Origin of the sequence: Paenibacillus sp. 203, from assembly GCF_037027525.1 — a bacterium.
Lineage (GTDB): Bacteria > Bacillota > Bacilli > Paenibacillales > Paenibacillaceae > Paenibacillus > Paenibacillus polymyxa_B.
Window position 1 is genome coordinate 1 of sequence record NZ_JAXCHD010000015.1, and the last position, 53474, is coordinate 53474.

Below are 53474 nucleotides of genomic sequence, written 5' to 3' on the forward strand. Positions count from 1 at the left end.
ACCCGTCCGCCGCTAGGTTATGTAGAAGCAAGCTTCTACATAACCCCGCTCGACTTGCATGTATTAGGCACGCCGCCAGCGTTCGTCCTGAGCCAGGATCAAACTCTCCATTAAAGACCAACCGAAGTTAGTTTATAGAAAGAGCGATAAGCTCATTTTGAAACTGACGAGATGAAATCTCTCATTTCCGCTTCCATTTAATACAATCTAATGGCATGTACCAAAATTTCTGCGTTGGATTTTGTAAACAAAATCCATACTCACTCGTTGTTCAGTTTTCAAAGATCAAACTTGCATAATGTCTTACTTTGTTTCGTCACCGCGTCTCAGTGGCGACCTTTATAATATATCATCTCTTTTTAGAATTTGCAAGAGTTTTTTTTAATTTCTTTTTTCGAGCAAATCCTTCAAAAAGGAACGAAAATTAATTTACCATGAATATTGAATAGAGTCAATACTTTTTTTGATATCAGAAAGTATAAGCTTTTTAAAATAGTTTACTTCCTGATATCTCTGATATGTTTTCTAACCTATCTATTGTTTGGTTTGTGGGACTCGCCCTCTGCGAGCATATTTTGATAGTTCCTTGGCGGGTGCAAAACGGGCATACATGCGGAAGACTGTTTTATATCGAAGTGCGATTGCGTAGCGAATATCTTGATCCAATCGAGTATCGCTCATATCAAGCAGCATTTCATCTAGCTCCTTACGAAGAACGTAGTCAAGTTCCTTGCATTCTTTTTCGTTAAACAGCATTCCCAACATATGACCAAACTCCCCTATCAGCAGATTATATAGTACTTATATTTGCTCAACTATTGTTCCAATCTTTACCTGTTTTTAAACTCAACTGCTAAGGTTTCAAACTTCCCCCGATTAATCTTCAGCTTCTCTTTAAGCTCTCCCCTTTGTTATGTTCAATTTTCAGGAAATATATAAATAATTGGCCATAATATTTTATTGTGACAATAAACGATAAGTTATGCCACTCTCAATAGCAGCTGCTATAAGCAGTAAGATGACAGACCATAGGGATACCCTCAACGTTTGTTTCCTAAATACATTCCACGATGGGCCAGTTCCTTTGCGCTTTAGCCCTATGCTTGTACCTATAGTAGACATTATGTTGATTCCAAACTTCAATCCGAAGGCACAGGCGATAATCAAAACAGGCAATTCAATCACACCGTGAGGCAGTAACCCTTTTACAACAACTTCATACATACTTCTTCCCATATCTGTCTGCAAGTGTACTACAAACCCTAAAACCATACCGTTCACAATCAAAAATATAAACGGTACGATTCCAAATACAGCCCCCATAAATATGACCAGCACACATTTAATTGCATTATTGAAAAAGATAAATACAAAAAAACTCCATTGTGGATGCTCAGAATTCTGCAAGTACTGCGCTACTTCTCCCAGTCCCTCCATTTGTTGCGCCAGCATGGATTGAATAGTGCCTGTACTTAACCACCCCACTATAATACTTGTGCAGAAAAGAAGTGCAGAGATTAAAATTAACCGTCTTGTCATGTGTAAGTCGTGAAAAAATGCGTTTAGTCCCATTTGATAATTCCTCCTATTAGCCCAATGGAATAATTGACAACCCCTGGCATAGCTTTAAGTAAACAAGCACTTCTAGGATGAAAGGGGCGTTATTAACCATGAATTCTTTTTTTTATGTATTAAACGGTAAAAAAATCAAACGATTCTTAATCGTAATGGCTGCAGCCATCTTTACTGTCGGAGTCATTTATGTAGAAACCGATAATGTTACAGTTTTTTCCGAGGAAGCACCAACCGCTATTTATAGTGTGCCCACGGACAAAAAGTTGATCGCTCTCACCTTTGATATTAGTTGGGGCGATAAGCGTACTGCCCCCATCTTAAAAGTCCTTGAGGATAAAAAAGTGACCAAGTCCACCTTTTTTCTTTCTGCCCCTTGGAGTAAAACACATCCGGAACTTGTGAATCAGATTAAAGAAAGCGGATTTGAGATCGGCAGTCATGGCCATAAACACGAAAATTACAGTAGCTTAAGCGATGAAGATATTCGTAAGCAGATTTCAATTGCTCATACCACATTAACCGAACTGACAGGACAGTCCCCGAAGTTGATCCGTATGCCTAATGGCGACTTTGATAAAAGAGTCCTTCAGGTTGCCGGCACTTTAGGCTACAAAACCATTCAGTGGGATACAGATTCCCTGGACTGGAAAAACCCTGGTACTCAGGTCATAATCGACCGTGTTGTAAATAAAGCGCATCCTGGCGATATCGTCCTTCTGCATGCCAGTGATTCCTGTAAACAAACGCATGAAGCCCTGCCCGTCATTATTGACAAGTTGCGCGCACAAGGCTATGAATTCGTGACTGTATCCGAACTGCTTCAACAGGGTACAGTAAAAGGCAAAGAGGTACGCGATCAGGCACTGGGTCTTTAAGGAGTTATTTTACATCGTTCTCAGCTAAAAACCAAAAGCAAATCGACATATTTCTCCCCATTCATCCGCATACTATCCACATTCATGATGAAGGAGGAATACGGCCATGAATTGGACTCGTTTGCGATTTGTTAGCACGGTATGCGTACTGGGCGTTGCACTGAGTGGATGCGGCTCGGATCAGGGTTCTGCGCCCCCCCAGAACAGTTATAAAGAGATGAAAACGATGGTTGTCGATATCCTGAAAAGCGATGACGGAAAAAAAGCGGTAGAGGAGGCTTTAACCGGGGAAAACAGTTCATCCAAAGAAGGACAATCCGGTCAAAGCAGTGAAGAGGGTGGGTCTGGTGGTGGGTCTGGTGGTGGGTCTGGTGGTAGCATGGGAATGAAAATGCTTATGCCCATGCAATCGGCTGAACAGATGAAGATCGCAGTCAAAGATACTTTGGTATCACCTGAATATAAAAAAGAAATCGAAAAAATTATGACTGATCCACGTTTTGCCGGAGAATTTGCCAAAGCCATCAACAGCCAAAGCAAACAGCTTCATATGCAACTTATAAAAGACCCTTCTTATCAAAAATCAATTGAAGCAATGCTCAAGTCACCAGAATTAACCAAAATGTATATGGACTTAACTAAAACCCCTGAATATCGCAAACAATCTATGACAGTCATGCATGATGCCATGCAAAATCCGATTTTCCGACTTGAGGTTATGAATTTACTCAAAACCGTCGTACAAGAGGAGCTTCAACCCAAGGTTGAGAAAAAAACCGGTGAGCAAAGCGGTGCAGGCGGCGATAAGCAAGGTGGTGGTGGAGGTAGCGAAGGTGGGGGCGAAGGAGAACAAGGAGGAAGCCAATAATAAAAAGGCTGGTTTAATAAACCAGCCTCAGATTGTCGAGAAACCCCGTCTTTTGAGACGTGGGTTTCTTTTTCTTTACATCATAAGGCTCTGGTCTCTGGAGAAATAGGGGGTTACCCCTGTTTCTCCAGGCGATCCAGGTGGATCGCCATCTTCTTCATGTTCTGCACGGCTGCCGTCATAAGGGCTTGTTCCCTGACGTTTGGTAGACCGCGCAAACGGCAATAGCGAAACCCATGGAGCTCTTTGGCATCCGCGAAGCTTCGCTCAATCGTCTCTTTTCGTTTGCGGTACAGCCGTTTCCCGGATGGGCTTAGCCGGTTGCTCCGTACCCACTCTTTGCTGTCTTCCCAGACATGCCGAGTCACCACTTTGCGGTGGTTTCGAGCTGGGTACACTGGTCTAGCAGTGGGCAATGCTGGCACTGAGCTGGGTCAGAGACATACTGCCGGTATCCCTTACGGTCCGTCGTTCGGTAGGGCAGTTCCTGTTGGGCTGGGCATCTATACACATTGCGTTTGGCATCGTATTCAAACTTCCATTTCGGAAACAGCCCTTGTCTGGGATGGAATCTTCGGTGAGCAATCATAGCAAAAATCTTTCGGTTTTGAAAACCTCGGCAAATCGGCGTCGTTAAATAACCTGAATCTAGCGCAACAGCTTCTACTTGAAAACCAAAGCGTTCTCTTTGTCGATCCAAACGGGACAAATAGGGGACAGAATCATGTACATTCCCCGGCGTCACATGCACATCCGTAATCAGATTGTACTTCATATCCACTGTGCGGTGGTCCAGATAGAAGAAGCCTTCAGGCTTGCCATCACGGATCATATAGCCGCTGTCTGGGTCGGTTTTGCTCACTTTAATTTCTTTTTCTTCGTTCACTTCCTCTCGGGATTTTAAGGCTTTTTTCCGTGGCTTTTCCGGTCCTCCTTCACCGCTTCGTTAAGCTCGTCCATATAGTCTTTGGTATTCTGCAACACTTGTTCTTTGGTGTACTGGTGCCTGTTAGCATTGGCTTTGACGTGTGTGGAATCGGTGACGAGAACACGCCCACCCACCATTCGGTGAGAGATCGCCTGCAGCACAATTTCATCGAAGATATCTTGAAAGATCGTGGTGTCTTTAAAGCGAGTGCGACGATTCCAGCTAATCGTCGTATGGTCTGGAACTTTATCCGTTAAGCCCAGCCCCAGGAACCAGCGATAAGCCAGGTTCGTCTGAATTTCACGCTCGAGTTGCCGTTCTGAGCGAATGCCATAGAAATAACCGAGAAAGATCATTTTAAACAACACGGTAGGATCAATGGCAGGACGCCCGTTGTCCGCACAATACAGCGGGCTTACCTTCTCATGAATAAAGGAGAAGTCTATATATGTATCCACTTTACGAAGCAGATGATCTTGCGGTACCAGTTCTTCCAGAGAAACCAATTCAAAAGATTGTTGTTTGTCTCGATGAGGTCGCAGCATATCAACACCGTCCGTTCTACAATAGTTACCTATATTATACAACATTAACGCGGTGTCGTCTTAAATAAAATGAACATAAAAAAAGCTGTCGAGACTTTCTCGACAGCCTGAGGCTGGTTTAATAAACCAGCCTTTTTTCTTTATTCAGATTCCGTGTGCAAGATCGTAATCTGAGCAGCAATATCATTGTAAATGGTCCCCGTGGCAGACTCAGATTTATATACAGATGGAGAAAAGTCGGCCTCTGACGGATGGTTATCTGGAATACCCAGCGGAATTTGAGCAAGAAGTTTTGTATGAAGAGTGTCTGCCAGCATAGCACCCCCTCCTCGCCCAAAAACATAGTCCTTTTCTCCAGTGGAGGACACATAATAAGACATGTTCTCCACAACGCCGATGATCTTATGATCCGTTTGAAGCGCCATTGCGCCTGCACGTGCAGCTACAAAAGCCGCCGTCGCATGTGGAGTAGTGACAATGATTTCTTCACTCTGCGGAATCATTTGATGTACGTCAAGCGCTACATCGCCAGTGCCTGGTGGTAAATCGAGAATCATATAGTCCAGTTTTCCCCATTCGACATCACTAAAAAACTGTCTGAGCATTCTCCCCAGCATGGGACCTCTCCAGATCACCGGGTTGTTTTCTCTAACAAAGAAGCCCATAGACATGATTTTGATACCAAATCGCTCCACTGGCTGAATGATACCATCTTCGACAGAAGGCACATCCTCTACTCCAATCATATCCGGCACACTGAATCCATAGATATCCGCATCAATTAAACCCACACGCTTCCCCTGTCTAGCTAAAGCAGCCGCCAAATTTACAGCTACTGTCGATTTTCCGACACCACCCTTTCCGCTTGCAATGGCAATAAATCGTACGCCAGATGCTGGGCTAAGCAGCTCATGTTCTTCCATGCCAACAGCATGTCCTTTGGTCAAAACCGGGTCAGCCGCTTCCTCGGCCTCCTCTCCATTTTGAAGGGCAGACTTTTCATGCTCAGATGCCTCACGAATACGAATATGAACGTGACTTAATCCCGCCTCTTCTAATGTCTGCCGTATTTCTCGTTCCAACTCTTTCAGCGTCTCTTCCTGGCTATTCAGGGTAATGGCAGTCAAGGATACCCGATCCTCTTTAACCACCACATCCCGAATAAAATGGAGATCGACTAGACGGCGTCCTGTATGAGGCTCCCGCACTTGTTGAAGTAGCTCTATAACTTGCTCTCTTGATTGCATGAATTATCAGCACCTCTGCTCTAATGAATTACGGAGTGGTAAACACTTACAGTATACCACTATCTGGCTTCAGGTGCTGGTGAGATCCCCTTTTCCCCGGCACTGTAACGCAAAATCCCCTTATATATGGACGCCGCCACCTGCCTTTGATAGTTCACGTCACTAAGTCGTCTAGCTTCCTCAGGATGGGACAAAAATCCTACTTCTACAAGGGCTGATGGCATTTTGAGAGCTTTCAATAAATAAACTGTGTTCACGGTCTTAGCCACTCTGTCCGTATTTTCCAAGTTGCGTTTGATCTCTTCCTGAATTAAAGACGCCAAATTCCCGTTATCTGCATGGTTAGGTACGTAAAAGGTTTGGGCTCCACTCCAACGGCTCGACGGAATACTGTTCATATGGATACTTAGAAAGAGGTCTGCTTTCTGCTCCTCAATTATACGCACACGCTGCTTCAAATCCTCCGTTTTTCTTCTGGAATAACCTTTCGTTTCTTGCTGCGCCAGGTCGCGATCATCCTCACGTGTCATGACAACAACAGCACCTGCTTGCTGTAAATAATCCCGCAAATAAAAAGCGATTGCCAGATTAATATCCTTTTCAATAATCCCTTCTTTGCTAACCGCCCCTCCATCAGGCCCTCCGTGTCCAGCATCTAGGGCAATTACTTTACCAGTAAGGGGTAAACTCCAATGGGTCCAAGCTCTCGAAGCAGGTATCTCATACAATGCCAGTGTAATAAATAGAACGGCGAGACAACAGCCCAACAGCATTTTTTGCAACGTCCGATAGCGAATCCACAGTGTAACCTCGTTTTTACGATTATTTTTTTGCATAACAAAACGCCTCCGTCCTATACAGATACTAATAATCTATATGGGACGAGGCGTGTAGATAGTACAACTCAGGCATGAACAAATTCTTTCATACCTTCAATCAGCACTTGAGCGACTTCTGGTCGTGTAAATTCAGGTGGCGGGCAAACCCCAGAGCGCAACAATTCCCGTACCTTGGTGCCCGAGAGCGTTAAATGATGCTCCTTGGGATGTGGGCATGTTTTACTTGAGGCCATATTTCCACATCGGGTGCAATAAAAACTGTGTTCAAAGAACAATGGAGTAATCCCCAGCTCTTCAGGTGTAAAGTGCCTGAAAATTTCCTGTGCTTCGTAGGTACCATAATAGTCTCCTACACCAGCATGATCCCTTCCAACAATAAAATGGGTGCAGCCATAGTTTTTTCGCACAATAGCATGGAAAATGGCCTCTCTAGGACCCGCGTATCGCATGGCAGCAGGAAATACCCCCAGAAAAGTCCGATCAGCCGGATAATAATTGTCCAACAGCACCAGATAGCTCTTCATACGCACATCTGCCGGAACGTCATCTGACTTGGTTTCACCAACGAGTGGGTTTAGAAACAAAGCATCCACAATCTCCATCGCGCTTTTTTGGATGTACTCATGTGCCCGGTGTACCGGATTTCGTGTTTGAAATCCTACTACTGTTTTCCAGCCTTTTTCTGCAAAATAGTCGCGTGTCTGTGATGGTGTATAGTAAAACTCACTAAATTGTGTGGGCTCCGGCCGATTCAGCACTTGCACACATCCACCAACATACGTAGCAGGTCGATCTAACAGTTTTTTTACGCCAGGATGAGCCGGGTCATCCGTCTTGAATACTCGTCTGGCTTCCTCAGCCTGATCTACCTGATAAATACTTTCAATATCAAGTACAGCATAAATAGTACCATCTGTTTCACCCACCAAAGCCACCTGCTGACCTAATTTCAATTCACTGGCTACACTTTCTGCAACTGCAAGAGTAATGGGAATACTCCAGACTGTACCATCGGCAAGACGCATATCTGTTACCACTGACCGATAATCAGATTCATTCATAAACCCCGTCAAAGGAGAGAATGCCCCCACTCCAATCAAATCCAGATCAGAAATGGTCCATGAGTTTACACGGATTGGAAACAATTCCTCTGCGGCCTGCAAAAGTGCTTTTTGCTTCGGTCCTGTAATGATTTTATCAACAAGTGTTCCGCCATGCGGAAGAATTGCAGTCATAATGCACTTCCCTTCTCTTCATAAATATGACTCATAGCTACCTGAATACCATTTTATTGATGGAGCCCGCACTCCGTTTTCTCATTACCTGACCAGCGACCTGCACGAGGATCTTCACCTGGTAGGACCTCACGGGTACATTGCTCACAACCAATACTGGGATAATTGCGGTCATGCAATGGATTATACAGCACTTCATGAGTACGGATATAGTTCCATACATCCTCGGATGTCCAGCTTGCCAAGGGGTTAAATTTAACGAGTCCAAACTTTTCGTCATACTCTACCTTTTTTGAATTCGCACGGGTAGGGGCCTGATCCCGGCGAATACCGGTAATCCATGCATCGTATTGTGACAAAATACGTGTCAGCGGCTCAACTTTGCGTATACCACAACATGTGTTTGGATCTGTTTTCCACAGTTCCTCTCCATGCTCAGCCGCTTGCTCTTCAGGAGTAATTAAGGGAGAGACCCTAACAAAATCCAAGTTATATCTGGCTTTCATCTGATCTCGCGTATCATAAGTTTCTTGAAAATGAAAGTCGGTGTCCAAGTAAAAAATGTCGGTGGAAGGGCTAATTTTTTGAAGCATATCTACTAGTACTACATCTTCTGCTCCGAAGCTACAAGCAAAGGTAAGATTGGGAAATGTAAGAACAGCATACTGGATAATTTCCTCTGGCGTAGCCTCTTCCAGTTCAATTGCCTTGACTCTAATCAACGCTTCTTTCTCCAATAAATTCATTATCAATGCGCCTCCATATGAAGATTCATAAATAAGTGTCACTCCAATACCGACTAAACTAATAAGATTAAATACAGTATAAAACTTCCACAATCATTGTCAATCCACCGCAAAATGCCCTGATGCAAGCATTTATCCACCTAAATTTGCAGGAATGTTGCTCTGTCAGCATTCTTTAATGCTTTCTTGCGTATCCAATCAAGTTCATTGACTTTATATAAAATATTCTTATACCAAACATTTGAAAAATGGCCCATAGGCCCAGTGCGCGGCAGCCATCGGTAATGCTGAACAGCTTTGGGTTGCTTTGATCAAGCAAGAACCATCTGTAGAAGAAAGCAAGCATCGTTTCTAAATCTAAGATTATCGAAGGATGCTAACCGAGGGAATTGAAAATGACTTTAGGTTTCACTCTACTATTCTGGAGCTCTGGCGTCAGCGATGCCTTCATTCTGAAAATTATAAAAGGAATGACTGCGCGCTGAACTCTTAGTATACCTCTATTCAATCCTAAAGCGCTCGTAGCGGCAATTCCCGAGGAATTGATCACTGGAGGACACAAGCAAGACTCTTATCGCTACTAGAAGCCTATTTAAAGCCTGTCATCAATGAGGGGCGATATTATGAGGTTAGACAGTCGGACAATACATGGTGCTCCCAGTTATAGTTTGGAGCGATTGCTGTGTAGACTATTTCTATTACCAGTAACATGTACATCGGCGTTGCAATTGCAGTAGCCTAGGAAGCGGACACTGCTAGGCTAAGGACCGTCCTTCTGCTCCGTGCACACAAATAAAAAGAGGTATTCCTTGCCGTATCCCTAGCTAAGCCCAAAACAGCTGTACAAGAGGTATAGACAGTGCCAGCCAGAACATATCAAGGAGGACTTTACATAAACAAGTGAAAGCAAGGTATCCTCGTGAAACAGCACTTAGCAGAAAATATTAAGATGAGGCTATATTGAATAACCGAACATTATATTTTTAGTCACAGGTTATAAACATTACAGAATAAACTGCGTTGAAATAGCAAACTGTATTTGTGTATAACAATATCATCTTCAATTCCATCGTGGATAACTTTTCGTATTCCGTGCATTTGCATGCAGTTATTTATGTATTCGCTGAAACATGCTGAAGCTTGTAACTTTTAGAGTAGGTCTACTTATCCACATGTGGATAATGATCAGGAAATGACTAAATAAAAAAGAACCCTTTCCATAAGGAAAAGGCTCTTCTGTATTCCAAATATTAACGTTTCGAGAACTGTGGTGCACGACGAGCGGCTTTGAGGCCGTATTTTTTACGTTCGAAAATATAACGTTCGGATGCGTTCAGTTTTCCGCAGTATAATAGGAAGAAAAAAATTTTTATTCCGATATGTTAGGGTCTGTTCTGGTTCAAATATGGTCAAAATATGGTCAAAAAAAAGAAACTCCTGCTGACCTTGAAGACGGCAGGAGTTTCTTTTATATTTTTTTATGGAACCAATCTGGATTGACTATATGAAACGTTAATAACAGAGTCATCAAAGAGAACTAAATTATATCCTCCGTCGTGAACAGCACTTTTATATTTAATACCGTCAAGTTTCATAAAATCCTTTACATAAAGCGCAATTGCCTGAGTAGGTAGATAATCAATTTCAGGCTTATTGTAATCTATAGGAGCCGCAAAGCTATCATTAATAATTTTTCGAAAGCTATTACTCTTGCTGTATTCCTCTATACCATGTGTTAAATCAAGCAACTTTAAGTCCTGGTTAGGCTTGCATTCTGCAATACTGACAGAAGTTCCTGACTTTTTGTGTACTTCTTGCAAAACAGTTTCTATTGAGTCCGCGATATAAAGAAAAGGTAAACCAGCTGGGTTAACTCTACCTACCCCGCACCATTGCGCTGGTGGGGCTTTCAGATCCTTTGCTTTATAGTATGGCTTCTTGTCTTCTTTTTCGGCTCTGCCTCTGAAAAAAGGTCCGTCATGGCTAGAGATATTTAATGTGGCTATGTATGGAAAAAAATCCTCTAACAAACTTTTTAAGTTACTGGTGTAATCATTCCAAATTTGTGTAACTTCCTTATCATTTGTAGTTCTCATCGTCATAGGTAAATCTGAATAACTCGGCTGCCCGTCTTGTGAGTTTACCGTCCCTTTGTAAAGAACATAATCATTTTTTTCAGTCAAAACTTATCTTCCTCCTAATAAAGTAGTGCCCTGTTAAACTGATAATTAACAGGGCCTTTGTACCGATGCTTTCGGATACAATGTAAGTATAGTATCACTGGGTGATTCTGTAAATGTATTAAGCAGATTTAATTTTATTCGGGTTAAACTCTTCCCAAGCCTTCTGAACGGCTGCCTCTACTTCTTCCGACTTTATAACAATACCAAGCTGACCTGCCTTAATCGTCAAATATTTAACAGCCTCGTGAAACTTTTTCGCGCCAGCTCCAGCATAGTTTCTCTCAACCCATGCATAAGCGTCTTGGGCCAGTTGTCCAATTCTGTTGCGCTGCTCAATGTTAAAACGTGCTTCATAGATCGGTTTAACCTTGCGATACAAGGAAGCTGCCAGTATAAGCAGGCCAGCCGTACCTAGCCCAATCAGCGACAGCGTAATATTTGTGATGTATTGTTCGATCATGGTTATTTATCCCCCTTGAGAATGTTTTTACGTAGACGGCTTAGAGCTGCCGCAGCTTCTTCCCGTGTAATCGGTGCGCCGGGACGTGTTCCATCAAAGTAACCATTCTTGGTCATTTCCTCCCATACATCCGCTGCCCACGGGCTAACCTTGTTAATGTCTCTCTGTTGTTCTGACACTTTGTTTTCTCCCTTCTTATTGAACCGCGTACGAATCTCGTCCACCGTTCCATCAAATTCATTTAGATCAACATTACCAGCAATTCCTTTGACCTTGCCGCTATCGCTGTACTGCCAAATATCCCATCGTTTCCACGTCACTGTATCGCTTGGTAAGCGCGTTTCACTGTACCGTGCTATCCATAAAGGGTAACCGCCCAGTGAGGCGTTAAAATTGGCTGCGAATGCATTGCCTGTATAGATAATGGGCTTGCACCCTGTAAGTCGCTCCAGCTCAATCAGGAAGGCCAACGCTACAGCGCTAATAAGTGTTTTAGACAGCTTGCTGGGATTGTTTTCATAGTCCATTACAGGCGGCAAGTCCAGTGATTTTCCACCCCCTACCTGTTCCAATACCTCTGCAAAATGCCTTGCTTCCGCTTTCGCTGCTTCAACACTGGTGGCATCTAGAAAGTGATATGCACCCAGCAATACCCCGGCTGCTCTGGCTCCTTTTGCATTCGTGGTGAATGTCGGATCAACGTAACGTTCCCCCTGACTCGCTTTAATGAAGGCGAACGAAATGCCATCTGCCTTGACCGCCTTCCAATCAATGTTTCCTTGATAACGGGATACGTCGATCCCCTTTGCATTGCCCTTTTTCCTCGCTTGCATTCTTGTTCTCCCCTTATACAGCAGGCTTCTGCTGATCTTTGTTTTCTGGCTCTGGGTCTGGCATATTCGGATTTTTAGGAGCCTGTGACCGGGATTCAAAAATCTTAACCGCATTCCTTAATACATCGGGCATCGGAACCCCCATTCTCCCTACATTTTCAATGACTGATAGCAATTCGTTAGCCAAATAAAAGAAAATGACCGCATCTCGGAAATAGTGTGCATCCCCAAGAATACGATCAATCAGATGAGCAATTGTAACCATTAGAAATATTGCTACCTTACGAGCTATGCCATAGTACCCTTTCCTGCTTTTCAATTCTCCATTAATCCAAGCCGCTGCCCATCCAGTGAAGAAGTCGATAACGACTATCCACCACAATAGCGTTAGCATCGTTGTCCACCCCCCGAAAAAATAACCGATCATGGCCCCTGCGGATAAGCTTTTAATTGCCTGATCGACTTTCTCATGCATAACTCTTCCCCCTATTTAGGTCAGGAAAATTGTCCTGCCCTTTGTCAAAATCCTTGTAAATTATTCCGTTAAATATTCTCTTAAATATTTCAGCACAAATAAGCCCCTGACCACTCCAGGGACTACACAGATAGATATTTTGTTATTGCATAACTGATCACCTCCCCCAAATAACTAAAACTTTTAGCCTGAAATACCGTAATAAATGGTATAATCTACGAAAAAAGGAGCTGTACCCCTTGAAAAAAATGATAATAGGTTTAGTAGCTGGTATGTTGATCGGATCGGCAACGGCGGCTGTAGCTGCTACCTCCCCAACTGTCCAAGCTGTAGTAAGTAAATATGCAATTACTGTAGATGGTCAGCAGCAGACACTTAAATCAGATCCACTCGTATATAAAGGCACTACATATTTACCAGTCAGAGAGGTTGCCGGGTTGACCGGATATGATTTGCAATTTGATGCAAAGAGCAAAAAGATTGATTTGCAAACCAAAGCGGAAGGAGGTTCAACAGTGAGTCAAACTACAAACCAACCTACTGAGAAAAAAGTTTCATGGATCACCGCAAGAGAAGCCAACGAAAAATACGGAATCAAATACGTTGTAGATAAAGAAAGCACATTTTCTTATGGAGAAAAAAGCGTAGTCTTTCCTGTATCCATGTACGAAAATCCAGATGGTAAGACATTTACCAATGCCGAAAAAACAGCCTCTCTTATGTTTAAAAACGGTGTACCTTATTTAGGCAGCGACACTTTGCAACTCTTAGGTGTAAATCAATAATTACCACCGCCACGGCTCTGCACGAACAATTGAGTAACGACGTTAGCCACCACGCGCCCTAAGCTATTGGGCGCTATTTGTATTTCATGCCAGTTCCCTCGTGAAACACGCCCATCCCCATCTTTGGACAGGTACGGAATGATGTTGATGTCATTCCCACTGGTTCCGCTTATCGGAACTGCATTTCCATCCACTTTAATAGATACGTTGTTTGGCTGTGGCCCTTCATATATTCCGTACTCAATTTCATGTGTATGGTCAGGTAAATTGATATCGTGTGAATGTTCCGGTATCTCAACTGTATGATTGTGACCAGGTATTGTTACTCTGTGACTGTGCCCCGGAATTGTTACGCTGTGTTTATGTTCGGAAGTAATCGCATGACTATGCCTACCAGAAGCGGAAAATGTAACATTCTCCCCGGTGCTTGTAACTAAATTTGTTCCGTCTGGTATACCGTGATTATGCTCCCCTCCTACATTCACAGCATCTGGTACGAAGGTAGCAAATTGCGACCATTCTTTTGATGTACTAGCAGATTCAACAGTTGCAGCTAATGTGGAAGTAGTTGGTGTCTGGACTGCCGTTGTGGATGTAGATGGAACAGAAGCCCCACCCGCAGCCGTGGTTGTACTGACACCCCCACCACCCTCAATAGCTTTGGAGTATGCCCGGAAAGCTTCCGTTTGGAAAGACAGCATTACTTTATTAATTCGGACGGTATCATCAGGCACATAGAATTTTAATATGGCTGGATGGTCTGGATCGCAATTATCTGCAAAGTCCCTGGTATCCAAATTTGTTGCGCCTTGAGCGTATACCTCGCTTATATGCATCCGGTTTCGTAAGTCCGCTATGCTGCTGGCGATATCCTGTGTTTTATTGGCAATCTCCAGCTTCACTTCTCCCGGCCTGCCTAACAGATCGCCTTTGCTTACCTTGAGCACCCGCGCAACGATATCAACACCCAGTTCCCTATCCTGCACCCGAACCATTGCCCCTACTTTAAAGCGGTCAATAGGGTCTTTGGTCAGCGCATAGATTTCTGCCGCGTCTACCGTGTACTGCACGCTTGGAACCTTCAGTTCATTAAGCATAGCCCGGCATCTCGATAATAAGGTATCAGCAAATTCAAAACGCTTGTCCGCAAAAATGGTTTGTACAAGACCAAAGCGCTGAATGTATTCCGGTTCTGCGTCAATATAGGGCTTACCACCATTAATATCAGCGAAAGTAAGCTGGTTAACCCCTTCACCATAGCCCAAGCCATAAATGCGTGTAGTGACCTGAGACGGGTCTATTTTCCGTTCTATGCCCTGCAAATTTACTCCGTATCGAATGTACGCTTCCTCTCGTGCAGAGGGCTGTACAAGGTTCAGAGTCCACGGGTAGGACGTAGTATCAAACGTCCACATGTATTCATCTGTGAATGGCTGCGGAACGGAAAATAGGGCGCCTAGAAGGTTTTCATTTTCCCAGTTATATTCATACTGGTGTGAGAACTGAATATCACCCAGCCGCCAACGCTGCGTAGTCTGCCGATCCAGAATGTATTTAAGCACTTGCGGTGTGTAATAACCCAAATTACCAACTGTGTGATATTGAAACAGCACATCATCCAGCAGCGTAGCTAAAACGTGTTCACACTGATATGTGATTGTTTCCCCGCCGCTACCGCGCTTTGCCGCACTGGATAGGATGCGGAACAACTCAAGTCGAACATCACCATCAATTATTTCTACGAAGTACAACGGTTGACATTCGGCGTTCTTTTCATCCCCAGCAGGCAAAGAAAATTGTGCTGTCCAAAGTGCGTTCATTGATGCGTCATAACCAATATCGAATGCATTTTCTAGAAATGCCACCCGGCGCATTTGTAAATCATAAACTGTCACATGTGTCCTCATGCTTCCTCCTTATACAAACCGATCCCGGTAGGTGATACGGAACAAAATGTCACGTCCTGTTTCCGGGTCTGTCCACGTTAGGACGTTATTTCCCAAGTTCAGATCAAAAAAATTACCCTGCATCTCATGCAGAGCATTCCGGCCGTTCTTTGTAATTTTGAGGTTCTTTGAATCAATAATGACTTTATCCCCTGGCGCAAATAATCCTATAAGCTCGATATAATCTGTGTGGAATCGGCTGGCATCTGCTGTTATGCGGCCCTCGCCGTGCATAGGTACAGCCTGCGCCAATATATCACGGATATACACGGCATCTGTCATACGTCCCTCACCAGACATAGGTACAGCTTCCAAGTCATATTCACGGACAAAATCAGCCTGCGCCTGACCTTCACCGGACAACTCCGCAGCGGCAGTCATATCCAAAACAAATTCCAAAATGTATTCCGTTACGGTACCAGGTTCGTCCACATTAAAAGCCATAAGATTGAACGCATTATCGCTTTCGGTTCCATCCGTCTCCACCTTCCGTGAGTACATTTGCCCGGAACCAGAAAGAGATGCAGAAAGGTCAATAATGTTCCCTTCTACATCTCCTGTATTAAAACCAAGGCTATTAAAACCACCATTAAACATAGCTTCCTCCTATCAGGCAAGGAAAATTTTCCTTACTGGAAGTCCACGCCTGTAATGGTCTTGTATTCTTCCGGTGTGATCTCCCCGAAAGGATTGTCCACCGTTTTGACTGCACCCTTTAACTTCTCTGCCGTTATCCAACGCTGTACAAAAGCAGTTTTCCAAAAAGTCATTTGCTATCCGCTCCCTTCAAATTGATTAGTTCCAATTTTGTAGCTGCCAGTTCAGCGCCCATGCTGGCTAAAAGTTGAATTTGTTGCATGGTTTGAATCTTCATTTCTGCGAGTTGCTGCCCAAGAAGTTCATCACTGGTCGGTTGTGCAGAACCCTTTACAATCAGACCGCCATCTGGTGCAACTTCAATTTCCCGTTCTTCGATAGTTGCCCCTTCAGGCAAAGGATTCATGGTCTGTTCTTCGTACACAGCTTCTTTCGTGATCTTTCCCTCGTCGTTATACTCTGCTGGTGACTTCAGGACTTGCTGGCGCTTATAATCCCAAGGCCCGATGTTGATTACCTCGTCATTTAACACTACACATTCTTTTATCATTTAACAGCCCTCCATCCCGTGTTTCCTGTTCCAGATTCTTTGATATACAGAGTCTCCCCTGCATATCCATCCAGCCTACGATATAGCGATCCTACCGGAGCAGACACGGCTCCTTCAGGACTTCCGTTCCCACTGAAAAGATTTGCAGAGGAAGCTTTTAGACTGTTCAGGTCCCCGCCTTGCCAGCCTATATTACCCTCTTCTATCCATAACCCATTACCAAAATTCCAGTCAGTACCATCTATAGTGTTAGATGGAGATATATATACTCGGCCATTATCCGATTTGTGTAATGCCCATGATTTATACCCTGGACGATAGATAGCTAACGGAATGGCGTTCTTGCTATCAATTGTTCCCCACACAGAACCGCCGCGAGTCATGAAAATTTCCGTCCACTCTCTCCAGTCAGCACCAGCAAACGCAATTCGTGTATAGACACGACCTGGATTATCATGTGAAAAGTACATTTGAACAATAGCACCGCTGTCGTAATTCACCACAAGTTTGCCATAGGTATAGGCTCCGGGTGGATAGTTCGAAAAACCTGTCCATGCGGAAAGAGCCACATTGTAGCTGCCCGATAGGGTGGCATCATTACAGTTTGCTGGTGCATTGCCTCGATTGCGATATGCGCTATTTGCTAGGCCATACGCAGAACTTACTGCACTCTCTGTAGCCGCTATATCATCCCGTGTCCCGTTGACTGCCTTGGAGAGTTGGGTAACACCCTTTTTAGTTAAAGAAGCATTCTGAGTCTTCTCGGCTACCGTAGCGGACAAGTCTGTTACCTTTTCATCAATCTCAGTAACATTGCCCTGTACTGCCCGGAAGTCCGCTGCCGTGAAATTGCGTGCAATCCGTGTACCGACAGGCCAAGCACGGGCAACACCCTCATAGCCACGTACACAGCCTTTCAGAATGTTTTCCTCTACGCTTGTATACGTAATGGTTTCTGCTACATCCCCATTGCCTAAAACAGCAATACCCTCGCCCTGTAAAAGCACAGCGGCGTTGGCGACTGTAATTTCGGTTTGCGTGTCTGTGATCAGTTCTGCAAGTTCAGTTTTAGGAGAGTTCACCACTGGTGGATACATTTTTTCCACGCTTCACACCTACCCTTCGTCTACTTTTATTTGCCCGGCCAGAAACCGAAGTGTGTCATTCGTCTGGACCGTGCGCGGTGTTTTGACTGCCCCGTGATATACAAGATTGCCCCCTGTTGCCGCCGTGCGAATGCCGATATGAGTTACCAAGCCCCAATCTGCTCCAGCTATAGGGAAAGAGACATCCCCCACGCTGGAAGTAACGGCGCGTCGATCCGCTATAACTGGTTCAGAAAACGTCACAGCACGGCGCGTATAGCCTCCACCGCTTACCTCCTGCCCTGTATCCGCATCGGTTGGACTACTGGTGTATAGGGCAATGTAAAGCGTTTGAGGAGAAGCAAAGTTAATCCCCCGCAAGGCTGCATTAATACAGGCTGTTTTCCACCAGTTCGACTTACTTAGTAATATGTCTGCCAATATAAAGACCTCCTATTCTACTTGATATTCATTAGCAATTCTGAAGCTACGCAAAGTCGTTGTTCCCACATTGGTAAGTACGATGTATGGAAAAGCCCGGATATTTCCGCCTGAGAAAATCTGAATATCCTCAGGAGAATGAGTGATTGTCGTTTCGTATATACGTTCCTGATTGCTGTATGCGAACGGATCAAAGGCGATAAAGGGTAAAGAGAATTTTCCTAGCCCCATGATACGTTCTATATCAAGACTGCCAGATAAACGGACAATAAAATACTGATTCGTCCGCTCTCTCAGCCGCATTTCCATCTCTCGTGGCTTGCCGTAGCTATCAACCAAATGAGCAGCAAGCTGCATAGTGAGTTGTTGTAGTCGGAAAGGATCACGCCCGTTAAATGCACAGTCAAAAGTAAACTGTCTTGCTCCCAAGTCGGCTCCGTAATCCCATACGCCATTACGTCCCGCAATTGCTAGTGTACGATCCACGGTACCCGGAAGCGCCGGGCGTTTTGATGTGCCTAACACTAAGAAACCAAGATCTTCGTTCGACTTATTCCCCAGCCAAAGACTTGCACTCATGCTCTTGCACCTCCCATTGCCCGGCTTTGCTGCTCGGTCATAGACCAAATTTCGCGGGCCAGTTGCTTAATATCATTGTCAGACCGCACGCTAAATGTAGCTCCTGAAAACATACCATCCATGTTGTATGTGGTTGTGTTGCTGTTTTGCCCAAAAGCAGCAGCAGCCGCACCAGTTGACGACTGCAATCCAGATAGATTCGGAATTGAAACATCATTCAGGTCGTCCATTGTTGGTTGAATCGAATCCGCAACCATAGCAGACACTTCCTGTGCTGCTCGCGCTGCATCTGAACCCGCCTTACGAATACCAATCGCTAACCCTTCGCTGACAAATCGCCCGTACCCTGTCGTTAATCTTGAAGGTGAGTGCATATCGAAAAATTCAGTAATAGAGTCACTGATTTTCTTCGCAACCGCTCTGGCTTCTTTGGCAACAGACTCCGCTTTGCTCTTTATTCCGTTTGCCAGCCCGTTTATGATATCCGCACCAATTTGTGTAAGGTCTATACTCTTCCAGAAAGCAACGATTTCGTTCCATTCGTCGGTAATGTTCTTCCAGATTTTCTTCATTTCATCCGCTACTGATTGATACATTTTGGAGAATATACCTTTGGTAGCTGTCCATAAATCATTGAGTTTGGTCTTTGTACTGGTAACAAACACATCCCACTTGCTCAGGATTTGCCCCGTTTCCCAATCAATTTCATTAACGTGTTCCCCTGCCTGCTTCTTGGCTTCGGCAATGACTGATTCGTGCATTCCTTTAGCTTTGGCGACTGTTTCGTCATGTTGTCTTGTCGCCTCTTTAATAAGCTTATCCGCCTGCTCTGCCGTGATCGTGCCGGCCTCGTCACGCTGCTGGATGATCGTCTTAATCACATCATTGAACTGCTCATCAGCCGCCTTGATCGTTTCGTCCCGCTGCTTGACGCTGTTGGCAACGACTTCCGCCGCTTGCTGCGCGCTCAGATCGCTTGCATTCTGCTTCATCCGTTCCATGATGGCGCGTTGCTCCAGCTCATTTTCGGACATATGCTGAATTCCAGTTTCCACCATTTGCTGTTGGATGCGGTTAATCTCGGTACGCTCTGCATCTGTAATATCCCGTTTCTGGTTCTTGGCTTCCTCCAGAATCGCCGCAATTTTACGTTGTCCTTCCTGAACATTAGACTCCTGAGCGGCTTGGTGGGCCTTCATCTTCTCCAGAATGGCGGCTTCTTCCGTCTCAGTGAGCGCAGCAGAATTAGCATAAAAATCTGTCATGGTTTGGAGCTGTGCAGCATGATCCTCCTGCATGGCTGCTAGAACTTGGTCCCCCATTTGTGAAAAGGTATCTATAATGCTTTGTGCCGTAGCTTGTGTAACAGCCTGACCTGACCATTGAAGTTGGTTAAGAGCTAAAGTGGCTTTATCATTCAAATCAAGGAAAGCACCTGCCGCCTCTTGTGTGCTGGCGGAAATATCCTCCCCGAATCGTTCTACTGCCGGAATAGAATCTGACATGACATCTTGAATGCCTTTAATGGCTGCTACAACGATAGAAACAGGCCCTGCAAGGGCAAAAATAACTCCCTGTAACACCGGGGACAGTTCCATAATATCTTCCCAATTGGCATAAAGCGCTACGCCTGCTGCTGTAATGGCTGCCAGACCAGCAACAACCCAACCTACAGGATTACTGAGTAACGCCATAGCGCCCCCAGTAACACCCGCCGCGCCTCCAATGGCACCCAAGGCCGTAACCGCCGTCCCGATCGTGGATACTAATCCCCCAAGTCCAATTAACAAAGGTCCTACTGCTGCCGCAATGCCTCCAATAGCTAAAACCGTTTTTGCGCTCTCGGGCGACAGGTTTTTCAGCCAATCCGTTACACCCTTTAGCGCTTCTTGCACTTTGGGAAGCAGTTCCTCTGCCAGATCCAATAGCGCTTGCCCCAGTGGGACCAAATCGGTTTGCAGTTCTCGCCACATCTTCGAAGCCCGCGCTCCAAAGTTGTCCTGTAGTGCCTCACCTGCTGCATCCGTAGAGCCAATAAAGGTTCCAAGATCTGTGTTCGCCGTGGCAAAGAAGTCCCGGAATTGAGGTCCTAAATCCTCTAACGGGGTACCCATTAAAGCAACTGCGGTCTGCGCCCGCTGCGCCGGGTCCTTGATCGAAGAAATAGCCGTTACAACAGCCGTGAATGCCTTCTTCGTCGATTCGCCGCCGCTGGCAATGTCATTTTCCACTTGCTTGAAGTCCAGACCTAAAGCCTTCAGAGCATCACGTGAGCCACCACTGCCGTCCCCAATCTTGAGGAATGCCTCCTTTGCGGAATCCCCAATTTTATCCAGATTAAACGCGCCTTTTTCTGCGCCTGCAATCAGAATAGCGGTGAACTCGTCTGCACTGTATCCCAACCCTTTGAACTGCGGTGCATACTCCCGCAAGGTATCCAAGAGTTCATCTGAAAAATTGCCGCCTCGCTGAAAGCCGACCGTAATAAGATCCATCGCCTCGGAACCGTCGATACCAAAGTTTTTCATGAGGACCGAAGCGGTTCGGGTAGTCTCATTGACCTCAGCATCAAATGCTTCTTTTAAAATGACCGCCTTTTGGGTCAGATCCGTTAATGTTGAATCGTCCAGACCTTGGATGTTAGTACGGGTAGTGATAAGCGCTTCATTTACTTCATCTAAGCTTTCACCGAACCCGTTCTTCCAAATGCTTTGAGCAGCCAGCGCCAGTTTATCTGCCTGATCTGCGGTCACGCCCAGCGAAGCCCGCATTTTACCGGAAGCCGCATCTAAATCCAAGGCAACTTTTCCCGCTGTCGTACCAAGAGCCACAAGAGGAGCCGTCACGCCAACGGTCAAGGCGGTGCCGACTCCCTTCATCTTATCTCCAGCTGCTTTGAATTTGTCCCCTACCTGCCCAAGCTGATCGCCTGCGTCTCCTGCTTCTTCTTCCAGATCGTCCAGTTCGCCACGGGCTTCGCGTAATCCATTCTCAAAGCGTTGTAATTCCTGTTCAGTACGGACCAGTTCACGTTGAAAGGCTCGATATTGTTCTTCTGATATATCTCCACGCTGAAACTGCTCTGTGACCTGTTGTTGAGCGCTGCGAAGCGTGTTGAGTTTGTCGCTTGTGTTAGCAATAGCATCCGTCAGTAGCTTTTGCTTTTGCGCCAGCAGCTCCGTGTTACCTGGATCGAATCGCAAAAGCTGATCCACTTGTCGCAACTCGGCTTGTAAGTCCTTACTTCTCTTATTGGCATCTGCTAAGGCATCGTTTAAATTACGTGTGTCGCCGTTAATCACAACATCGATTTGTGGTGCATTCAGGCTATTCAGACTATTTTGAAGCTTTTTCAATTCCTGCTCTGTCTGAACCAATTCTCGCTGAAATGCCCGATACTGTCCCTCGGTAATGTCCCCGCGGGCAAACTGTTCGTTAACCTGTTGCTGTGCAGCACGCAAAGTATTCAATTTATCCGATGTGTTGGCGACTGCATCCGTTAAAATCTTTTGCTTTTGCGCCAATAATTCTGTATTTCCGGGGTCTAATTTCAGGAGTTTTTCAACCTGCTTTAGCTCCCCCTGTAAATCTTTACTTCGCTTATTCACATCAGACAGGGCCGCAGATAGTCCGGTTGTCTCCGCTCCAATGACGACGTTAATACCTTTGATTGTTTCAGCCAACTACTGCACCCCCTATCTGCTGTAAAATGAATCAATATCTTCTTGTACTGCTTCCCTCGAACCGCCCGGCTTGTTGCCTGTGAAACTGTGAGCCATGTCCAGTAGATCCGTTACCCTGAGTTCATTCATTTCTGAAAAGCTAAGGCCTACACGCTTACCGATCACAAGCAATTCAATTTCCATTCGGTCACGGGTATTATTCTGAGATGGATTATCTGGTTGGTTTGGATCTCCCTTTACGAAAAAATCCGTCTCCGGCCTCCTCCAAGGCATCTTTCAGAAAATCACCGTATACGTCTAAATCATCAAACTCACTGAGCCAGTTCGGGAAGCTCGGGAACTGCTTGCCGAAAGCGTCCGCCTTTGCCATGGCCCACACAATTTGCAAAATGAGTATGGTGTCGAATCGCTCCATAAATTTTGCGGGGTCGATTTTATCCGATGCGCCCGGCTTAAATCCCTGTCCAAATGATTTCAGCAGATCCGCCAGCAAATCAGCCTTAAATTCTTGTTTGTAAAACAAAAGAGCCAAGGGGGTCGCCTTGACTCTTACCGTTTTACCTCCACCCATGTTTAGTTCTCTCATGCTTCAGCACCTCCGGTTACTCCAGTACCTGTGAGAACTGGTGTATATACCGATTCGAAGAACGCGTTATAAGCAGCAGCATTCGTATCATTGAGTTCCATGTCGCCCTTTACAATTGTTTTTCCTGCTATTTCAATCGGGGAAACTGTAACAGAGAGAACGTCTGTCGAAGGCTCAACGCTGGCACCCTTGGTTGTGCGCTCCTTGGCGGTTCGACTGGCTTGTGCTTCGTAATAAACAAAGCGACGATTTTTTTGATCGCCCTGGACCTGGCCCAAAATGGCAAATGGTTGAGGAATACCGTCCGTAACTTCGACCAGCATACCGTTTTTGTCAATTTCCCAACCCAACATGCGGGCGATAATGGCATCTGGAATCAGCGCAAATTCTAATTCTCCGGTGTAACCGTTATTTGATGTGGCAATGAAATAAGCTCGGTTTTCCGCGTAAAAGGTACTGGACTCACCTTGCGCTTCTGGTGTCCAGCGAACCGCTCCGTCAATGTGTTGCGGTGTTTCCCACGCAAGTGTGGCACTGTTTGTATCTTTAAAAGCAATATGGACCTTCTCTAGGCCATAGGTCACTTTATTTTCTGGCATATCATTACCCTCCAATTAATTGAATTTCATATAAAATTTGATACAGCTTTTCATCATCCAGCCAGCTTTCCAGCTTTGAATAAGGTAAGCCCAACTCCTTCAGCTTATCTTGGACTTTCTTTTCAGTAGCTAAATCCTTTTTAGTGGTATACAACTCCACCTGATAGTTGCCAATTTCTACATAGTTTTGATTGTCTGCTATCATGTCAGAGCTGTACGCAAACTGAAATGTTATGAACGGTGGGGCCGGGGCAGGATTTTTTTCTGTCACTGTAAAATGACTATACGTTACTGGCATTCCCAGTGATTTAAGTTCGACAAATAACTCTGATTGTTCCACTACCCATTACCTCCGTTACGAATGATGCGCTTGATATCATCCGCAAGATGTGCCGCGTGGTGTTCATAAGCAGGCCGCAAGTGAGGATAAGCCCTTACCCGCCCACCTCCGCGCTTGGCGTGTCCAAATTCCAGCAAATGCACACGGCGGGAATGCTTTTTGTTCCATACTACCAACCGCTTAAGCGTCCCCTTGCTCTGATCGGAAACCTTGAACCCCTTGGCGTACTTCCCGGTATGCTTAGGTGCGCTTGTCTCCGCTTCCTGTCGTACCTTTTCGGCTACTTCATCCAAATGCTGGTCAATTCCTTTTTCTACATCATCGGTGTATTCCTGTACGGCGCGGGTGATTTCGGAAACAAGCTGATCAATGTCAATGTCTCTAGCCATCTGCCGCCACCCTCTCACACGTTAGTTCCAGTTCTTCAAAGCCAGTTGAATAGGTACGAATCACCCTGTACAGCACGCCATCAAAACGGACAGACTGTTCATAGTTGTACTCATAGCCATGAATAACAAACACCATTTCAGGTCGTAGCCCTGCAACCGCTGCATTGTAAAACTCAGTACGTCCCACAGATTGGAGTTTACACAACACGATCGTCTCTACTGGATCACCGGGAATCTGATTGCCTATATCGTCCTGTGTAATTTCACCGGGCCTGATTAGCGTAAGCTCATAATCCCAACTCATGGTAACCTCCGGTTATGAAGAATTAGATTGTGTAATCTGAATTGGAGATGACGCGGCATAGCCCCGGATTCATCCCGGGACTGATACCGCCATGTAGCATAATCAGCACAAAAAAGAAGATGATTGAAGTTCTCCGCATCAAGTGCAAGCCCTTTTTCATCTTCCAGTTCGGTAATGACTGATTTTGTAATAGACTCCAGATAACTGTCACGCACCGTTGTACGAATGCCCAGCCGTTCTTTTACAAGGTTAACGATTGTGGTGGCATCCATATCAACCCTTGGCTTCTAGAGCCGTTACGCGGGCCGCTAGAGCGTCATACTGGACCTTTGTGACCTCGCCCGGATCACCTTTATCGCCCTTGTCACCTTTTGCCCCGGCTGCGCCCGTTGCTCCAGTATCGCCTTTATCGCCCTTGGGTCCTGCTGGCCCGGTTGGTCCCGCTGGGCCTGTTGCTCCTTTGTCACCCTTTGGCCCTGGTTGCCCTGCGCCGCCTCCGGTAGTAGAGCGAATCACAGAAGCCAATTCGCCAGTTTTTACTTCTTTAGCTACGTACCCAAATCCCGTTTCTGATGCTACAACTACACCGCCAGCGCCTGCCGCCACTGTTGCCCCGGCCGCGATGTCCTCACCAGCTTCCACTAACCAAGTGGGGCTATTGTTAATGATTACGGTGATCACATCACCCTTTTTCAACGTACCAGTTGAACGAAAGTCAGGCGTACCGCCTGCTGTAGTTGCCGCCAACATGATACCTTCAGTTCCTACCGTTTTAGATAGGAGTCTGTTTGCTGCCACATCCTCAGTCACTACCGCTGTAAACTTGCTCATCCCTGAGCACCCCCCGCCGTAATTGTGAGCACTGCAAAGTATTCTTTATAAACTGGTTTGCCGTCATATCGTCCAGTACCCTTGAATACCGTTTGGTCCTGAATAAAGCGTACTTCTTTAGAGCTTTCAATTTTGACGCCTGCACGTTCTGCCAACAAATACTTCTTAAAATCGCCCAAGACAATTGTTTCAGCCGGGGCATATTGTGAAAATACAATACGTGTGCCATCGGGCAACATTGGATTGGTGACAGTTTGAACAACCACTCTTCCGTCTGCTGTTCTTACAAGCGTTTGCGGTACAATGTGCTTGTAATAAGTGGATCGACGCATAACAGCAATGACTTCTTCAATCGGCGCTCCGTCTTCTCCGTCGTCAATTAGAGCCAATTGAGTGACAATACTTTCAATAGATTTATCTACGGTAACATTGCGGCTTGTATCATCTTTCAATGCCGTTACCACCCCAAGCGGCTGTTTTGCTGTCGGGCCTGTACCAATCAAAATAGCCTTGTCCAACGCCTTACCAATTGCCATTGCCAAACGGCGTTCGACAAAATTCGCCAAATCAATCATGCTGTCCTCTAAAATGGCGTTACACAGAGGAATAAAGCCCCCCACTTTAAAGCCATCCAGTTCAGTTTGTGTGAAGGCATCTGCCAGCTCTTGAACAGGATCACACATTTCAATCCAAATCGCCTCAGGAATGGCACCGTCTAAAATAACACGTGCATCACCATTCAGCGGAACTACTTCAACCTCTTTGTAAAGGCGGCTAAAATCACCAATTCGCGTGCGGATCATGTCAATAACAACGGTAGGAATCGTTGCATCTGCTCCTGTGAGTGCACGATTTTCTTTCACAGCCGTAGCCAGTGCGGAATAAAAATCACGTACCTCAGGTTGGTTCAATCTTTCAAGGGTTTGCGCCCGTGTTTCGTATTTGTTGCCTCTCATTCTTGTTTCGCCTCCTGTTTGTGTATGGTTTCTTTCGGATGGTGCTGGAGCTGGTACAGAGTTCGGGGTATTATCAGGTGCTTGGCTGTTGAGTTGTTCCAATTCACCTTCAAGTGCTGCAATCTCGCCTTCCAATACACCTTTCTGCTCAGTAATCCCCGTCTTCTCCTGCTCCAGCTCCGTAACACTTTCTTCTACAGCTGCAATTTCTTCGTCGGTGGCGGCTTCCTCAATTGCGGATTCCAACTCATCGGATCTCGTTTGCAAGCTGCGTTCTTGCCCCAGTAGTTCTTCAAGAGCAGCTTTACGCTGCTGAATCTTTTTTGCCAGCATAATTTGTCTAAGTGCCATTATTTTTTCAGCCTCTCTCTCAATTGGTGTTTTCGTTGCTGCAACTGCCGCGAACGGTGCTGCTCAACCTCTGATTTTCGAGCTTGAACGCCCGTATCTGCATAAGCTGGAAAGGTACAAACAGAAACTTCGTGAAGGTCAACTTCTCGAATGGTCCATTTAACCGTTCCATCTTCGCTCCAATCCGTATCCTCTTTTAAAATGTTGAAGCCGAAGGAACACTGGTCCACGTCTCCGCGCTTCACGCGTTCATACATGTTCACTGCGTCACTATCGTTCGGATTCACCTTCACACGCCCCCACAAGCCGTGAGAATCGGCTTTAAGCTCCAGCGTGCCAGATTTATTCCTGCCAAGTACCAATGTGGTGTCATGGTTAATGAGCGCCCGTACGTCGTTCCCCAGCGTGGTATTAAAAGCTTCAGGGGCCAACTCTTCAAATGCTCCGGGCCACAGCTCCGTTTGACGATTGAACACAGCAAAATAGCCTTCAATGAACATGTCCTGTCCATCCTGTTCAGATCGGGTCTTTAACTCCGTGTGCAGGCTGCGTACAACCTTCTGGCTCCTATCCATCATCCTCACCTCCCCCCTGGTTTAATTTTTTCTGATCCCCAATCATGCCAGCGGGGATATAATTTTCAAGAATGATACGTTCGTTCAGCCCCTCCAGCGGCGATAAGCCGATCCAATCCCGGACCTCGTTCCCCAACATGAGACTACGAACAAAAAGATTGCTTCCGACATCTGCCAGCTCCTTGAGGTCATAGGCGTAAAGGCTCCGGGGATTAAACTTGAAATATAAATCCGGGCTGTAAAGCAGTTTGCGGGTCAATTCTTGGACAAGTCCGGTAGCCATCGGCAGAATCGTCGTATTGATGAAGCTGTTATATTCATCTTTTTTGAAGTCGCCAACCCCAACAAAAAAAGCCGGCACTCCGAAGAGGCCCGCCACTGTCCGTTTATCCAATTGTACTGAATCGTTTATTGCCAAATCGTTCAGGCTCAGGGGTTTGACCTGCTCCACATCAATCATTTCCGCTGGAATGATCCACGGCTGTCCTGCCTCAGACCGTTTCAAGTACATATCAAATACTTTTTCTCGCCCTTCCTCGCTGCTCAGTTCCGCCGTATTCGCGTCAACCTTAATAATGAGTGAGGGCATATACTTACCGGACATAAACCCCTTCTTGGTCGCCGTAGCCTGCTTGAGATTATGAATAATATCCTTGAGTACAGCCCGGTACCCCTGCCCTTTCCATGGCCGTTCAGGATCGGGGTTTATGATAAAGTGAAGTACCTCATCATGCTGATAAGTATTTCCTTTATACAAAATTTGATATGCGTCCAATGTCTCCATAAAGCTGACGCTGGACGGTTTGAGTGGGATTAAATCGGCTATCAAACCATTTGACATTTTGGGATATACCACACTATTCCCCTCGCCCGAAAGCAGTAGGTTTTGAACAATGTTGTATATCCATGCCTTACGCGTCATGAGGCTGTAAGGATTAACGTCCAGCTTGCGAGAAAGCTCATTCTTAACGCGGATATCTCCATCAGCAGTATTCTGCATCAGGTGAATTGTCATGCTGCTGATCAAGTCAGCAATCTTATGAACAGCCATCTTTACTTCGGGATTATCGGAAAGCCTTGTATAACCAGGTACACAAAGCGTGTCATATGCATCCTGTGTTAGGAAATAACCAATACTATTTTCCGGTGCAGCCCGTGTGTCACGTTTCTTGCGCATCCAGTCTCTAAGCCCCAAATCACCCACCTCCATTAAGCCACTTTGAAGCACTCGTGGACTTTTCCATATTTTCAAGCTTTCTTACACATGCAAAAACAGACGCATCGAATATATCTATGCGCTGCTGAGGGTTCACCTTTTCATATTGAATCATGTCATCCGTCTTTTCTATAGCGCTAACGTTCTGCACACAGTATTCATATGCCTGCGAATGAAGGTAATAAAATTTTCCTTCCTTCGTTTTTTGTTCAATACGTCTGAACCCCTGAGATTTACGCCAGAAATATTGAGGCTCGTCAATCATGGAAAAACCAGACCGCTTCATGTTCAAATAAAACTCTCGACTGAATTTCCGGTCAAAACCCACCTGTTTAATCTTGAAGCCCATCTTCTTCATTTTGACAAACCAGTTCACAATATCTGCGTAATTGACTACAGGACTATTGCACATATCCAGCCAGCCATCTTCCTTCCAGCCAAATAGCGGAATGTTGTCTTCCTCCGCTTTCTTGGCTGCGGCTACCACTGGGAACCAAGCATGTGAAACCACAATATCTATTTCCCCATAGCTGCCATATAGTGCCGATGCTGTCAGGTCATGCAGCTTAGACAAATCAGCCCCGCCATACCAGTCAATAGGAAGCTTCGCCAATTCCTCAAGTGTCCATTTATATTTACGGTCAGACGCTTTAAATTCGTCCAAATTGAAGTAAGCCCGCATTGCGGCAGTGTACACGTTCAACGACTTGGAAAAGAAGTCTTTACGTTGCTGTGGATCATTTTGGGCTTGCAGAGCATCATTAAGGATGTCATCTGGACGAATGGTTATGCCATAATTCGGATTCGCTTTTTCATGTTGCACCGGGTCAGTGTAATCAACCTCACCTGTATCCGGGTCCTCGTCCGCCTTAGCAATAAATACAAAGTAAGTTTCATCCTGTACCGTTTGATCCAGTATTTTTTTGCAAAGCTGCAACCGCTGATAGCAGAAAGTTGTCATGTTATCGCCCGCAGTAGTAATACCAATCATTAACTTGTTGGAATACGGCTTCATGGCTTCTTTGATGATGTTATATTGCTTAGGCTTGGTGTAAGCGTGTAGCTCGTCAGCAATGGCGATATTACAGATTAAAGAATCCTGCTTATCCGGGTTAGCGGCTAATGCCTTGATGTACAGAGTACCATCGCCTAAGTCGCCGCTTATGCTATGCTCTTGGTTATTGTCCAGAACTCGGAAATTTTCCTTTTCGCCCATTTTGTCTAGATTGTAATTAATAAAATTGAAACTTTGTAACGACTGCTCAAGCGCAGCGCCGACAATGTAAATCTTTGAACCGGAACGTCGATTCAGTAATGCCAGCGCCCAAGACAATGCTGCCACAAACCGCGTCTTTCCGTTTTTACGAGGAATGAAAATAAAGGCTTCTTTGTACCTTCGCAGGATGCTGCCCCTATGATAGAACCCTAGCAGATTGTAGATAATAAACTTTTGCCACGGTTCCAATAAAAAAGGCTCTCCACTTAATGGAGTGCCGTCTAATCGTTCCCCCACATCATGGACAAACGTCTTTTCTATGATCCCAATGACAAATTCAGCGTCTTTAGGGTCAAATGTGTATTCCGGATTTTCCAAATCGCGCATGAATCGTTCACAGCCCTGAACAATCTCTTTCCCCGCAATCTTTCTACCCTCAATGATGCTGTTGGCATACTCCATGACCAAATCATAATTCTTAAATTGGTTCATGAAAGCTCACTTAATGCAGCCGCAAGAGCGGATTTCCCTTTCTTTTCAACCGTTACAGTCTCAAGGGACTTCGGATTCAGACAGAGGCGGTCGGAGTATGCCAAAATATCCTTACGCAACGTTTCAAGAGATGCAAGAATCGGGCTTTTTTTTGCGCCTCCCTGATCGGTACTTACCTCATACTGGTAACCACCTTCCTCGAACTCTTTAGTCAGCGTGTTGTACTGAAAAACCAGTTCCGCATAAATGTCAATTATCCTATTGTACTGCGGTTTATGAATACCAAGTGCTTTCATATCCGCAACAGTTGCCCGCTTGATCGTCTCCTTTGTTGGTGACTTCGCCACATGCCTTCACCTCCCATTTACTGTATATTTTTAGGCCAAAAAAAGTTTTTGGGACCCCGCTCTATTGGAAAAGGCTCCCCTGCCCGGTCCCCAGATAAAATTTTTTAAAAAAATAAAAAGGGGGGGCTTTCTAAAAAAAATATTTCCAAAAAAATAATTTTAAATTTATTTGCTCAGTCCGCTTAGAGAAAATGAATTACCTTGCTCTCTTTCGAAATGTTCCCTTACCCTTGCCTGCCATGCTTTGCCTAGCTCTGTAAGTTCATGTGATTGTCTATCATGCATTGCGTTGTGTTGCTTATCCGATAGTGATACTAAGTTCCAATCCTTTAACGCAAGCTCTGGGTAATGCTCCAGCGGATAGATGTGATGTACCGTGACAGCCGATTCAGATTTTCCAAACCTTTTGCTTTCTTGGCACATGTATTTATCACGCCGCAGGATAGCAGCACGCTTTCGCTTCCAACGTTTTGATTTATAGAATGGGTTGGTCATGCTTCTATCTCCTTCAAATTAATACGCATAATAATGCGCATAATATATTGACGCGCATGATAACACGTGTTATAATAAGAGTATAGAAAGGAGGTAAGCGATGCCGAAACAAATAACAGTAAGAGAGTTAGTCAAACGGTTGAGAAGAGAAGGGTTTAGGCCTTCACCTTCACACACTGGCGGCGGTAGTCATAAGCGGTGGAAACATAAAGATGATCCAACACGCTATGCGGATATCAGTTTCCATAATGAAGGAGCCACCATACCGATTGGTACACTCAAGAGCATCGAGAAGACAACAGGGGTTATCTTTTAACCCCTGCGCTTCTCCCTAAACGCTTACCTCCAGTAAGGCTCATAAGCAGGTGAATTCTATACACCAATTTTTGAAGCATATGCTTCAAAAAAATTTAGTCTATACTTGAACCATATGGTTCAAAAAAATTTAGTTTTATAATTGAGACATATGTCTCAAAAACAAAAGGAGTGAGATAAATTGAAAAACACCTATGTTTATCCTGCTGTTATTGAAAAAGCAGATGATGGTGTAGGACTGTACTTCCCGGATATTCCCGGAACGGCCGTTCTTGCCCCTGATATTCCAACGGCTGTTGTTGACGCTAAAAGCATGTTAGTTGATCGCATACTGGAACTTGAAGATAATAATATGGCAATTCCATCACCGTCTGATCCGGCCAGCATTGAGTTAAACGATGCCAGTGACCGGATTGTATACGTTGAAGTTTTCTTGCCTCCTTACCGGGATGCAGCAATGAATAAATCTGTGACCATCAATTGCACTGCCCCTCAATGGCTTCGTGATGCCGGGAAGGATGCTGGTTTGAATTTCTCCCAGCTGCTTCAAAGCTCCGTAAAAGATGCTTTGGGCATTAAGCAAAAGTAACTAAAGAGTGAAATAAAATGAATTAAGGCGTCCATTGCGGGCGCCTTTTTCTGTATCTTATCCTGGAAAGTTACTACAATAACTCTGCTGCAAGCTGCTTGAGCACTAGCGGTGTTGCAATGAGTTTACCGTCCGACTTGTTGCCGTTAATGTAGGCTTTGTCTTCTTGGGCATAATAGACAACACCCTGACCTTCTACGATCGGAAAGCCGCTTTCATCGTCAGTCAGCGAAGTTTGTACATGCTTGCCGTGCTGTGCTGCGTGCTCCTCATCGTGCAAGTGAAGGATGCCGTCAGAACTGAGAAATGCGAAACGTGGTTTTACAGACATATTATTTTCCTCCTATGTGTGCATAACAAAAAGGACGCGATTACCCTGCGCCCTTATGTCTGCTTATGTTTTAAAACTATCAGTGACAATCACAAAATAGTTTCTACCTATAGGTGGCAGTTGGGGGACAAAAATAAGCTTTCTGAGACTGCCTGTGAAACTTTTTTCTGTGCCCTCTCCACATATTCGGTAACACTATCCTTAGTAATACCCAAATACTCAGCAATCTGACTCCGGCTAAAACATTGTCCATGTGCCATAGTGTAGCATTCGCGCTCGCGTGGACTGAGTGTAGATAGTGCGTCCTCTATTTGGAATAGCTGCCAATCAGATAAATTAGCCGGACTACCTGCGTGATTTTTTTGTACATATGCCTGCATCCTCAATGGGTCTACAGGCCGCTCACGCTGGTAGGCAGCCAGCCTTTCAACCCCTCGCTTATTTCCCGGTCTTCTCCCAGTTACTAGCCATTCCTCCACAAATTCACAATCTCTGATCATATCGGAGATAACTTCCTTTTCAGCAGCAGTTGCTTCTTCATATATTCGCTTTGCTATATTCCTTGCCTTGCGATAGTTGAGGGGTGTCGCTGCTCCTAAATCTATAGGTTCCATTTGTTGTTTCATGGGCTTATCCTCATTTGCAAGCATCCTCATTCCCCCTTGTGATATAATGGGATTGAGAAATGAAGTAACAGGCCCCCGTGCTCCCTGACAAGGTTGCGGGGGCTTTGTTGTGTTCATCCTTCATGTTTTTTTAGCAGCTCCATGTATTTATCATGCCACATACGTGCTGTCTGCTTATGATCCTCTATAAGTTCGTCTGACTTCCTAATTGTGTCGGTTAAAGCAGAAGAAGACTCCTGCATGATAATCTTCATCCGGTCTATCTCTTCAATCAGCATCCCCGCTACGCTCTTCCAGTATGAAACCTTACCGCCTTCAAATTCCTTCCGTATTTGCTCAATGTCTATCTTCGGAGGACCTGGCATTTTAACAAGCTTGTTGAATTTAGGCAATATCATCCCTCCATCCGCTTCATGAAATAAAGATGCAACATTCTGTTTAAGTCCCTCTCTGTTATTTCAAACTCAATCATTTGTCCCGGAAGCTGTATGACCGCTGGAACATTGTCATTTTCATTTAGCTTCAAATCATACATAAAGGTTCCTTTTGCCATATCTATATATCCTCCCTTAGTGGGTGTAGGTCCTACACCCTGTATTCGTTTAATCCTTACTGTCCAAGTGCCGGAAATAATCAGGGTAGCTTTTGAATTTACCGTTCTCTATCAAATCATCTATTGCATCCCATCGCTCTTGTGGCAAGGTTATTGTTACGGATTTCTTTATGCCAAGAGATTTACGTCCTGCTCCTTTTCGGGCCCCCCCTCTTTTTTCAACCTTTGCCGCATCTTCCTCACGCCTTTTGGTGAATCCTATTGGATCAGCACAAAAAACAGCGTAGTCTTTAAAAAACTTATCTTTTTTCTTTAATAAGTCAGTAGCTTTTGAACGCAGTGAATTAATCTTTACATCTTTATTTGTACGTATGTCGAATAACATATCAGCAAGATGATTCCCTGCCTCAATAAAATAATCGCGACCTTGCGTTGAATTCTGCTTAATCACAAAAAGTAGTCTTTCCACTTCCATTTGAGTATCTTTAAGTCGTTTGATGAGTTCTTCTCGAGAATTAGCCTCCATTATCAATAAACATCCCTCTCCATTTGATTTAGATTGTTTAATTCAAATGTTAACACATCCATTTGATAAAGAACACCTATTTCAAATGAGGAATTAGAGTGTATTTTATTGGTGGTTGCTCCCTACCTTACATTTCATATGGTTTCAGTACTTCTTCAGCCTTTTTGCCCCGGTCTCTTGTGATTACGCAACTTTTAGGATGGCCGTCTTCGTAGAATTCATCTGCTAAGTATTTTTCAGGTTTCCAGTAAAATGTAAGCACCTCATGAAGCTTAGCTATTGTCCGGTCCCTCTCTGCAAGCTGCTGCTGGAGTGAGTCTACCAGGGCAAGCAGGTCTTCAAAAACTCCGTCCGCATCAGTCGTTAACGGCATACTTTCGGGACTAGCACGGTGAAACAAAACTCTTTCCTCTTCCGCCCATAGCACTTCCGATCCGTCTAACAGAGGGTATATCTTGTATCCGTATTGGTCACGCTTGATTACTTCACTCACCTTTACCGCCTCCAGTCAGCCTTTTAATAGCCTCTTCGATTTCAGCCGTATTGGTAGGGTAGGAATCCACATACTGTGAGGCATCCTCCCATATAGCTTCGTTTATCATTCGGTCGATTTCTTCCCTGCTCTTACCTTCTACATCCTCGTCGTCAATCTCGACTGCCCCCTCTCTACATGCACCGGGATAGCCGATAGAAATTTTCCATTCAACTAGCATTTATATTCATCTCCTTATAGGTAGTAGGGGGTGTATCCCCCTTGATCTAAATACTGAAAGCAAGCTGGCCCGGCTCCTGCTCTGCGTATCTCTCAAGTACCAATCTATTACCTGATCCTGTACAAAGCTCCGGTAGATTGGCCCGTACAAGCGCCTCAGCAAATGGAGGCGGTACAGCATTGCCGCAGCGTGCTACCTGGGCAGACTTGGAATACTTCTTTCCGGCCGCGTCTACATCTATTACGTAGTTGTCAGGGAAGCCCTGAGCTGCAAAGAGTTCATGCGGTTGTAGCATTCGCATGCCAATGTCTGCAATCTGGTATGGCTCCCCTTTAACGATTACAAGACCAAACCTGTCTTTTGTCGGTATTGTGTGTAGTGGCTCAGTCAAATCCTGACCGACACCAACCCCGTAATACTTGATAAGGAAGGATCTTACTTCCCCGATATGTGTCCCGCCGGCTGTTATTGTGGGCACTGGGTCGGTTACTGCACTCCCCGTGTTATTGCCTCTAAGTTTGACCAAATGACTTGTAATAAGAGCGAAACGGTTTGCTGTAGTAATGGTGTGTAGTGGTTCGTCTATTCTATGACCCCGTGCATCTGTAGGAGAAACCTCTCCATAGTATTTAGATATAAAGGCCGCAACCATATTCGACTTATCACCCAGGTTCCCGATTTCCGAATGATTAGGAGCAATAAAAGGTTTTTCATTCTCAACTATGAACTTTTGGATTCCTCTTGCTATTCGACGCAGGGTCTTATCCGCCAAAGGCTTCTTCCGAGAAAAAATAGAAGGGCAAGGTAATGACCAGTCAATTATTTCTGCTGCTGTACGCCAAGGTTTAAGCTGTCCATTAAGCACCTCTGGGCTGTTAGGGTCTCCATGAGTAGGCTCAGGCCACACTATCGGTTTTCCATCAGACCGCATTTCCATGAAAAACCTTTCACGGCCTGTCGGCGCTCCATAATCACAAGCCTTTAAAATCTTGGTTTCGACTTTGTATCCCTGCCGTTTCATTGCATTAACAAAAGTGTTGTAGCTCAGCGCCTTTCGCTTTGGATCAGGCTGCCCATTTTCCAGTAGAGGCCCCCATGTCTGAAATTCTTTAACATTTTCCAGTATCATGACCCTTGGTCTAACAGTTGCAGCCCACCGAACCGCAAGCCACGCCTGCCCCCGCAACTGCTTATTTTTTGGTTTTCCCGCAGCTGCGTTACTGTGGTGTGTGCAGGAAGGGCTAAACCAAGCCAATGCCACGGGACGACCAGCGCACGCTTCACGAGGATCTACCGCCCACACATCTTCCTGATAATGGACAGTTTCGGGATGATTAACCTCATGCATTGCTATAGCAGCAGGATCGTGGTTGATTGCTATATCCACCGACTTTCCAGTCGCCAACTCAATTCCCGTGCTGGCCCCGCCACCTCCTGCAAAATTGTCTACTATGATTTCCTGCATGCTGTCCCTCCTTCTTATCCCCTGGGCCTGTCCTCTCTGCCCTTGGGGGCGGTCTATTCGATCCAACGTTCCCGCTTGGTCTTTTCCATCCATTCCTTTGTAAGAACCTCCACATTAAATACGTGGTGTCGTCTTCCCAGCACATAAGATACAAAACTGCCCGTGCTGCGTTCGTAAAAACACCCGTTCAATAGATGCCCATCCATCCCTTTTCGCAAATCCGTTGTTTCCCGTACAACCTCAGCAGAATAAAAGTTAAATTCCAACTGAGTCATACCGTTCCCTCACTATTAAGTTGATTTAGTTGCTCTTTAGTGCGGAAGTAAAAGGGGGCATATCGGTATTCGGATCGATGCTTTGGATTGTACATGTATGCTACAGGCGTTTCGTTTTCCCCTACCGGACAATTCATGGTTACGCAGCTCGTTCGCGTAAGCAATAACCCTCCAGCCGGAGGCAGTCCATTATGCCATTTGCCCCGCTGTGCGTCCTTGTCCGGTACCAGCACGGGAACATTGATTTGTTTTACCTCGTCTCTCGAAAGCCAACCGTTTGCATTCGGCATATGTGATATCTCCCTTGGTAGAGGGGCAGCCTTAGCCGCCCCAAGGATGTATTAAGCTATAATGGTTACAAAACCGGATTCAATTTCCTTCGCCAGCTTAGTATTCAAATGTTCCTTGATACTCGCCATAGCTTGGAGCTTCCACGCCCCCCCATCAGCTTCGAACAGAGCGGCAGACGGGCCGGACTTCATACGGAAGACAAAACTGCATTCAGGCTGTGCAATGTCGATAAATGTACGGAATGGCTTCAAAGAAACCGGATTCGGAACCCTTACCTTTTCGACATTAGCTACACCGTTTTTAGCTACCACTTGCTGTGATATGCCATCATCAGTTACCGAACTGACCGTTTCCTCTTGAATGTTCCCTACAAGTTTCAAAATAGCTTTACTGTCCTCTGTAGCCACAAAGCAGGATTGAAGTAGAATATTGAAGTTCTCAACATCCATAAATCGTTCAAATGAGATTGACGGAAGCAGAGCAGACGCTTGCAGCAGCACATTACGGCGCTTGTCCCGGTTGAAGGTGCTAACGACTTGGACCTCCGTTTCAGATACGACATGGATCATGACAGGATCCAGCTTGTCATAGTTCTTAGTGAGGTAGTCAACGAGTGCTGACAGACTGCGAACCTTCAAAGCTGTAGATGTAGGCTCTTGAATCTCTTCCAACGACCCGGTGGAAAACATTTGTCCGCCAACCTCTTTAATTTCCTTGTTTGCCAAACCCGCGATATACTGCATTGCTTCTTTAATCATTTGTAATTCCTCCTAATTTTTGGTTTTATATTATTTAAAGTTAACTACATTGCCCGTACTGGACTTTAATTCCCCTGTCTCCGGGTCGACCTCTTCTCCAGTACCAGTACGGACAGTACCCTCGTTATCAAAAAACGACTGATCCTCTTCTCCAAAAATCAATTCCTTCGCCACCACATTCCCAGCGTTGTCGGTACCAAGGATAAATGTTGTATCCAATGGGTTATCTGGCGCTATGGTTGACTTGGTGGCAACAGTGGAATTAATGGTTTTCCGTTTTGCGTCCGGTTTAAGATTCACCGTTATTGTGATGCTGCGTGCAGCCGTTGCGGATGTATTAGGATCATCAATATTTTTCATGACACGATCCCACTCTTTATTAAATTTTTCTTGTAAACCACCCTGTACCAGCTTGCTTAATTCAACACGATTAATCATGTAAATACCTCCAAATTATTAATAAATAAGTACATATGTTTGGTTTAACGGCTGTGGAGGGCTGCGGCCTCTGTCCATACCGGGGCCTAATCAACAAACCATACTTTGTCTACTGCTTTGAGGTAATCAACTGGCACCCGCCCTGTTGGGACCAAGTAACCGTAAATATTCAGGTCGTCTTTGCTTATGGACTTAGGCCCCGTACCCTTATACTCTCTCCAGAAAAATGAAAGCGATTGGAACGGAAGCAAGTACGTTTCTCGAAAAGAAGTAAACTCAATGAGTAGGAAGCTTATTGCTTGTCCGATCCGGTGGCTACTCTCCAAATATTCGTATTGGTGTTCTTCTAGGTTTTTCAGCGGGAAGGAAGATAGTGTTTTAATAGACTTGGCTTCAAACGCTATTGCCCGGCCCCGGTATGATCCGTCATAGTCCACCGTTGACGCCTTTTCAAAATATCCAGCAAGTACCTTGCTCCCCTTACTCTTGGTAACTTTAACTGGCGTAGGACGTTTATTGATCACCGCCACATTAAGATGCTCGTACCGCTGGTTGGAAAACTCAATCAGGTTTTCAAAGCCCATTCCCCTGTTCCCATATATGATCATGCCTTCACTCCTTCAAGCAGCTCTCCCGGCCGCATTTTTATGTTTCCTGCACGGAGCTGGTCCAGCACAATAAGTATTACTTCCTGCCAGCTTTCCCGATTGAAAAATCTCTGAATCTCTTCCACGCTATACCCCTGCCGCCACATGTCACGGAAATTCGCCAGATCATCAGCGGACCAAATAAAATTCATTTCCTCGCACGCAACATAAATCTTTCTAGTCTGTTTCCCCTGTTGCTCCAGACGCTTGTCCCAATCTTCTGGCGTGTATATCCTTTTTCCCAAGCCCGGCACCTCCGATCCGCCTTAATAACTCCACTTCGGCATATGCCCGAATGTCATAATCCAATCGTTCGTCATTTAACAATTCGCGTAGCCGGGGAACAGACTGTTTTGCCATATATGCAGTTGGTGTCAATTCTGGTGGCCCCCTTTGCCTGCTTCCATACGTTCAGCAAGCCGCATAAGCTCGTCCACCTCGGCCTGTGAAACTTCGGCATCGCCCTCTGGCGGTTTAACAATATCTATAGACTGCTTATCGCTCCTACCAGCAGACCGGGGCTGACGGTCCGGTTTACGCATTGCCAATACCAGCTTCCCGAACTGCTTGCGGAAGCTCTCTGCACTTAACACATTCCTGCACCAAAAATTGTCCTTGACCACCCAATCCATTACGTCCTGTATAAGTCGGGTATCAGACTGCTTGTCCAGCTCCACAAGCTTACGGAAATCATCTGCCCAAGTCTGCATATTGCTACGGGCTGTTAGATGCTCAATACCTTCGCCCTTTGCCATTACGTCCACCTTACCCTTGAAGTACACAGCCATTTTGTAATAGGTGTTGTCTGGATCGTATTTATCAGGCTTCTTCCCTTTTCCCGAAGGAGGCGGATCGTCCTGACCAGCCGGAGGCGGTTCGGGACAATAATCTTTATCTTTATATTGGTTATGGTTAGGGTTAAGGTTAAGGTCACGTGTGGACTCCGACCGCTGTCCTTCATCCGTCCGGGGTATGTCCGGCGGACATCCTGCGGATAAGTCAGCAGCAGCCTTCCTCTTTTCGCGGTCCCTCCGCTTCCTGTCTGCATCTTTTTTCCGTGTTTCTATCAGCCGACCAGCATAAGCATACCAGTCGTGTATCTCGCGCCCCGTCTCGGTTTCATCAATAAAACCTGCCTCGACCAAAGCACTATAAAGTTGCTCTGAATCGCCTTCCCACTCTATTGCATCCGCAATATCATCGGGACCATATCTGCTTATGTCACCATCCTGGGCAAAGTCCATTGCCCACCACCAAAACATGTGCAAGTGTCCGACCGCTGCCGGGGTTGAGATTCCCAGCTTACGGCACAATTTGCGGGTTTTGGGGTGTCTGTCTGTGCCCTGATGGCTCTCTATCCATGCCAATTTTGGCGACCTCCCTCCCGACAGCGCGGTTATTTATTGGACGTCCGTAGGATATCCGGCGGACGTCTTCCAGACGTCTTTCCCATGTCCACGGAAATAATACTCGATAAGCTCGTCCCTCTTTCGGAGCTTCCATTCCCGGCCTGCAGCTGTATCGTCTGACCACTGGTGACAGGTGCCCGTTTCTGTACGGGGGCCGCACAGGTTAGCAATGTTCCAAGGCTCCGACCCGCTACCGTACTGGCTGGCATTCACCAAATGCGCTTTCTCAAACCACAGCGCAGGCCGGGAAACGCCACAGCGCTCACATATCACATATCCGGTATGCTCTGCCGCCCGCCGATCTACTTCCTCACGAACAGCGTACGTAATGGCTGTGTGGTTCCCCCGCTTCTTCTTGACCCGCTTGCTGCTGGTCTGCTGTTTTTTGCTATACGGATTGCATGGTAAAATCATGCGCTCCCACCTCCTATATGCATATCTACACGGAGCCTCAAGCGCAGTTCATACAGGTGTTCAGCCAAAGACTTAAACTCGTTCTTCCATAAATGCATCCGCTCGAAGTCTTCCGCTTCGGTATCCCGTATTTCTAACACAGCCAGTTCTGCCGCAACCTTCTTGTTTCTCTCGGTTGTATCTCGCATGGTTTCGGCATACACCCTCTTTCTCAGGTTGTAAGTCTGCATATGCCTACCACTCATATAGGCGGATACTCGACCCATTAACGTATGTGCCTGGGTCAGCATTTCAACCTTTCGCACCAATGCCCCCGGAGAATCGTCGTTGAACGACTCTGCCGCGTCCCGAAGCCGCTGTATGTCTTGGATGTACTGCTTGATCTCCTTTATATCCATGCGTGAGACTCCTATTTTCAAAAAAATAAATGTGTGTTATAATTCCGGTAATTGTTTATTAATACAATCGTGTTGGTAGCACGATTATGGGTCTGTCCATTATGGACAGGCTTTTTTTATTTCCCTCTCTAATCGCCATAGTTGGGCGCTCAGGCCGTTAATTTGGTTCAAATACTGCCGTGGGTTACGGTTCGTTGCTATAGCCTCAACCTTTTTGTTGTTTATTTCTCCAATCTGCTTCCTTATGCGAATACATTCACCCTGCTTCTCCAGAAGCCAAATTTCCTGTCCAGACAATTCCAATAAATCCGTATCCAGATGGTCACCGTTATTCAGCAAACTGTTTATGTTTTGCACGGCCTCGAAGTACGTTTCTCCCGTAGCTTCTCGGTAGCTGCGTAAGCCCGAAGCGTCGATTACTGGTATTAAGCGTATTTCCAATGTGTTCACCCTCCCTCAGACGATACCTAGCACGGCGCGTAAGTCCAAAATCTCTTTAAGCATCCATCCAAAAGCACATTGAGAAACTTTTGGATGTACCCAGCTTGGATTATTAGCCAGCAGATCGTACATATTTTCAAGTTCGTCAAGACGTTGTTTTGCGTATTCCATATACATCATCACTCCTTTCAGGTTAATGTCCCGATGGACAATTCCTTAATAATTGTGGTGTAAATCTCTTTTAACTTCGGATCGGCTTCTATTACGTCCAATCGGTTTGCCTCTGCTATCTTGGTTTTGGTGGCCCCAGTCTCTTGAAGCCTATCCCTCAGATTACGCAAACGGCGGTTAAGGTCGCATTTAGCCCGACTCTCCAGCATTTCATAACTACGCGTCCGCAAATCCCGAAATACTCCGCCTGACCGTCTAGCAGCTCCATTAAGCATCCCGTTTAGCTTGTCTCTCCAATCGTCGTCACGCTGCAAGATTGTTTCCTGTATTACAGCAACACGTTTGTCTGTCGCATCCTGACGCTCAATGATTGCCTGTTGCTGTTGCTCCTGTTGAATTAATAGCTGGAGAATAGGACTTAGTTGGGATGTGTCTACGGCTGCTGCCTGTAGCTGCTGTCGCATACGCTTAAACTCTGCCAGAAACTTAACTTTCATTTTCATGGCTTCTGGAGTCGTATATGACATTGCCACAATAGCAAAAGCATCTTCTGTCATATCGAATTTCGGGTACCATTGTCTGTTTTGATGATGTTGATACTGGGTTTCCCCAAAGTTGGAGACACCCCATTCAGCTTCCCCAGCCTCTTGAAGCTTGTTAAGCTGCTGGCGAATATCTCTCATTACATGGTCATGGTCTTTTCCGAACACCTTAGCAACGGTCAAACTATCTGTGACAGCTTGTCCTTCGTGTATAAATACCAACTGAGTCATGCTATTCCCCCTTTATTGCTGACACCTCTATGAGAAGGACAATTCAAATAATGAAAGTGCTTATCTAAGAAAGCACTCATTTCTGGCCCTCGAATCATCCAACGTCCACCATCACAGCCATTGGTGATAACTGACATTTCACTTTTATAATTAGGATTAAGTAAGATGTTTTCCAACAGCCAGTCACGTTTGCGACAGGTTTCTAATTCTAATCGCTTCATATCCCACCAAGATCCATTTCCAAACCCCTCAAGCGATTTTTTTATCTCTTTTTCTGCTAGATCCCGAATAAACTCAGGATCAATGACTATTTTGAAATTTGGGGATACCATTCTACCTCCTCCTTTACTACTTTAGATTTGAAATCAATTTCTGTTGAAAACAGATATTCAATTTCGCATTCTGGGAAAAACTTATTTTTAATCATTTGAGCCTCATCATAGTAAAATCTGAATCTGCCATGTACTTTATCGCTCACTGTTCCTCGTCTCATTTTTAGATCGCGAGAGATATCTGAAATTGTTACTCCTTTTTTTTTCATTTCTGAGCGAAGATTTCTGTACAGCATCGCCTGCCCCCCTTCCTCATGAACGATATTTCGTTCGTCTTGTTTTGAACTATAAACGATATTTCGTTCATGGTCAAGTGGGCAAAATGAATTTCATACTAAATTTCGTACAAAATTCATTTACAACATTATTGTCTTAATGTAATATATAGTCATGTACGAAATATCGTACAATAAAGAAACGTGGGGGTTAGGGTTAACGTGGAAAGAGCCAAAGTGATATCACGATTGATCGAAGAAAAAGGATACAGTAGACGAGCTTTCGCAGAGTCAGTAGGGATTCCATCAACCACGCTTCAGTCAATGTTAACTCGTGGTGTAGGTGGAGCTGCAATTGATAATGTTTTAAAGGTTACGAAGGGACTCGGAATTACAATAGATGAACTTGAGAGACTTGCGTCAGGTAAGGAAGAAATTTCAGCCTTGGAAGCAGCTGAAATAGCTGAATTTGAGGCATTTATTAAGAATCCTGAACACGGGATATTTTTCAAGGATTATTTAGAAGCGCCAGAGGAACGAAAACGGGAGTTAATGCAATTTTGGAAATTCATTCAGGAAACAGAAAAAAACCGTAAGCCCAAAGATCGCCAAGGAGAATAATTATTTCATACCATTAATCGCGGTTTCAGCCAGCGGGCTGTCTCCTCCTACCCATACATACGAACATATATTCTTGTTTACAGGAGAATTGCCATGATATCTCATTATGAAGCTACATACTTGGAACACTCTATAGAAAATATGTATTTAAAGAATGGTATTACTGAACCTCAACATATAACCATCGAAAAAATTACTGCTGCTTTGAATATATGGATTTATCCATCTTCACAAAAAAGCAAGGCGTATGAATCAGCAGCGGGATTACGCAGCGTACTTTTGGATAATCGCTTGCCCTTGAAGGAACAACGTATTGAGTTTCTTCACGAAGTCAGCCATTTGCTTAGGCACTCAGGCAATCAAATGATTATGCCTAAAGCATTTGTAGAACTCCAAGAAGCCGATGCCGATCAATTCGTCCTTTATGCTTCAATGCCTTTTTTTATGCTGTCTAGATTCAAGCTCCCAGCCTTATACAACGATGCCCTTTTATATCTATCTGATATATTCGAGGTCCCTATTTATCTGGCTAGAAAAAGATTGAATCAAATCATGAGAAGGAATTATGAAGGGCAAATACGGACAAATATTGAACAGCAAACTAATACTGCGAAAGGGGTGATGTCTAAAAAAATACCACAGATTTGTGAACCAACAATTTATGCCTATTACGATCCATCTTTTACTTATGAGGGTCCGTCCCAATTGGTATTCCATCTAGATGAAATTACGTTAACTCAAAAAAGAGAACTTCCAATACCTTTGGATGGTCCTTTTAAGCAGATCGAAATTGATGAATTATTGCACTTTGAAGGGGTGAAAATTCTCCAGCATGACATTGTTTATTTCGAACCTGGAAATATAAAGCTCATGCTAGGCCGAATAAGTCGCAGATACGGCACAGGTGCTAAAACTTTACTATTGCAAATGAAGGACTTAGAAGAAGTTATAAATCGAGGTAGAATTTATTGATTCTTGGAGGAATGTATTATGGCAAGCTTTCAGAAGTACACAACAAAGAAAGACGGAACTATGTGGCTGTATAAATATTATACTGGTGAAATTAATCCAGTAACGGGGAAGAAAAAACCGTCCACCAAACGTGGTTTTAAAACTAAAGCAGAAGCAAAGTTAGACGCAGCTCAAACTGAAAAGGAAGTAGCTGATGGTACGTTCATTAAACAGGATAAGACAATTACTTTTGAAGAGGTTTATGAGCAGTGGTACGAAACAAACTCCCCCACTTTCAAGCCACCAACCAGGAAGGCGGTTCGTTCAAAATTCAAAAGTCAGATTCTGCCTCACTTCGGTAATGTAAAAATAAACGATATAACCCGTTCGTATTGCCAAGAAGTGATTAATAAAATAGCCAAAAAAATAAAATCTGTAGAAAACATGAAGATGTATGCCAATCAAGTTTTCGAATTTGCAGTTCTGATGGACATAAGTAAAAGCAATCCGATGAAAGGCGTTATCATTCCAAAAAAAGAAAGTGATCATTTAGCGGAGGGAAAGAAAATGAGAAATTATTGGGAAAAACACGAAATAAAAAAATTCCTTGGAATAACTAAGCAAGCATGTAGCTACCGTGATCACTTGATGTTCCACCTATTAATTTATACCGGGGCGAGAAAAGGAGAAGTTCTTGCATTACGTTGGAACGATATTGATTTTAGAGAAAATATAATTAATTTTGATAAGACATTGTTTTTTGATAAAAAAACTTTCACGCCTTTGACCTCCAAAACGCCTGCCTCCAGACGTGTTCTTAGTTTAGACGATACAACCCTTGCCTTACTAAAAAAACACCGTACAGAGCAAAGCAGAGGCATTGTGCAGCCAATAGGTCCTAACGATGACAGAATGGTTTTTACACGTGAGGATGGAACACCAATTCGCTTGGCCTATCCAAACGATAAATTGAATGAAATCATTCGCTCTAACAACTTACACAAAATAACCGTACATGGCTTAAGACATACCCATGCATCACTTTTATTTGAAGCTGGGGCCAGCATTAAAGAAGTTCAGGAACGCCTTGGACATTCAGATATTAAAATGACTATGAACATTTACACGCATGTAACAAAAGCAGTTAAAGAAAAAACCGCTGATCGGTTTGAAAAATTCATGGAATTTGATCCTCCAATCACTGGTTCAGAAGTGGTCACGAGTGATCAAGAATAATAAAAATGGTCAAAATATGGTCACGGCACTTTTTAGCTCAAAATTAAAGCCCCTGACCAATGAAGGCCAAGGGCTGAAATTCCTTGATACACAAGGGATATTAACGTTTCGAGAACTGTGGTGCACGACGAGCAGCTTTGAGGCCGTATTTTTTACGTTCTTTCATACGTGGGTCACGAGTCAAGAAGCCTGCTTTTTTCAAAGCTGGACGGAATTCCGGATCTGCTTTCAACAGAGCACGGGAAATACCGTGGCGAATTGCGCCGGCTTGACCAGAGATACCACCACCATGAGCAATAACGAGTACGTCATAGCTGCCAACTGTTTCTGTCAGGTTCAGTGGTTGTTTTACGATCAGTTTGAGAGTTTCCAAACCAAAATATTCATTAATATCACGCTTATTGATGACAATGCGTCCTTCACCCGGTACGAGACGAACACGAGCTACCGAATGTTTACGACGACCTGTCCCATAGTATTGTACTTGTGCCATGAAACTGTCCTCCCTTTTAATTATCCGCGAAGTTCGTAAACTTCAGGTTTTTGTGCTGCATGTGGATGCTCAGTGCCTCTGTATGCTTTAAGTCTCAGCTTCATTTTCTCGCCTTGACGAGTTTTAGGAAGCATACCGTGAACAGCCAATTCCAACATGCGCTCAGGCTTGTTCTTAACCATTTCTTGTGCAACCGTTACTTTCAGACCACCCGGATGCAGGGAGTGACGGTAGTATTTCTTGTTCTCCATTTTTTTACCGGTCAATACGATTTTTTCCGCATTGATTACAACAACAAAATCACCTGTGTCCACATGTGGTGTAAATTGTGGCTTGTGTTTGCCGCGAATCAACGCAGCCGCTTCGCTTGCCAGACGGCCGAGCGTTTTGCCTTCGGCATCAATGATGTGCCAGTTGCGCTCAACTTCATTTGGCTTCGCCATATACGTAGTACGCATGAAAAGTATCCTCCTTAAGTTCGTTAACAGAAATCATCATTTATCTTCGTTCGTTAAGTTGCTGCATTATTGATGGATTAGATGTTAATTTAAAGTGATCATCTTAATTGGGGCTGTGGGAAAGCCATTAAGAAAACACAACTTTTATATTACAGGATAACCATCAATTCCGCAAGGGTAAAATCAATGTTTTTTGATGTTTTCGTCGTACTCTACATTCCAGAGTGTTAAAGCGTGTCCAACGGCCGTAGGTCCAGCCTTTGAACGATTTTTCGCCTCCAAAATGGAAGGAATATCATCCGACGATTTTTTGCCTTCTCCCACTTCCAGCAAAGTACCCATAATAATCCGAACCATGTGCTGTAAAAATCCGCTACCTGTAATATAAGTATGGATAATTCCCTGATCATCCGAGCCCGGACGTGAAAACGAATGGTCTACTGTCATATAGGCTTCGTAAATAGTGCGAACATGATTCGTCTTTTGGGAACGTCGAGATGCGAACGAAGTATAGTCAAAGGTGCCCACTAAATGAGCCAACCCTTCCTCCATCGCTCTTACATCCAGTCTCGTTGGATGATGGGCCTGTGTACGACGGTGAAAGATGTCCGGAAACCGGTTCGCATTAATGCTGTACCGATATGTCTTCCGCTTCGCCATGCGGCGTGCATGAAAGGACAGTGGCACCTCTCTCGCATCCGTAACGATGATATCACGAGGCAACCAGGCATTAAGTGCCAGACACCAGCGCTGTAACGGAATCGGCGATTCAGTGTGAAAATTGAATACCTGCCCGTATGCATGTACACCTGCATCTGTACGGCCTGAGCCTGTAATTTTAAGACGCTCGCCCGTCAATGAGTAAATAGCATGTTCAAGGCAGTCCTGAATGGTGTTACCGTCAGGCTGCGTCTGAAAGCCATCATAGTGGGTTCCGTCATAGTTCACCTTCATGCACAAGTTCCGCATGTTTCTCACACCTTTATAGGGGTAGTCTCTGGCCTTACAAGGAATAACCGAACATAACAAAGGAGAAGCCCCTCAAGGACTCCTCCAAGAGAAAAAAAGGGTTGTTCAGAATCAAGCCGATTCTGTCCACCCTTCCCTCATCTTCGCCTGTCTACGCGCGGTCAACCAATTCCAGATATACCATTGGAGCGGCGTCGCCACGACGAGGTCCCAATTTCAAGATACGAGTGTATCCACCTGGACGCTCAGTGTAACGTGTAGCCAATTCGCTAAACAGCTTTTGGATTGCATCCTGCTCACCATCCAAAGTTTCACGGCGAACGAACGCAGCCACTTGACGACGTGCGTGCAGATCTCCTTTTTTCGCTTTGGTGATCAGTTTTTCAGCAATAGAACGAACTTCTTTCGCTTTAGCCTCAGTAGTTTGGATACGCTCATACAAGAACAGATCGGTTACCAAATCACGAAACAAAGCTTTACGGGCACTGGAGTTACGGCCCAATTTTTGGTATGCCATGTAATTTCCCCTCCTTCACAAAAACGTTGCTGTACTATTCTTCCGTACGAAGTCCTAAACCAAGTTCCTCAAGCTTCTCTTGTACTTCTTCCAAAGATTTGCGACCCAAGTTACGGACCTTCATCATATCTTCTTCAGATTTAGTCGTGAGTTCTTGTACCGTATTGATACCAGCGCGCTTAAGGCAGTTATAGGAACGGACGGAGAGATCCAGCTCTTCGATCGTCATTTCAAGAACTTTTTCTTTCTTGTCTTCTTCTTTTTCAACCATAATTTCAGCATCTTTTGCCTCGTCCGTGAGACCCACGAACAACATCACATGCTCGGTCAAAATTTTGGCTCCAAGGCTCACTGCTTCCTCGGGACGAATACTTCCGTCAGTCCAAACCTCAAGTGTCAGCTTGTCGTAATTCGTAACCTGGCCGACACGCGTATTTTCTACGCCGTAGTTCACGCGTGCAATCGGAGTGTAGATGGAGTCGACGGGAATGACGCCGATCGGCTGGTCATCACGTTTGTTCCGATCCTGCTTAACGTAACCGCGACCGCGATTGGCAAAAATACGCATGTGAAGTCTCGAACCCGGTCCGAGCGTAGCAATGTGAAGATCCGGATTAAGAATTTCCACATCACTATCCGCACGGATATCTCCTGCCGTTACAACTCCTTCGCCTTCCGCATCGATTTCGAGTACTTTCTCTTCATCCGAGTGGATTTTAAGCGATAAAGCTTTCAAGTTCAGAATGATCTCCGTTACGTCTTCCTTCACACCGGGAACCGTTGCAAACTCGTGCAGAACCCCATCGATCTGAACCGATGTGACTGCTGCCCCCGGTAACGAGGATAACAGAATACGGCGAAGCGAGTTACCCAACGTCGTACCGTATCCGCGTTCCAGCGGTTCTACTACGAATTTTCCATAGGTGCCATCATCATTGACGTCAACCGTCTCAATTTTCGGCTTTTCGATTTCTATCACTGCAATATCCCTCCTTCAAAACGTCGCTCCTATATGAAACATTCACCTTATCCATAGTCTATCATGCAGTATACCTAAACATCCATTCTTGGCAGTTTGTGCCGGATCTATACTACACGCAGAGGAGAAATCTCATTAGACGCGACGACGTTTTGGAGGACGGCATCCGTTATGAGGTACCGGAGTTACGTCTTTAATCAGGTTAACTTCCAAACCAGCAGCTTGCAAAGAGCGAATTGCTGCTTCGCGACCTGCACCAGGTCCTTTAACCATGACTTCGACAGTTTTCATGCCGTGTTCCATAGCAGCTTTAGCAGCAGTTTCTGCGGCCATTTGTGCTGCGAATGGAGTAGATTTACGGGAACCACGGAATCCCATGCCGCCTGAGCTGGCCCAAGAGATTGCGTTACCGTGTGGATCTGTGATCGTAACGATCGTGTTGTTGAACGTGGAACGGATGTGTGCCACGCCAGTCTCGATATTTTTACGGTCACGGCGTTTTGTACGTACAACTTTTTTCGGTTTAGCCATTGAATGTTATCCTCCCTTCTTATTTCTTTTTGTTCGCTACAGTCCGACGAGGACCTTTACGGGTACGAGCATTAGTTTTAGTACGTTGTCCGCGAACAGGCAATCCACGACGGTGACGAACACCACGGTAGCAGCCAATCTCAGTCAGACGTTTAATATTCAAGGAAATTTCACGACGCAGATCGCCTTCTACTTTAACTTCTTTGTCGATCGTTTCACGTAATTTGCTCACTTCATCTTCAGTCAAATCACGAACACGCGTGTTTGCACTGATGCCTGTTTCCTTCAAGATTTTCTGAGAAGTCGTTTTACCGATTCCGAAAATGTAAGTCAAGGCGATCTCAACGCGTTTGTCACGTGGCAAATCCACACCAGCTATACGAGCCATTTTACGCTACACCCCCTTCTATTAACCTTGTTTTTGTTTGTGTTTCGGATTTTCGCAAATAACCATTACATTCCCTTTGCGGCGAATGACTTTGCATTTTTCGCAAATAGGTTTTACAGAAGGTCTTACCTTCATGTTGATTACCTCCTCCAAGCTTTACCCTGGTAAAACTCGCTTCGTGAACATTCACATCGTTTTGCCGAGCAAAACAAGTTTTTTTAAATGACATACGTTTAATAAAAACCTGCATGAATTACTTGCGGTACGTTATACGGCCTTTGGTTAAATCGTAAGGCGATAACTGTACAACCACCTTGTCGCCTGTCAAAATACGGATAAAGTGCATCCGCAGCTTTCCGGAAACATGAGCAAGAATTTGATGACCGTTCTCCAGCTCTACCTTGAACGTAGCGTTCGGTAGTGGCTCGATTACCGTACCTTCAACCTCAATGACATCTTCTTTGGCCAAAGTCAGTCTCCTTTCTCTTCAGCTTGGTATTCGGACGAGTCCAGGAAAGTTTTCACTGCATGGCGCAGCTTTCCGTTCGTCACCCGACCGCTTTCGTTTAAACTGTTTACAATCTCGCTACTAACCTTTGGCTGAGGCACCAAATGAAGAACATTTTTCTTCTTCGCTTGATCAAACTTTCGTTTATCCCCATCCGCAATATATACAAACCTGCTATCTGCTACTGAAACGACAACCGCAATCTGTCCGGCACCTCTGCCCTTCAGAATCTTCACCAGCTGACCGATTTGCAGGTTTCCTTGCTGAATCATTCCAATCACCTACGCACTCAGTTTCGTGAAAATGTCCATGCCGCCCGTTTCGCACGTCACCGCTTGCTCGTTATGAGCACATGAGGTTACGTTCATCGTAACGACCGTCCAGTTGTCTTCCAGCGTCCCTACATGGTGAGAACCTATCTGAATCATAGATTCAATAGCCAGCCCAATGCCGGTTTTCAGCCTCGGCCCCTGCTCAGGAATACCACGGTTTGGATTCTCAATATATTGCCGAATGGCATGCGACATTGTAAACTGGCGAGTTTTCGCGATGATATCGCCTTTGTTTAACTTGCGTTTGCCGGGAAATCCGTGCACCAGTTGTTCGTTGACTGAAGCGCAAATGCTAGCAGGAAAACCGTTATAACCTTTAAAAGACGGCACAGCTCCCTGACTGCGAATATACCGATCAGCTAAATGATCAAGTTCACCGGTCGTAATACCGGGCTCGATGTGTCCTGCCAAGAGATGATCCGTCTCCGTATCTATTCTCTTAGCTTTCCTCATTAAGCTTGATTCCGTCCCCGACTTGCAAATGATCATTACAGCTAACCCCGCAACAAGGACACGATATTTTGGGAAACCACATCAATATCCTGTTCTCCGTCAATATGACGCAGAAGATTCTGGTTCTCATAAAACGTGAGGAGTGGTGCTGTTTTATTACTATATTCTTCAAGTCGTGTTCTTACGCTATCTTCATTATCGTCAGGACGCTGATAGAGTTCCCCACCGTCTTTATCGCAAATGCCTTCAACCTTAGGAGGATTAAAGACAATATGATAGCTAGTTCCGCAGCTTTTACAAACCCGCCGTCCTGTGATTCGTGCCAACAAGTTGTCACTATCCACTTTCAAGTTGATGACGTCATCTAGCTTCGTATTCAAACGACCCAAAATTTGATCCAAGGCTTCAGCTTGAGCCAAAGTTCTTGGAAAACCGTCCAGCAAGAACCCTTTCTTGCAATCTGGCTGTTGTAGCCGTTCTTCAACGATACCGATTGTTACGTCATCCGGAACAAGTTCACCCTTGTCGATATATTCTTTAGCTTTAATGCCAATAAGTGTTCCCTGTTTCATCGCTAGGCGAAAAGCATCACCTGTCGAGATATGAGGAATGCCGAATTCCTTCACAATGACATCTGCTTGTGTACCTTTACCAGCCCCCGGAGGGCCCATGATCAAAATATTCACAATCTGTCACTCCTCAAGACGACCCCTACACAAGAAACAGCACAAAAGGTGCCGGTAAGCATGCGAACATCCTAAGCCGGTACCTATTGCCTATTTGTTGATGAAGCCTTTGTAATGGCGTTTGATCAGTTGGCTTTCGATTTGCTTCATTGTATCCAGTGCTACACCAATGATGATGAGCAATGAAGTACCGCCAATTTGCACGGAACGAGGCAAGCCCGAAAGCGAACCGAAGAATACCGGCAAAACGGATATGACTGCCAGAAACAAAGCTCCTGTCATTGTCAAACGTGACATTACTCGTGTCAAGTATTTCTCCGTGGCTTTACCCGGGCGAATTCCCGGAATATAACCGCCGTTTTTCTTCATATTGTCGGCCATTTGCTGCGGATTCATCTGTACAAAGGTATAGAAGAATGTGAAACCGATAATCATTACGACATACAAAACCATGCCCAGCGGCTTGTCATAGTACAAGTAAGTGGTAATCCACTTAGCCCAAGCATGATCTGCCCAGAAACTCGCAATAATTGTCGGGAATTGCAGCAATGATACCGCAAAGATTACCGGAATAACGCCTGCCGCATTAATTTTCATCGGAATATGCGTATTCTGGCCACCGTACATTTTGTTGCCAACTACACGTTTCGCGTATTGTACCGGGATTTTCCGAATACCTTGCTGGATGTAGATAACACCAACAATAATCAGAACAATCACCAGGGCAATTATAATTGCCTTCAGAATATTCATAAACAGCTGATCTGCCTGAATAAACTGAGATTCTACAACCGTCCGAATATGTCTTGGAATACCCGCCGCAATCCCTGCGAAGATAACAATAGAGATACCGTTGCCGATTCCCTTTTCAGTAATTTGCTCACCGAGCCACATAAGGAACGTAGTTCCTGCTGTAAGCACAATGGCAATAACCAGATAATCTGCAAAAGTGGCTCCTGGAATCATCGCTGCACCGTACAGTCGATTAAAGCCAATCGACGTTCCGAATGCTTGAATCAGGCCAAGTATTACCGTACCATAACGCGTAATTTGAGCCAACTTCTTTTTACCATGCTCTCCTTGTTTAGCCCATTCCGCAAGTTTCGGAATCACGTCCATTGACAGCAACTGTACAATGATGGACGCTGTAATATATGGCATAATCCCGAGAGCGAAGATCGAAAACTGATACAATGCGCCCCCTGAGAAGGTGTTAAGGAGTCCAAACAACTCGCTTCCTGCCTGATCCTGAGAAGTAAAGACTTGCTTATTCACGCCGGGAACCGGCACGAAGGAGCCAATACGATATACAAAGAGTATAAACAGGGTAAACAGGATTCGGGTTCTAAGATCCTCAACCCGCCATATATTTTTCAGGGTCTTGAACATTAGATCACCTCGGTTTTACCGCCGGCAGCTTCAATTTTCTCTACCGCAGATTGAGAGAACTTGTTCGCTTTAACTGTCAACTTCACAGTGATTTCACCGTTACCCAGAATT

At 45.0% G+C, this 53474-nt stretch carries 77 protein-coding genes, 1 rRNA gene and 2 pseudogenes (1 of these 80 running past the window's edge); 8 read left to right on the forward strand and 72 right to left on the reverse strand.

The window, feature by feature from the left end; genetic code table 11:
• From WA407_RS23415 to WA407_RS23425, 3 genes are all read right to left on the reverse strand, one after another.
• Positions 1–114: ribosomal RNA gene (locus WA407_RS23415) — 16S ribosomal RNA — on the reverse strand; the annotation flags it as partial.
• A gap of 420 nt (positions 115–534) precedes the next feature.
• Positions 535–765, reverse strand: a complete 231-nt coding sequence (locus tag WA407_RS23420) for a hypothetical protein (protein WP_013312131.1) — start codon at positions 763–765, stop codon at positions 535–537.
• A 192-nt stretch (positions 766–957) separates the two neighbouring features.
• Positions 958–1572, reverse strand: coding sequence for a stage II sporulation protein M (locus tag WA407_RS23425; RefSeq protein ID WP_254351868.1), 615 nt, complete (start codon positions 1570–1572; stop codon positions 958–960).
• A gap of 98 nt (positions 1573–1670) precedes the next feature.
• Here WA407_RS23425 and pdaB point away from each other — a divergent pair, with 98 nt between their 5' ends.
• Together pdaB and gerD are read left to right on the forward strand one after the other, a co-directional pair.
• Positions 1671–2450, forward strand: a complete 780-nt coding sequence (gene pdaB / locus WA407_RS23430) for a polysaccharide deacetylase family sporulation protein PdaB (RefSeq protein WP_061831406.1) — start codon at positions 1671–1673, stop codon at positions 2448–2450.
• Positions 2451–2556: 106 nt separating this feature from the next.
• Entirely contained in the window at positions 2557–3318 is a 762-nt protein-coding gene (gene gerD / locus WA407_RS23435; RefSeq protein ID WP_336078516.1) for a spore germination lipoprotein GerD, read from the forward strand.
• A gap of 113 nt (positions 3319–3431) precedes the next feature.
• On the opposite strand, the pseudogene WA407_RS23440 reads toward gerD, so the two are convergent.
• The 10 genes and pseudogenes from WA407_RS23440 to WA407_RS23485 form a co-directional block, all read right to left on the reverse strand.
• Positions 3432–4791 (reverse strand): annotated as a pseudogene (locus WA407_RS23440) (IS1182 family transposase).
• Between the two features lie 140 nt (positions 4792–4931).
• On the reverse strand, positions 4932–6038 hold the full coding sequence (locus WA407_RS23445; protein ID WP_061831404.1) for an Mrp/NBP35 family ATP-binding protein: 1107 nt from the start codon (positions 6036–6038) through the stop codon (positions 4932–4934).
• A gap of 59 nt (positions 6039–6097) precedes the next feature.
• A complete protein-coding gene (gene cwlD, locus WA407_RS23450; protein ID WP_061831403.1) occupies positions 6098–6874 on the reverse strand; it encodes an N-acetylmuramoyl-L-alanine amidase CwlD in 777 nt (258 codons plus the stop codon).
• A 68-nt stretch (positions 6875–6942) separates the two neighbouring features.
• Positions 6943–8112, reverse strand: a complete 1170-nt coding sequence (sat, locus tag WA407_RS23455) for a sulfate adenylyltransferase (RefSeq protein ID WP_061831402.1) — start codon at positions 8110–8112, stop codon at positions 6943–6945.
• Positions 8113–8165: 53 nt separating this feature from the next.
• Complete coding sequence (locus WA407_RS23460) at positions 8166–8858, reverse strand: phosphoadenylyl-sulfate reductase (protein ID WP_013312138.1); 693 nt, start codon at positions 8856–8858, stop codon at positions 8166–8168.
• Positions 8859–10108: 1250 nt separating this feature from the next.
• On the reverse strand, positions 10109–10237 hold the full coding sequence (rpsI, locus tag WA407_RS26830) for a 30S ribosomal protein S9 (protein WP_442952055.1): 129 nt from the start codon (positions 10235–10237) through the stop codon (positions 10109–10111).
• A 99-nt stretch (positions 10238–10336) separates the two neighbouring features.
• Positions 10337–11041, reverse strand: coding sequence for an RES family NAD+ phosphorylase (locus tag WA407_RS23470; protein ID WP_336078517.1), 705 nt, complete (start codon positions 11039–11041; stop codon positions 10337–10339).
• A gap of 118 nt (positions 11042–11159) precedes the next feature.
• A complete protein-coding gene (locus tag WA407_RS23475) occupies positions 11160–11501 on the reverse strand; it encodes a phage holin, LLH family (protein WP_336078518.1) in 342 nt (113 codons plus the stop codon).
• A 2-nt stretch (positions 11502–11503) separates the two neighbouring features.
• A complete protein-coding gene (locus WA407_RS23480; protein WP_336078519.1) occupies positions 11504–12334 on the reverse strand; it encodes a glycoside hydrolase family 25 protein in 831 nt (276 codons plus the stop codon).
• A gap of 13 nt (positions 12335–12347) precedes the next feature.
• Complete coding sequence (locus tag WA407_RS23485; protein WP_336078520.1) at positions 12348–12809, reverse strand: phage holin family protein; 462 nt, start codon at positions 12807–12809, stop codon at positions 12348–12350.
• A 248-nt stretch (positions 12810–13057) separates the two neighbouring features.
• On the opposite strand from WA407_RS23485, the gene WA407_RS23490 reads away from it, so the two are divergent.
• The gene (locus tag WA407_RS23490) at positions 13058–13594 is read left to right on the forward strand and encodes a stalk domain-containing protein (protein WP_336078570.1); all 537 of its coding nucleotides are present in this window, start codon (positions 13058–13060) and stop codon (positions 13592–13594) included.
• Here WA407_RS23490 and WA407_RS23495 read toward each other — a convergent pair.
• From WA407_RS23495 to WA407_RS23600, 22 genes are all read right to left on the reverse strand, one after another.
• Complete coding sequence (locus tag WA407_RS23495) at positions 13588–15501, reverse strand: phage tail spike protein (protein WP_336078521.1); 1914 nt, start codon at positions 15499–15501, stop codon at positions 13588–13590. The genes WA407_RS23490 and WA407_RS23495 overlap by 7 nt on opposite strands.
• Before the next feature lie 9 nt (positions 15502–15510).
• Entirely contained in the window at positions 15511–16137 is a 627-nt protein-coding gene (locus WA407_RS23500; RefSeq protein WP_336078522.1) for a phage distal tail protein, read from the reverse strand.
• 32 nt (positions 16138–16169) lie between these two features.
• Positions 16170–16310, reverse strand: a complete 141-nt coding sequence (locus WA407_RS23505) for an XkdX family protein (RefSeq protein ID WP_336078523.1) — start codon at positions 16308–16310, stop codon at positions 16170–16172.
• Complete coding sequence (locus WA407_RS23510) at positions 16307–16687, reverse strand: hypothetical protein (protein WP_336078524.1); 381 nt, start codon at positions 16685–16687, stop codon at positions 16307–16309. Before WA407_RS23510 ends, WA407_RS23505 begins: the two co-directional genes overlap by 4 nt.
• Entirely contained in the window at positions 16684–17784 is a 1101-nt protein-coding gene (locus WA407_RS23515) for a pyocin knob domain-containing protein (protein ID WP_336078571.1), read from the reverse strand. Before WA407_RS23515 ends, WA407_RS23510 begins: the two co-directional genes overlap by 4 nt.
• Positions 17785–17802: 18 nt before the next feature.
• On the reverse strand, positions 17803–18213 hold the full coding sequence (locus tag WA407_RS23520) for a phage tail fiber protein (RefSeq protein ID WP_330721597.1): 411 nt from the start codon (positions 18211–18213) through the stop codon (positions 17803–17805).
• Between the two features lie 12 nt (positions 18214–18225).
• A complete protein-coding gene (locus tag WA407_RS23525) occupies positions 18226–18792 on the reverse strand; it encodes a distal tail protein Dit (protein WP_336078525.1) in 567 nt (188 codons plus the stop codon).
• The gene (locus WA407_RS23530; RefSeq protein WP_336078526.1) at positions 18789–22475 is read right to left on the reverse strand and encodes a phage tail tape measure protein; all 3687 of its coding nucleotides are present in this window, start codon (positions 22473–22475) and stop codon (positions 18789–18791) included. The genes WA407_RS23525 and WA407_RS23530 overlap by 4 nt, the downstream gene beginning before the upstream one ends.
• A gap of 12 nt (positions 22476–22487) precedes the next feature.
• Complete coding sequence (locus WA407_RS23535; protein ID WP_336078527.1) at positions 22488–22658, reverse strand: hypothetical protein; 171 nt, start codon at positions 22656–22658, stop codon at positions 22488–22490.
• Between the two features lie 28 nt (positions 22659–22686).
• Entirely contained in the window at positions 22687–23061 is a 375-nt protein-coding gene (locus WA407_RS23540; RefSeq protein ID WP_336078528.1) for a hypothetical protein, read from the reverse strand.
• Positions 23058–23660 (reverse strand): major tail protein, encoded by a 603-nt coding sequence (locus tag WA407_RS23545; RefSeq protein ID WP_336078529.1) that lies wholly within the window; start codon positions 23658–23660, stop codon positions 23058–23060. The genes WA407_RS23540 and WA407_RS23545 overlap by 4 nt, the downstream gene beginning before the upstream one ends.
• Positions 23661–23664: 4 nt before the next feature.
• A complete protein-coding gene (locus tag WA407_RS23550; protein WP_336078530.1) occupies positions 23665–24000 on the reverse strand; it encodes a hypothetical protein in 336 nt (111 codons plus the stop codon).
• Positions 24000–24389 (reverse strand): HK97 gp10 family phage protein, encoded by a 390-nt coding sequence (locus tag WA407_RS23555; RefSeq protein ID WP_336078531.1) that lies wholly within the window; start codon positions 24387–24389, stop codon positions 24000–24002. Before WA407_RS23555 ends, WA407_RS23550 begins: the two co-directional genes overlap by 1 nt.
• Complete coding sequence (locus tag WA407_RS23560; RefSeq protein WP_336078532.1) at positions 24382–24693, reverse strand: phage head closure protein; 312 nt, start codon at positions 24691–24693, stop codon at positions 24382–24384. The genes WA407_RS23555 and WA407_RS23560 overlap by 8 nt, the downstream gene beginning before the upstream one ends.
• A complete protein-coding gene (locus WA407_RS23565; RefSeq protein ID WP_336078533.1) occupies positions 24690–24965 on the reverse strand; it encodes a hypothetical protein in 276 nt (91 codons plus the stop codon). The genes WA407_RS23560 and WA407_RS23565 overlap by 4 nt, the downstream gene beginning before the upstream one ends.
• Before the next feature lies 1 nt (position 24966).
• Positions 24967–25524: a head fiber protein gene (locus WA407_RS23570; RefSeq protein WP_336078534.1), complete on the reverse strand. Its 558-nt coding sequence runs from the start codon at positions 25522–25524 to the stop codon at positions 24967–24969.
• Positions 25521–26813: a phage major capsid protein gene (locus tag WA407_RS23575; protein ID WP_336078535.1), complete on the reverse strand. Its 1293-nt coding sequence runs from the start codon at positions 26811–26813 to the stop codon at positions 25521–25523. Before WA407_RS23575 ends, WA407_RS23570 begins: the two co-directional genes overlap by 4 nt.
• Before the next feature lie 17 nt (positions 26814–26830).
• Positions 26831–27406, reverse strand: coding sequence for an HK97 family phage prohead protease (locus WA407_RS23580; RefSeq protein ID WP_442952054.1), 576 nt, complete (start codon positions 27404–27406; stop codon positions 26831–26833).
• Positions 27399–28616 carry a phage portal protein gene (locus tag WA407_RS23585; RefSeq protein WP_442952056.1) on the reverse strand — a complete coding sequence of 406 codons (1218 nt, stop codon included), beginning with the start codon at positions 28614–28616 and terminating at the stop codon, positions 27399–27401. Before WA407_RS23585 ends, WA407_RS23580 begins: the two co-directional genes overlap by 8 nt.
• Complete coding sequence (locus WA407_RS23590) at positions 28603–30330, reverse strand: terminase large subunit (protein ID WP_336078538.1); 1728 nt, start codon at positions 30328–30330, stop codon at positions 28603–28605. The genes WA407_RS23585 and WA407_RS23590 overlap by 14 nt, the downstream gene beginning before the upstream one ends.
• Positions 30327–30677, reverse strand: coding sequence for a P27 family phage terminase small subunit (locus tag WA407_RS23595; protein ID WP_025364415.1), 351 nt, complete (start codon positions 30675–30677; stop codon positions 30327–30329). The genes WA407_RS23590 and WA407_RS23595 overlap by 4 nt, the downstream gene beginning before the upstream one ends.
• Positions 30678–30842: 165 nt before the next feature.
• Positions 30843–31172: an HNH endonuclease gene (locus WA407_RS23600; protein ID WP_336078539.1), complete on the reverse strand. Its 330-nt coding sequence runs from the start codon at positions 31170–31172 to the stop codon at positions 30843–30845.
• Positions 31173–31272: 100 nt separating this feature from the next.
• On the opposite strand from WA407_RS23600, the gene WA407_RS23605 reads away from it, so the two are divergent.
• Together WA407_RS23605 and WA407_RS23610 are read left to right on the forward strand one after the other, a co-directional pair.
• Positions 31273–31488 carry a type II toxin-antitoxin system HicA family toxin gene (locus WA407_RS23605; protein ID WP_019686665.1) on the forward strand — a complete coding sequence of 72 codons (216 nt, stop codon included), beginning with the start codon at positions 31273–31275 and terminating at the stop codon, positions 31486–31488.
• Positions 31489–31668: 180 nt separating this feature from the next.
• Positions 31669–32076: a type II toxin-antitoxin system HicB family antitoxin gene (locus tag WA407_RS23610; protein ID WP_336078540.1), complete on the forward strand. Its 408-nt coding sequence runs from the start codon at positions 31669–31671 to the stop codon at positions 32074–32076.
• Positions 32077–32149: 73 nt separating this feature from the next.
• Here the strand turns inward: WA407_RS23610 and WA407_RS23615 are convergent, their stop codons facing one another.
• The 23 genes from WA407_RS23615 to WA407_RS23725 all read right to left on the reverse strand — a co-directional run bounded on the left by WA407_RS23615 (position 32150) and on the right by WA407_RS23725 (position 42870).
• Entirely contained in the window at positions 32150–32407 is a 258-nt protein-coding gene (locus WA407_RS23615) for a hypothetical protein (RefSeq protein WP_336078541.1), read from the reverse strand.
• Positions 32408–32514: 107 nt separating this feature from the next.
• On the reverse strand, positions 32515–33057 hold the full coding sequence (locus WA407_RS23620) for a sigma factor-like helix-turn-helix DNA-binding protein (RefSeq protein ID WP_336078542.1): 543 nt from the start codon (positions 33055–33057) through the stop codon (positions 32515–32517).
• Between the two features lie 89 nt (positions 33058–33146).
• Positions 33147–33425 (reverse strand): hypothetical protein, encoded by a 279-nt coding sequence (locus tag WA407_RS23625; protein WP_336078543.1) that lies wholly within the window; start codon positions 33423–33425, stop codon positions 33147–33149.
• A gap of 2 nt (positions 33426–33427) precedes the next feature.
• Complete coding sequence (locus tag WA407_RS23630) at positions 33428–33586, reverse strand: hypothetical protein (protein ID WP_336078544.1); 159 nt, start codon at positions 33584–33586, stop codon at positions 33428–33430.
• A gap of 49 nt (positions 33587–33635) precedes the next feature.
• Positions 33636–34112 (reverse strand): hypothetical protein, encoded by a 477-nt coding sequence (locus WA407_RS23635; protein ID WP_336078545.1) that lies wholly within the window; start codon positions 34110–34112, stop codon positions 33636–33638.
• Positions 34113–34239: 127 nt separating this feature from the next.
• Complete coding sequence (locus tag WA407_RS23640) at positions 34240–34605, reverse strand: hypothetical protein (protein ID WP_336078546.1); 366 nt, start codon at positions 34603–34605, stop codon at positions 34240–34242.
• Complete coding sequence (locus WA407_RS23645; RefSeq protein ID WP_336078547.1) at positions 34598–34825, reverse strand: DUF7167 family protein; 228 nt, start codon at positions 34823–34825, stop codon at positions 34598–34600. Before WA407_RS23645 ends, WA407_RS23640 begins: the two co-directional genes overlap by 8 nt.
• Before the next feature lie 46 nt (positions 34826–34871).
• Positions 34872–36290 (reverse strand): DNA cytosine methyltransferase, encoded by a 1419-nt coding sequence (locus WA407_RS23650; protein WP_336078548.1) that lies wholly within the window; start codon positions 36288–36290, stop codon positions 34872–34874.
• Between the two features lie 53 nt (positions 36291–36343).
• Positions 36344–36565 carry a hypothetical protein gene (locus WA407_RS23655; RefSeq protein WP_336078549.1) on the reverse strand — a complete coding sequence of 74 codons (222 nt, stop codon included), beginning with the start codon at positions 36563–36565 and terminating at the stop codon, positions 36344–36346.
• Positions 36562–36855: a hypothetical protein gene (locus WA407_RS23660; RefSeq protein ID WP_336078550.1), complete on the reverse strand. Its 294-nt coding sequence runs from the start codon at positions 36853–36855 to the stop codon at positions 36562–36564. The genes WA407_RS23655 and WA407_RS23660 overlap by 4 nt, the downstream gene beginning before the upstream one ends.
• A gap of 51 nt (positions 36856–36906) precedes the next feature.
• The gene (locus WA407_RS23665) at positions 36907–37614 is read right to left on the reverse strand and encodes a hypothetical protein (protein WP_336078551.1); all 708 of its coding nucleotides are present in this window, start codon (positions 37612–37614) and stop codon (positions 36907–36909) included.
• 30 nt (positions 37615–37644) lie between these two features.
• A complete protein-coding gene (locus WA407_RS23670; protein ID WP_336078552.1) occupies positions 37645–38052 on the reverse strand; it encodes a replication terminator protein in 408 nt (135 codons plus the stop codon).
• Between the two features lie 86 nt (positions 38053–38138).
• On the reverse strand, positions 38139–38660 hold the full coding sequence (locus WA407_RS23675) for a Holliday junction resolvase RecU (RefSeq protein ID WP_336078553.1): 522 nt from the start codon (positions 38658–38660) through the stop codon (positions 38139–38141).
• Positions 38657–38944 carry a helix-turn-helix domain containing protein gene (locus WA407_RS23680; protein ID WP_336078554.1) on the reverse strand — a complete coding sequence of 96 codons (288 nt, stop codon included), beginning with the start codon at positions 38942–38944 and terminating at the stop codon, positions 38657–38659. The genes WA407_RS23675 and WA407_RS23680 overlap by 4 nt, the downstream gene beginning before the upstream one ends.
• Positions 38877–39077 carry a hypothetical protein gene (locus tag WA407_RS23685; protein ID WP_336078555.1) on the reverse strand — a complete coding sequence of 67 codons (201 nt, stop codon included), beginning with the start codon at positions 39075–39077 and terminating at the stop codon, positions 38877–38879. Before WA407_RS23685 ends, WA407_RS23680 begins: the two co-directional genes overlap by 68 nt.
• Complete coding sequence (locus tag WA407_RS23690) at positions 39074–40066, reverse strand: hypothetical protein (protein WP_336078556.1); 993 nt, start codon at positions 40064–40066, stop codon at positions 39074–39076. The genes WA407_RS23685 and WA407_RS23690 overlap by 4 nt, the downstream gene beginning before the upstream one ends.
• A 33-nt stretch (positions 40067–40099) precedes the next feature.
• Complete coding sequence (locus WA407_RS23695; RefSeq protein ID WP_336078557.1) at positions 40100–40522, reverse strand: hypothetical protein; 423 nt, start codon at positions 40520–40522, stop codon at positions 40100–40102.
• Positions 40519–40920, reverse strand: a complete 402-nt coding sequence (locus WA407_RS23700) for a hypothetical protein (RefSeq protein ID WP_336078558.1) — start codon at positions 40918–40920, stop codon at positions 40519–40521. The genes WA407_RS23695 and WA407_RS23700 overlap by 4 nt, the downstream gene beginning before the upstream one ends.
• Positions 40921–41019: 99 nt before the next feature.
• Positions 41020–41361: a hypothetical protein gene (locus WA407_RS23705; protein ID WP_336078559.1), complete on the reverse strand. Its 342-nt coding sequence runs from the start codon at positions 41359–41361 to the stop codon at positions 41020–41022.
• Between the two features lie 15 nt (positions 41362–41376).
• Positions 41377–41532: a hypothetical protein gene (locus WA407_RS23710; protein ID WP_336078560.1), complete on the reverse strand. Its 156-nt coding sequence runs from the start codon at positions 41530–41532 to the stop codon at positions 41377–41379.
• Positions 41533–41549: 17 nt separating this feature from the next.
• The gene (locus WA407_RS23715) at positions 41550–42305 is read right to left on the reverse strand and encodes a Rha family transcriptional regulator (RefSeq protein WP_336078561.1); all 756 of its coding nucleotides are present in this window, start codon (positions 42303–42305) and stop codon (positions 41550–41552) included.
• The gene (locus tag WA407_RS23720; protein WP_279836121.1) at positions 42302–42637 is read right to left on the reverse strand and encodes a DUF771 domain-containing protein; all 336 of its coding nucleotides are present in this window, start codon (positions 42635–42637) and stop codon (positions 42302–42304) included. Before WA407_RS23720 ends, WA407_RS23715 begins: the two co-directional genes overlap by 4 nt.
• Positions 42613–42870 (reverse strand): hypothetical protein, encoded by a 258-nt coding sequence (locus WA407_RS23725; RefSeq protein ID WP_023990550.1) that lies wholly within the window; start codon positions 42868–42870, stop codon positions 42613–42615. The genes WA407_RS23720 and WA407_RS23725 overlap by 25 nt, the downstream gene beginning before the upstream one ends.
• Before the next feature lie 204 nt (positions 42871–43074).
• Between WA407_RS23725 and WA407_RS23730 the strand changes: the two are divergent.
• From WA407_RS23730 to WA407_RS23740, 3 genes and pseudogenes are all read left to right on the forward strand, one after another.
• Positions 43075–43311, forward strand: a pseudogene (locus WA407_RS23730) (helix-turn-helix domain-containing protein); the annotation flags it as partial.
• 255 nt (positions 43312–43566) lie between these two features.
• Entirely contained in the window at positions 43567–44445 is an 879-nt protein-coding gene (locus WA407_RS23735; protein ID WP_336078562.1) for an ImmA/IrrE family metallo-endopeptidase, read from the forward strand.
• 18 nt (positions 44446–44463) lie between these two features.
• Positions 44464–45660: a site-specific integrase gene (locus WA407_RS23740; RefSeq protein ID WP_336078563.1), complete on the forward strand. Its 1197-nt coding sequence runs from the start codon at positions 44464–44466 to the stop codon at positions 45658–45660.
• 100 nt (positions 45661–45760) lie between these two features.
• Here WA407_RS23740 and rpsI (WA407_RS23745) read toward each other — a convergent pair whose 3' ends face one another.
• From rpsI (WA407_RS23745) to rplO, 14 genes are all read right to left on the reverse strand, one after another.
• Positions 45761–46153, reverse strand: a complete 393-nt coding sequence (gene rpsI, locus WA407_RS23745; RefSeq protein ID WP_013312140.1) for a 30S ribosomal protein S9 — start codon at positions 46151–46153, stop codon at positions 45761–45763.
• A 20-nt stretch (positions 46154–46173) separates the two neighbouring features.
• Complete coding sequence (gene rplM / locus WA407_RS23750; RefSeq protein ID WP_013312141.1) at positions 46174–46611, reverse strand: 50S ribosomal protein L13; 438 nt, start codon at positions 46609–46611, stop codon at positions 46174–46176.
• 183 nt (positions 46612–46794) lie between these two features.
• Positions 46795–47580 (reverse strand): tRNA pseudouridine(38-40) synthase TruA, encoded by a 786-nt coding sequence (truA, locus tag WA407_RS23755; RefSeq protein WP_061831400.1) that lies wholly within the window; start codon positions 47578–47580, stop codon positions 46795–46797.
• Positions 47581–47731: 151 nt separating this feature from the next.
• Positions 47732–48097 (reverse strand): 50S ribosomal protein L17, encoded by a 366-nt coding sequence (gene rplQ, locus WA407_RS23760; RefSeq protein WP_013312143.1) that lies wholly within the window; start codon positions 48095–48097, stop codon positions 47732–47734.
• 34 nt (positions 48098–48131) lie between these two features.
• Positions 48132–49076: a DNA-directed RNA polymerase subunit alpha gene (locus WA407_RS23765; protein ID WP_007432558.1), complete on the reverse strand. Its 945-nt coding sequence runs from the start codon at positions 49074–49076 to the stop codon at positions 48132–48134.
• Between the two features lie 135 nt (positions 49077–49211).
• Entirely contained in the window at positions 49212–49607 is a 396-nt protein-coding gene (gene rpsK, locus WA407_RS23770; RefSeq protein WP_013312144.1) for a 30S ribosomal protein S11, read from the reverse strand.
• A gap of 19 nt (positions 49608–49626) precedes the next feature.
• Entirely contained in the window at positions 49627–49995 is a 369-nt protein-coding gene (gene rpsM / locus WA407_RS23775; RefSeq protein WP_007432560.1) for a 30S ribosomal protein S13, read from the reverse strand.
• Between the two features lie 21 nt (positions 49996–50016).
• On the reverse strand, positions 50017–50130 hold the full coding sequence (rpmJ, locus tag WA407_RS23780) for a 50S ribosomal protein L36 (RefSeq protein ID WP_003333770.1): 114 nt from the start codon (positions 50128–50130) through the stop codon (positions 50017–50019).
• A gap of 118 nt (positions 50131–50248) precedes the next feature.
• Positions 50249–50464: a translation initiation factor IF-1 gene (infA, locus tag WA407_RS23785; protein ID WP_006212898.1), complete on the reverse strand. Its 216-nt coding sequence runs from the start codon at positions 50462–50464 to the stop codon at positions 50249–50251.
• Between the two features lie 2 nt (positions 50465–50466).
• Positions 50467–50775 carry a KOW domain-containing RNA-binding protein gene (locus WA407_RS23790; protein ID WP_336078564.1) on the reverse strand — a complete coding sequence of 103 codons (309 nt, stop codon included), beginning with the start codon at positions 50773–50775 and terminating at the stop codon, positions 50467–50469.
• Between the two features lie 9 nt (positions 50776–50784).
• The gene (locus WA407_RS23795) at positions 50785–51324 is read right to left on the reverse strand and encodes a M24 family metallopeptidase (RefSeq protein ID WP_061831399.1); all 540 of its coding nucleotides are present in this window, start codon (positions 51322–51324) and stop codon (positions 50785–50787) included.
• Between the two features lie 5 nt (positions 51325–51329).
• The gene (locus WA407_RS23800; protein WP_336078565.1) at positions 51330–51974 is read right to left on the reverse strand and encodes an adenylate kinase; all 645 of its coding nucleotides are present in this window, start codon (positions 51972–51974) and stop codon (positions 51330–51332) included.
• A gap of 90 nt (positions 51975–52064) precedes the next feature.
• Positions 52065–53363, reverse strand: coding sequence for a preprotein translocase subunit SecY (gene secY, locus WA407_RS23805; protein WP_061831397.1), 1299 nt, complete (start codon positions 53361–53363; stop codon positions 52065–52067).
• Positions 53363–53474 carry the end of a 50S ribosomal protein L15 gene (rplO, locus tag WA407_RS23810; protein ID WP_013312149.1) on the reverse strand. The gene runs 329 nt beyond the window's last position, so 112 of the gene's 441 nt are visible here — the last part of the coding sequence; its start codon lies beyond the right edge, outside the window; it ends in the stop codon at positions 53363–53365. Before rplO ends, secY begins: the two co-directional genes overlap by 1 nt.

Bases quoted from the DNA above. Each gene is read 5' to 3' on its own strand.
- WA407_RS23590 (WP_336078538.1), bottom strand. From the start codon at position 30,330: ATGAACCAATTTAAGAATTATGATTTGGTCATGGAGTATGCCAACAGC.
- WA407_RS23510 (WP_336078524.1), bottom strand. From the start codon at position 16,687: ATGATAAAAGAATGTGTAGTGTTAAATGACGAGGTAATCAACATCGGG.
- pdaB (WP_061831406.1), top strand. From the start codon at position 1,671: ATGAATTCTTTTTTTTATGTATTAAACGGTAAAAAAATCAAACGATTC.
- WA407_RS23515 (WP_336078571.1), bottom strand. From the start codon at position 17,784: ATGTATCCACCAGTGGTGAACTCTCCTAAAACTGAACTTGCAGAACTG.
- rplM (WP_013312141.1), bottom strand. From the start codon at position 46,611: ATGCGTACTACGTATATGGCGAAGCCAAATGAAGTTGAGCGCAACTGG.
- WA407_RS23645 (WP_336078547.1), bottom strand. From the start codon at position 34,825: ATGCTAGTTGAATGGAAAATTTCTATCGGCTATCCCGGTGCATGTAGA.
- WA407_RS23665 (WP_336078551.1), bottom strand. From the start codon at position 37,614: ATGATTAAAGAAGCAATGCAGTATATCGCGGGTTTGGCAAACAAGGAA.
- WA407_RS23740 (WP_336078563.1), top strand. From the start codon at position 44,464: ATGGCAAGCTTTCAGAAGTACACAACAAAGAAAGACGGAACTATGTGG.
- WA407_RS23500 (WP_336078522.1), bottom strand. From the start codon at position 16,137: ATGTTTAATGGTGGTTTTAATAGCCTTGGTTTTAATACAGGAGATGTA.
- WA407_RS23425 (WP_254351868.1), bottom strand. From the start codon at position 1,572: ATGGGACTAAACGCATTTTTTCACGACTTACACATGACAAGACGGTTA.
- WA407_RS23420 (WP_013312131.1), bottom strand. From the start codon at position 765: ATGTTGGGAATGCTGTTTAACGAAAAAGAATGCAAGGAACTTGACTAC.
- WA407_RS23710 (WP_336078560.1), bottom strand. From the start codon at position 41,532: ATGGAATACGCAAAACAACGTCTTGACGAACTTGAAAATATGTACGAT.
- WA407_RS23620 (WP_336078542.1), bottom strand. From the start codon at position 33,057: ATGCTTGCAAATGAGGATAAGCCCATGAAACAACAAATGGAACCTATA.
- WA407_RS23600 (WP_336078539.1), bottom strand. From the start codon at position 31,172: ATGACCAACCCATTCTATAAATCAAAACGTTGGAAGCGAAAGCGTGCT.
- WA407_RS23525 (WP_336078525.1), bottom strand. From the start codon at position 18,792: ATGAGTGCAAGTCTTTGGCTGGGGAATAAGTCGAACGAAGATCTTGGT.
- WA407_RS23790 (WP_336078564.1), bottom strand. From the start codon at position 50,775: ATGATTCAGCAAGGAAACCTGCAAATCGGTCAGCTGGTGAAGATTCTG.
- WA407_RS23480 (WP_336078519.1), bottom strand. From the start codon at position 12,334: ATGCAAGCGAGGAAAAAGGGCAATGCAAAGGGGATCGACGTATCCCGT.
- rplQ (WP_013312143.1), bottom strand. From the start codon at position 48,097: ATGGCATACCAAAAATTGGGCCGTAACTCCAGTGCCCGTAAAGCTTTG.
- WA407_RS23735 (WP_336078562.1), top strand. From the start codon at position 43,567: ATGATATCTCATTATGAAGCTACATACTTGGAACACTCTATAGAAAAT.
- WA407_RS23795 (WP_061831399.1), bottom strand. From the start codon at position 51,324: ATGATCATTTGCAAGTCGGGGACGGAATCAAGCTTAATGAGGAAAGCT.
- WA407_RS23660 (WP_336078550.1), bottom strand. From the start codon at position 36,855: ATGCCGAATGCAAACGGTTGGCTTTCGAGAGACGAGGTAAAACAAATC.
- cwlD (WP_061831403.1), bottom strand. From the start codon at position 6,874: ATGCAAAAAAATAATCGTAAAAACGAGGTTACACTGTGGATTCGCTAT.
- rpsI (WP_013312140.1), bottom strand. From the start codon at position 46,153: ATGGCACAAGTACAATACTATGGGACAGGTCGTCGTAAACATTCGGTA.
- WA407_RS23570 (WP_336078534.1), bottom strand. From the start codon at position 25,524: ATGAGCAAGTTTACAGCGGTAGTGACTGAGGATGTGGCAGCAAACAGA.
- truA (WP_061831400.1), bottom strand. From the start codon at position 47,580: ATGCGGAACTTGTGCATGAAGGTGAACTATGACGGAACCCACTATGAT.
- WA407_RS23560 (WP_336078532.1), bottom strand. From the start codon at position 24,693: ATGAGTTGGGATTATGAGCTTACGCTAATCAGGCCCGGTGAAATTACA.
- WA407_RS23580 (WP_442952054.1), bottom strand. From the start codon at position 27,406: ATGGATAGGAGCCAGAAGGTTGTACGCAGCCTGCACACGGAGTTAAAG.
- WA407_RS23460 (WP_013312138.1), bottom strand. From the start codon at position 8,858: ATGAATTTATTGGAGAAAGAAGCGTTGATTAGAGTCAAGGCAATTGAA.
- WA407_RS23695 (WP_336078557.1), bottom strand. From the start codon at position 40,522: ATGATTTTACCATGCAATCCGTATAGCAAAAAACAGCAGACCAGCAGC.
- WA407_RS23650 (WP_336078548.1), bottom strand. From the start codon at position 36,290: ATGCAGGAAATCATAGTAGACAATTTTGCAGGAGGTGGCGGGGCCAGC.
- WA407_RS23485 (WP_336078520.1), bottom strand. From the start codon at position 12,809: ATGCATGAGAAAGTCGATCAGGCAATTAAAAGCTTATCCGCAGGGGCC.
- WA407_RS23605 (WP_019686665.1), top strand. From the start codon at position 31,273: ATGCCGAAACAAATAACAGTAAGAGAGTTAGTCAAACGGTTGAGAAGA.
- rpsK (WP_013312144.1), bottom strand. From the start codon at position 49,607: ATGGCTAAACCGAAAAAAGTTGTACGTACAAAACGCCGTGACCGTAAA.
- WA407_RS23635 (WP_336078545.1), bottom strand. From the start codon at position 34,112: ATGGAGGCTAATTCTCGAGAAGAACTCATCAAACGACTTAAAGATACT.
- WA407_RS23555 (WP_336078531.1), bottom strand. From the start codon at position 24,389: ATGGCTAGAGACATTGACATTGATCAGCTTGTTTCCGAAATCACCCGC.
- WA407_RS23495 (WP_336078521.1), bottom strand. From the start codon at position 15,501: ATGAGGACACATGTGACAGTTTATGATTTACAAATGCGCCGGGTGGCA.
- WA407_RS23700 (WP_336078558.1), bottom strand. From the start codon at position 40,920: ATGGATATAAAGGAGATCAAGCAGTACATCCAAGACATACAGCGGCTT.
- gerD (WP_336078516.1), top strand. From the start codon at position 2,557: ATGAATTGGACTCGTTTGCGATTTGTTAGCACGGTATGCGTACTGGGC.
- WA407_RS23565 (WP_336078533.1), bottom strand. From the start codon at position 24,965: ATGGATGCCACCACAATCGTTAACCTTGTAAAAGAACGGCTGGGCATT.
- WA407_RS23670 (WP_336078552.1), bottom strand. From the start codon at position 38,052: ATGATTAATCGTGTTGAATTAAGCAAGCTGGTACAGGGTGGTTTACAA.
- WA407_RS23535 (WP_336078527.1), bottom strand. From the start codon at position 22,658: ATGGAAATTGAATTGCTTGTGATCGGTAAGCGTGTAGGCCTTAGCTTT.
- WA407_RS23615 (WP_336078541.1), bottom strand. From the start codon at position 32,407: ATGTCTGTAAAACCACGTTTCGCATTTCTCAGTTCTGACGGCATCCTT.
- sat (WP_061831402.1), bottom strand. From the start codon at position 8,112: ATGACTGCAATTCTTCCGCATGGCGGAACACTTGTTGATAAAATCATT.
- WA407_RS23575 (WP_336078535.1), bottom strand. From the start codon at position 26,813: ATGCTGGCAAAAAAGATTCAGCAGCGTAAAGCTGCTCTTGAAGAACTA.
- WA407_RS23630 (WP_336078544.1), bottom strand. From the start codon at position 33,586: ATGGCAAAAGGAACCTTTATGTATGATTTGAAGCTAAATGAAAATGAC.
- WA407_RS23655 (WP_336078549.1), bottom strand. From the start codon at position 36,565: ATGACTCAGTTGGAATTTAACTTTTATTCTGCTGAGGTTGTACGGGAA.
- WA407_RS23720 (WP_279836121.1), bottom strand. From the start codon at position 42,637: ATGGTATCCCCAAATTTCAAAATAGTCATTGATCCTGAGTTTATTCGG.
- rpsM (WP_007432560.1), bottom strand. From the start codon at position 49,995: ATGGCTCGTATAGCTGGTGTGGATTTGCCACGTGACAAACGCGTTGAG.
- WA407_RS23445 (WP_061831404.1), bottom strand. From the start codon at position 6,038: ATGCAATCAAGAGAGCAAGTTATAGAGCTACTTCAACAAGTGCGGGAG.
- WA407_RS23490 (WP_336078570.1), top strand. From the start codon at position 13,058: ATGATAATAGGTTTAGTAGCTGGTATGTTGATCGGATCGGCAACGGCG.
- WA407_RS23475 (WP_336078518.1), bottom strand. From the start codon at position 11,501: ATGATCGAACAATACATCACAAATATTACGCTGTCGCTGATTGGGCTA.
- WA407_RS23545 (WP_336078529.1), bottom strand. From the start codon at position 23,660: ATGCCAGAAAATAAAGTGACCTATGGCCTAGAGAAGGTCCATATTGCT.
- WA407_RS23675 (WP_336078553.1), bottom strand. From the start codon at position 38,660: ATGATCATATATGGGAACAGGGGAATGGGCTTTGAAAACCTGATTGAG.
- secY (WP_061831397.1), bottom strand. From the start codon at position 53,363: ATGTTCAAGACCCTGAAAAATATATGGCGGGTTGAGGATCTTAGAACC.
- WA407_RS23585 (WP_442952056.1), bottom strand. From the start codon at position 28,616: ATGGAGGTGGGTGATTTGGGGCTTAGAGACTGGATGCGCAAGAAACGT.
- WA407_RS23715 (WP_336078561.1), bottom strand. From the start codon at position 42,305: ATGACTCAGTTGGTATTTATACACGAAGGACAAGCTGTCACAGATAGT.
- WA407_RS23505 (WP_336078523.1), bottom strand. From the start codon at position 16,310: ATGACTTTTTGGAAAACTGCTTTTGTACAGCGTTGGATAACGGCAGAG.
- WA407_RS23540 (WP_336078528.1), bottom strand. From the start codon at position 23,061: ATGAGAGAACTAAACATGGGTGGAGGTAAAACGGTAAGAGTCAAGGCG.
- rpmJ (WP_003333770.1), bottom strand. From the start codon at position 50,130: ATGAAGGTAAGACCTTCTGTAAAACCTATTTGCGAAAAATGCAAAGTC.